Origin of the sequence: Streptomyces sp. NPDC050636, from assembly GCF_040654775.1 — a bacterium.
GTDB lineage: Bacteria > Actinomycetota > Actinomycetes > Streptomycetales > Streptomycetaceae > Streptomyces.
On record NZ_JBFAIP010000016.1, the window covers coordinates 54,926 to 112,596 of the forward strand.

General features: G+C 71.1%; 47 protein-coding genes and 1 pseudogene (2 of these 48 running past the window's edge). 25 read left to right on the forward strand and 23 right to left on the reverse strand.

Translation table 11 applies throughout. The features are described 5' to 3' along the window. A protein-coding gene (locus AB0I10_RS15825; protein WP_363153025.1) for a heavy metal translocating P-type ATPase crosses the window boundary here: on the reverse strand, window positions 1-1,184 show its 5' end (the start). 1,216 nt of this gene lie to the left of the window's left edge; 1,184 of the gene's 2,400 nt are visible here — the first part of the coding sequence; the start codon lies at window positions 1,182-1,184; its stop codon lies off the left edge, out of view. Continuing rightward, on the reverse strand, window positions 1,181-1,435 hold the full coding sequence (locus AB0I10_RS15830) for a hypothetical protein (protein WP_363153026.1): 255 nt from the start codon (window positions 1,433-1,435) through the stop codon (window positions 1,181-1,183). The genes AB0I10_RS15825 and AB0I10_RS15830 overlap by 4 nt, the downstream gene beginning before the upstream one ends. A 359-nt stretch (window positions 1,436-1,794) precedes the next feature. Between AB0I10_RS15830 and asnB the strand changes: the two genes are divergently transcribed. Genes asnB through AB0I10_RS15845 form a run of 3 tightly spaced genes read left to right on the forward strand, consistent with a single transcriptional unit; the run spans window position 1,795 to window position 6,037 of the window. Continuing rightward, window positions 1,795-3,642 carry an asparagine synthase (glutamine-hydrolyzing) gene (asnB, locus tag AB0I10_RS15835; RefSeq protein ID WP_363153027.1) on the forward strand — a complete coding sequence of 616 codons (1,848 nt, stop codon included), beginning with the start codon at window positions 1,795-1,797 and terminating at the stop codon, window positions 3,640-3,642. A gap of 47 nt (window positions 3,643-3,689) precedes the next feature. Next, window positions 3,690-5,072 carry a cytochrome P450 gene (locus AB0I10_RS15840; protein ID WP_363153028.1) on the forward strand — a complete coding sequence of 461 codons (1,383 nt, stop codon included), beginning with the start codon at window positions 3,690-3,692 and terminating at the stop codon, window positions 5,070-5,072. Continuing rightward, entirely contained in the window at window positions 5,069-6,037 is a 969-nt protein-coding gene (locus AB0I10_RS15845) for an isocyanide synthase family protein (RefSeq protein WP_363153029.1), read from the forward strand. The genes AB0I10_RS15840 and AB0I10_RS15845 overlap by 4 nt, the downstream gene beginning before the upstream one ends. A 9-nt stretch (window positions 6,038-6,046) precedes the next feature. On the opposite strand, the gene AB0I10_RS15850 is transcribed toward AB0I10_RS15845, so the two are convergent. The 7 genes from AB0I10_RS15850 to AB0I10_RS15880 form a co-directional block, all read right to left on the reverse strand. Further along, window positions 6,047-6,823 (reverse strand): ABC transporter ATP-binding protein, encoded by a 777-nt coding sequence (locus AB0I10_RS15850; RefSeq protein ID WP_363153081.1) that lies wholly within the window; start codon window positions 6,821-6,823, stop codon window positions 6,047-6,049. A gap of 110 nt (window positions 6,824-6,933) precedes the next feature. Beyond that, window positions 6,934-7,953 (reverse strand): iron ABC transporter permease, encoded by a 1,020-nt coding sequence (locus tag AB0I10_RS15855; RefSeq protein WP_363153082.1) that lies wholly within the window; start codon window positions 7,951-7,953, stop codon window positions 6,934-6,936. A 68-nt stretch (window positions 7,954-8,021) separates the two neighbouring features. Then, window positions 8,022-9,092, reverse strand: coding sequence for an ABC transporter substrate-binding protein (locus tag AB0I10_RS15860; protein ID WP_363153030.1), 1,071 nt, complete (start codon window positions 9,090-9,092; stop codon window positions 8,022-8,024). 137 nt (window positions 9,093-9,229) lie between these two features. Then, window positions 9,230-12,118: an NHLP bacteriocin export ABC transporter permease/ATPase subunit gene (locus tag AB0I10_RS15865; protein ID WP_363153031.1), complete on the reverse strand. Its 2,889-nt coding sequence runs from the start codon at window positions 12,116-12,118 to the stop codon at window positions 9,230-9,232. 1 nt (window position 12,119) lies between these two features. Further along, window positions 12,120-14,426 (reverse strand): NHLP family bacteriocin export ABC transporter peptidase/permease/ATPase subunit, encoded by a 2,307-nt coding sequence (locus AB0I10_RS15870; protein ID WP_363153032.1) that lies wholly within the window; start codon window positions 14,424-14,426, stop codon window positions 12,120-12,122. Continuing rightward, entirely contained in the window at window positions 14,423-15,232 is an 810-nt protein-coding gene (locus tag AB0I10_RS15875) for an HlyD family efflux transporter periplasmic adaptor subunit (protein ID WP_363153033.1), read from the reverse strand. The genes AB0I10_RS15870 and AB0I10_RS15875 overlap by 4 nt, the downstream gene beginning before the upstream one ends. A gap of 232 nt (window positions 15,233-15,464) precedes the next feature. Further along, entirely contained in the window at window positions 15,465-15,686 is a 222-nt protein-coding gene (locus tag AB0I10_RS15880) for a type A2 lantipeptide (protein WP_363153034.1), read from the reverse strand. Between the two features lie 825 nt (window positions 15,687-16,511). Between AB0I10_RS15880 and AB0I10_RS15885 the strand changes: the two genes are divergently transcribed. Further along, the gene (locus AB0I10_RS15885; RefSeq protein WP_363153035.1) at window positions 16,512-17,546 is read left to right on the forward strand and encodes a PHP domain-containing protein; all 1,035 of its coding nucleotides are present in this window, start codon (window positions 16,512-16,514) and stop codon (window positions 17,544-17,546) included. A 70-nt stretch (window positions 17,547-17,616) separates the two neighbouring features. On the opposite strand, the gene AB0I10_RS15890 is transcribed toward AB0I10_RS15885, so the two are convergent. The 3 genes from AB0I10_RS15890 to AB0I10_RS15900 form a co-directional block, all read right to left on the reverse strand. Then, window positions 17,617-19,035: a chloride channel protein gene (locus AB0I10_RS15890; RefSeq protein ID WP_363153083.1), complete on the reverse strand. Its 1,419-nt coding sequence runs from the start codon at window positions 19,033-19,035 to the stop codon at window positions 17,617-17,619. 171 nt (window positions 19,036-19,206) lie between these two features. Further along, window positions 19,207-19,677, reverse strand: coding sequence for a cyanase (gene cynS, locus AB0I10_RS15895; RefSeq protein WP_363153036.1), 471 nt, complete (start codon window positions 19,675-19,677; stop codon window positions 19,207-19,209). Between the two features lie 106 nt (window positions 19,678-19,783). Further along, on the reverse strand, window positions 19,784-20,401 hold the full coding sequence (locus AB0I10_RS15900; protein ID WP_363153037.1) for a carbonic anhydrase: 618 nt from the start codon (window positions 20,399-20,401) through the stop codon (window positions 19,784-19,786). A 122-nt stretch (window positions 20,402-20,523) separates the two neighbouring features. Here AB0I10_RS15900 and cynR point away from each other — a divergent pair, with 122 nt between their 5' ends. After that, the gene (cynR, locus tag AB0I10_RS15905; RefSeq protein ID WP_363153038.1) at window positions 20,524-21,429 is read left to right on the forward strand and encodes a transcriptional regulator CynR; all 906 of its coding nucleotides are present in this window, start codon (window positions 20,524-20,526) and stop codon (window positions 21,427-21,429) included. Between the two features lie 10 nt (window positions 21,430-21,439). Here cynR and AB0I10_RS15910 read toward each other — a convergent pair whose 3' ends face one another. The 3 genes from AB0I10_RS15910 to tdh all read right to left on the reverse strand — a co-directional run bounded on the left by AB0I10_RS15910 (window position 21,440) and on the right by tdh (window position 24,699). Then, a complete protein-coding gene (locus tag AB0I10_RS15910; protein ID WP_363153039.1) occupies window positions 21,440-22,348 on the reverse strand; it encodes a LysR family transcriptional regulator in 909 nt (302 codons plus the stop codon). A 51-nt stretch (window positions 22,349-22,399) separates the two neighbouring features. Then, entirely contained in the window at window positions 22,400-23,593 is a 1,194-nt protein-coding gene (locus AB0I10_RS15915; protein WP_363153040.1) for a glycine C-acetyltransferase, read from the reverse strand. A gap of 77 nt (window positions 23,594-23,670) precedes the next feature. After that, window positions 23,671-24,699, reverse strand: a complete 1,029-nt coding sequence (gene tdh, locus AB0I10_RS15920) for an L-threonine 3-dehydrogenase (RefSeq protein WP_363153041.1) — start codon at window positions 24,697-24,699, stop codon at window positions 23,671-23,673. Window positions 24,700-25,154: 455 nt separating this feature from the next. On the opposite strand from tdh, the gene AB0I10_RS15925 reads away from it, so the two are divergent. Both AB0I10_RS15925 and AB0I10_RS15930 read left to right on the forward strand, forming a co-directional pair. Next, window positions 25,155-26,618, forward strand: coding sequence for a S1 family peptidase (locus tag AB0I10_RS15925; RefSeq protein WP_363153042.1), 1,464 nt, complete (start codon window positions 25,155-25,157; stop codon window positions 26,616-26,618). Between the two features lie 171 nt (window positions 26,619-26,789). Continuing rightward, a complete protein-coding gene (locus AB0I10_RS15930) occupies window positions 26,790-29,591 on the forward strand; it encodes a hypothetical protein (RefSeq protein WP_363153043.1) in 2,802 nt (933 codons plus the stop codon). Between the two features lie 44 nt (window positions 29,592-29,635). Here the strand turns inward: AB0I10_RS15930 and AB0I10_RS15935 are convergent, their stop codons facing one another. Beyond that, a complete protein-coding gene (locus AB0I10_RS15935; RefSeq protein WP_363153044.1) occupies window positions 29,636-30,427 on the reverse strand; it encodes a VOC family protein in 792 nt (263 codons plus the stop codon). Window positions 30,428-30,581: 154 nt separating this feature from the next. Here AB0I10_RS15935 and AB0I10_RS15940 point away from each other — a divergent pair, with 154 nt between their 5' ends. Further along, a complete protein-coding gene (locus AB0I10_RS15940; RefSeq protein WP_363153045.1) occupies window positions 30,582-33,065 on the forward strand; it encodes a SpoIIE family protein phosphatase in 2,484 nt (827 codons plus the stop codon). A 113-nt stretch (window positions 33,066-33,178) separates the two neighbouring features. Next, window positions 33,179-33,373, forward strand: a complete 195-nt coding sequence (locus AB0I10_RS15945) for a hypothetical protein (protein WP_363153046.1) — start codon at window positions 33,179-33,181, stop codon at window positions 33,371-33,373. Window positions 33,374-33,469: 96 nt separating this feature from the next. Here AB0I10_RS15945 and AB0I10_RS15950 read toward each other — a convergent pair whose 3' ends face one another. Further along, window positions 33,470-35,260, reverse strand: a complete 1,791-nt coding sequence (locus AB0I10_RS15950) for a glycoside hydrolase family 15 protein (protein WP_363153047.1) — start codon at window positions 35,258-35,260, stop codon at window positions 33,470-33,472. Window positions 35,261-35,448: 188 nt separating this feature from the next. On the opposite strand from AB0I10_RS15950, the gene AB0I10_RS15955 reads away from it, so the two are divergent. The 7 genes from AB0I10_RS15955 (at window position 35,449) to AB0I10_RS15985 (ending at window position 42,098) form a co-directional block, all read left to right on the forward strand. Beyond that, a complete protein-coding gene (locus AB0I10_RS15955; RefSeq protein ID WP_363153048.1) occupies window positions 35,449-36,255 on the forward strand; it encodes an SAM-dependent methyltransferase in 807 nt (268 codons plus the stop codon). Continuing rightward, window positions 36,252-38,384: an EAL domain-containing protein gene (locus AB0I10_RS15960; protein WP_363153049.1), complete on the forward strand. Its 2,133-nt coding sequence runs from the start codon at window positions 36,252-36,254 to the stop codon at window positions 38,382-38,384. The genes AB0I10_RS15955 and AB0I10_RS15960 overlap by 4 nt, the downstream gene beginning before the upstream one ends. 412 nt (window positions 38,385-38,796) lie before the next feature. Further along, window positions 38,797-39,216, forward strand: coding sequence for a hypothetical protein (locus AB0I10_RS15965; RefSeq protein ID WP_363153050.1), 420 nt, complete (start codon window positions 38,797-38,799; stop codon window positions 39,214-39,216). Continuing rightward, entirely contained in the window at window positions 39,213-40,535 is a 1,323-nt protein-coding gene (locus AB0I10_RS15970) for a glycosyltransferase (protein WP_363153051.1), read from the forward strand. Before AB0I10_RS15965 ends, AB0I10_RS15970 begins: the two co-directional genes overlap by 4 nt. Before the next feature lie 98 nt (window positions 40,536-40,633). Further along, entirely contained in the window at window positions 40,634-40,879 is a 246-nt protein-coding gene (locus tag AB0I10_RS15975; RefSeq protein ID WP_363153052.1) for a hypothetical protein, read from the forward strand. Beyond that, entirely contained in the window at window positions 40,876-41,700 is an 825-nt protein-coding gene (locus tag AB0I10_RS15980) for a polysaccharide deacetylase family protein (protein ID WP_363153053.1), read from the forward strand. Before AB0I10_RS15975 ends, AB0I10_RS15980 begins: the two co-directional genes overlap by 4 nt. A 227-nt stretch (window positions 41,701-41,927) precedes the next feature. Continuing rightward, complete coding sequence (locus tag AB0I10_RS15985; protein WP_363153054.1) at window positions 41,928-42,098, forward strand: hypothetical protein; 171 nt, start codon at window positions 41,928-41,930, stop codon at window positions 42,096-42,098. A gap of 175 nt (window positions 42,099-42,273) precedes the next feature. On the opposite strand, the pseudogene AB0I10_RS15990 reads toward AB0I10_RS15985, so the two are convergent. Next, window positions 42,274-42,752: pseudogene (locus tag AB0I10_RS15990) on the reverse strand (hypothetical protein). 37 nt (window positions 42,753-42,789) lie between these two features. Further along, on the reverse strand, window positions 42,790-43,248 hold the full coding sequence (locus AB0I10_RS15995; protein ID WP_363153055.1) for a nuclear transport factor 2 family protein: 459 nt from the start codon (window positions 43,246-43,248) through the stop codon (window positions 42,790-42,792). A 386-nt stretch (window positions 43,249-43,634) separates the two neighbouring features. Here AB0I10_RS15995 and AB0I10_RS16000 point away from each other — a divergent pair, with 386 nt between their 5' ends. The 4 genes from AB0I10_RS16000 (at window position 43,635) to AB0I10_RS16015 (ending at window position 48,580) form a co-directional block, all read left to right on the forward strand. Beyond that, on the forward strand, window positions 43,635-44,126 hold the full coding sequence (locus AB0I10_RS16000) for a (2Fe-2S)-binding protein (RefSeq protein WP_363153084.1): 492 nt from the start codon (window positions 43,635-43,637) through the stop codon (window positions 44,124-44,126). A gap of 1 nt (window position 44,127) precedes the next feature. Further along, window positions 44,128-45,123 carry a xanthine dehydrogenase family protein subunit M gene (locus AB0I10_RS16005; protein ID WP_363153056.1) on the forward strand — a complete coding sequence of 332 codons (996 nt, stop codon included), beginning with the start codon at window positions 44,128-44,130 and terminating at the stop codon, window positions 45,121-45,123. Beyond that, on the forward strand, window positions 45,120-47,369 hold the full coding sequence (locus AB0I10_RS16010; RefSeq protein ID WP_363153057.1) for a xanthine dehydrogenase family protein molybdopterin-binding subunit: 2,250 nt from the start codon (window positions 45,120-45,122) through the stop codon (window positions 47,367-47,369). The genes AB0I10_RS16005 and AB0I10_RS16010 overlap by 4 nt, the downstream gene beginning before the upstream one ends. A 671-nt stretch (window positions 47,370-48,040) precedes the next feature. After that, entirely contained in the window at window positions 48,041-48,580 is a 540-nt protein-coding gene (locus tag AB0I10_RS16015; protein WP_363153058.1) for a winged helix-turn-helix domain-containing protein, read from the forward strand. Window positions 48,581-48,648: 68 nt separating this feature from the next. Here AB0I10_RS16015 and AB0I10_RS16020 read toward each other — a convergent pair whose 3' ends face one another. From AB0I10_RS16020 to AB0I10_RS16030, 3 genes are read right to left on the reverse strand one after another with little or no spacing between them, the layout of a single operon-like run. Next, complete coding sequence (locus AB0I10_RS16020; protein WP_363153059.1) at window positions 48,649-49,695, reverse strand: NAD(P)/FAD-dependent oxidoreductase; 1,047 nt, start codon at window positions 49,693-49,695, stop codon at window positions 48,649-48,651. Next, a complete protein-coding gene (locus AB0I10_RS16025; RefSeq protein ID WP_363153060.1) occupies window positions 49,692-50,249 on the reverse strand; it encodes an isoprenylcysteine carboxyl methyltransferase family protein in 558 nt (185 codons plus the stop codon). Before AB0I10_RS16025 ends, AB0I10_RS16020 begins: the two co-directional genes overlap by 4 nt. A 12-nt stretch (window positions 50,250-50,261) precedes the next feature. Continuing rightward, window positions 50,262-51,356, reverse strand: a complete 1,095-nt coding sequence (locus tag AB0I10_RS16030; RefSeq protein WP_363153061.1) for a 3-oxoacyl-[acyl-carrier-protein] synthase III C-terminal domain-containing protein — start codon at window positions 51,354-51,356, stop codon at window positions 50,262-50,264. A gap of 179 nt (window positions 51,357-51,535) precedes the next feature. On the opposite strand from AB0I10_RS16030, the gene AB0I10_RS16035 reads away from it, so the two are divergent. Beyond that, a complete protein-coding gene (locus AB0I10_RS16035; protein WP_363153085.1) occupies window positions 51,536-52,402 on the forward strand; it encodes a UbiA family prenyltransferase in 867 nt (288 codons plus the stop codon). Between the two features lie 33 nt (window positions 52,403-52,435). Here AB0I10_RS16035 and AB0I10_RS16040 read toward each other — a convergent pair whose 3' ends face one another. Continuing rightward, window positions 52,436-54,160, reverse strand: coding sequence for an enoyl-CoA hydratase-related protein (locus AB0I10_RS16040; RefSeq protein WP_363153062.1), 1,725 nt, complete (start codon window positions 54,158-54,160; stop codon window positions 52,436-52,438). Window positions 54,161-54,483: 323 nt separating this feature from the next. On the opposite strand from AB0I10_RS16040, the gene AB0I10_RS16045 reads away from it, so the two are divergent. From AB0I10_RS16045 to AB0I10_RS16060, 4 genes are all read left to right on the forward strand, one after another. Continuing rightward, window positions 54,484-54,636 (forward strand): hypothetical protein, encoded by a 153-nt coding sequence (locus AB0I10_RS16045; protein ID WP_363153063.1) that lies wholly within the window; start codon window positions 54,484-54,486, stop codon window positions 54,634-54,636. 145 nt (window positions 54,637-54,781) lie between these two features. After that, the gene (locus AB0I10_RS16050; protein WP_363153064.1) at window positions 54,782-56,020 is read left to right on the forward strand and encodes a hypothetical protein; all 1,239 of its coding nucleotides are present in this window, start codon (window positions 54,782-54,784) and stop codon (window positions 56,018-56,020) included. Between the two features lie 114 nt (window positions 56,021-56,134). After that, window positions 56,135-56,644, forward strand: coding sequence for a hypothetical protein (locus AB0I10_RS16055; protein ID WP_363153065.1), 510 nt, complete (start codon window positions 56,135-56,137; stop codon window positions 56,642-56,644). Between the two features lie 54 nt (window positions 56,645-56,698). Further along, a protein-coding gene (locus AB0I10_RS16060; RefSeq protein WP_363153066.1) for an MFS transporter crosses the window boundary here: on the forward strand, window positions 56,699-57,671 show its 5' portion. 341 nt of this gene lie beyond the right edge of the window; 973 of the gene's 1,314 nt are visible here — the first part of the coding sequence; it begins with the start codon at window positions 56,699-56,701; its stop codon lies beyond the right edge, outside the window.

A 57,671-nucleotide genomic window follows, 5' to 3' on the forward strand; every position in this document is an offset into this window, starting at 1 on the left:
GCGGGGACGAAGACGGCCGCCACCGCGTCGGCGAGACGCTGCGCCTTGGTCTTGCCGGTCTGGGCGTCCTCCACCAGCCGGGTGATCCGGGCGAGTTGGGTGTCCGCCCCCACGGCACCGGCCCGGATCTCCAGCAGACCACCGGAGTTGACCGCACCGCCGACAACGTCCGAGCCCGGAGCGACCTCGACCGGCCGGCTCTCGCCGGTGATCAGCGAGAGGTCCAGGGCGGAACTGCCCTCGGTCACGGTGCCGTCGGTGGCGACGCGCTCCCCGGGCCGTACGAGGAAGAGATCACCGACCCGCAGCCGGTCCACCGGGACCCGCCGCTCGCTGCCGTCCACCCGTACGGCGACATCCTTGGCGGCGAGTTCGGCCAGCGCACGTAGCGCGGAACCCGTGCCGTGCCGGGCCCTGGCTTCCATCCGGCGGCCGGCCAGCACGAACAGCGGTACGCCGACGGCGGCTTCCAGGTAGAGATGGGACGTCCCGTCCCCGGCGGTCGGCAGCAGGCTGAAGGGCATGGTCATGCCGGGCTGACCGGCGCCGCCGAGGAACAGCGCGTATGCGGACCAGGAGAACGACGCGGCGACGCCGAGGGAGACGAGGGTGTCCATCGTCGCGGCGCCGTGCCGCAGGCCGCGCAGCGCACGGGCGTGGAAGGGGGCCGCGCCCCATACCGCGACGGGCGCGGCGAGAACGAAGCAGAGCCACTGCCAGTCGCGGAACTGCCAGGCGGGAACCATGGAGAGGGCCAGGACCGGGAGGGACAGCAGGGCGGTGATCAGCAGCCGGTGGCGCTCGGTGCGGGTGTCGGTGTCGTCGCCCTGGGGGGCGGCCGGGGGCTGGTGGGCAGCGGGACGTTCCCCCGCGTCCCGATCATCCCCCTCGTCCCCGTCGTCCCCCTCCGTCAATTCCAACTCCCTTGAATTCTGCAGGAGTTGCGCGGTGAATCCGGCGGCCTCGACGGTAGCGACGAGATCGCCGACGGGTACGGCCTCGGGGTGGCTGACGCGGGCCCGGCCGGTGGCCAGGTTCACCGTGGCCGATACGCCTTCGAGGCGGCCGAGCTTCTTCTCGACCCGGCCCACGCAGGCGGCGCAGGTCATTCCGCCGACGGTCAGGGTGGTGGTGAGGGAGGGCGCCGCCGGTGCGGAGGCGGCGTCGTGCGGTTGCGCGGTCATCGCATCCCGCCGCCCATCCCATGCATCCCGCCCATGTCTCCGTCGTCGGCGGGCTCGGAGTCTCCGGTGCGGGCGCCACCGGCGGGATGCAGGCCCGGAGCCACCGGCCCGGCGACGGCACCGGCCGCGTACGACAGGGCGAAGAGCGCCACCAGCAGGACGGTGAAGCCGATGACCGCCCGTGCGGGCAGCAGGCGCCGGACGGCCCGGGGAAGAACGGGCCGACTGCGGTCGGCCGGGGAGGAGGACATCGCCGCTCCAGATCTCGGAAGGTCGGGGCGTCATCGTGGCAGCCACGAGCAGGTACGAGTGCTCCAAAAGGGCCCGGTCGGCATGTGAGGTTCGTCCTGCGCCCCCGCCGGAACTCATCCGCTGCCGGACCCGACTAACTGGGATTGCGCACCACCCCGTTCGTCCCCGCGCGCAAGAAATCCCCTGAATCCGGCGGGAACTTCCCGCGCCTTTCATCCGACCTCTCAAACGCCGTTGCCGCTACGCGGGGACCAGCAAGGCGCAACGGCGAGCAACCCCCACCACTGGACAGTCAAAGACGGCCCAGGCAGAACACAGCGGACCGCGAACCGATCCCCACACCCAGGAAGGACCACCCATGTGCGGCATCACCGGTTGGATCTCGTTCCGCGTGAACCCCGAGGACCAGCCCCCGGTCATCGAGCGGATGACCGCCGCCCTCGCGCCGCGCGGTCCCGATGCCTCCGGGATCTGGTGCGGGCCGTACGCCGCGCTCGGCCACCGGCGGCTCGCCGTCCTGGATGTCGAGGGCGGCGCTCAGCCCATGACCACGGGCGAGGCGGGCGCCGAGGTCGTCCTCAGCTACAGCGGCGAGGTCTACAACCACCACGAGCTGCGCGCCGAACTCCGTCGCCGGGGTCATCTTTTCACCACCCGTAGCGACACCGAGGTCGTGCTGCGCGCCTACCAGGAGTGGGGCGACCAGCTCGCCGGGCGCCTGGAGGGCATGTACGCGTTCGCGCTCTGGGACGCCCGTGCGCAGCGACTGCTGCTGGTCCGCGACCGGCTGGGCGTCAAGCCGCTGTACTACGCCGCGACGCCGGACGGCGGGCTCGTCTTCGGTTCCGAGCCCAAGGCCCTGTTCGCGCATCCCGGCTGCCGGCCACGGGTGGACGCGCAGGGGCTGCGGGAGGCGTACAGCCTGGTGTTCAGCACCGGTGGGACGCTGTGGGCGGGGGTGCGGGAGGTGCCACCGGGCGGCGTGGCGGCCTTCGACCGGGGCGGCTTGGACGAGCGCCTCTATTGGCAGTTGGAAGCCCGACCCCACGACGACGGCCTCGACCTCGATGCCACCGTCGGCGCCGTCCGGGCCCGTCTGGACCGCGCGGCCCGTACACAGCTGGAGGCGGATGTCCCGCTGTGCAGTCTGCTGTCCGGCGGGATCGACTCCACCGTGCTGACCGCGCTGCTCGCCGACGAACTCCGACTCCGGGAGGGGCCCGGGGCGCGCCTGCGGTCCTACGCGGTCGACTACAGCGACCAGGCGGAGCACTTCACCGGCGATGTACTGCGTACCGGCCATGACACCCCGTTCGCCGCCGAGGCCGGTGCGTTCATCGGCACCGATCACCACACCGTCGTCCTGGACCCGCATGCGCTGCTGGACCCCGAGCACCGTGCGGCGGTCGTCGCCGCCCGCGACTCCCCCATCGGCGTCGGCGATATGGACACCTCCCTCTATCTGTTCTTCGGCGAGATCAAGCGGCACTCGACCGTGGCGCTGTCCGGCGAAGCGGCCGACGAGGTCTTCGGTGGCTATCCGTGGTTCCACAGTTCCAAGGCGCTGGCCGCCGAGACCTTCCCCTGGCTGCTGGTCACCGGCGACGAGGCGGCCATGCCGCTGCACCCCGACCTGGCGGCCACCCTGCGCATCGGCGAATTCCGGCGGGACACCTACCGCCGGGCGCTGGCCGCCGTTCCACACCTCGACGACGAGAGCGCGGACCGGCACCGGCAACGCGAGATGCAGCATCTGTCCCTGACCCGCTGGCTGCGTCAGCTGCTGCACCGCAAGGACCGGCTGAGCATGGCCCAGGGCCTGGAGGTACGGGTCCCCTACTGCGACCACCGTCTCGTCGAGTACGCCTTCAACACGCCCTGGTCGCTGCAGAGTTACGACGGCCGGGAGAAGAGCCTGCTGCGCGCGGTGGGTGCCGGGCTGGCGCCGCCGTCCGTACTCCACCGGCCCAAGAACCACTACCCGGCCACGCACCACCCCGACTACAACCGCGGCCTGCAGAACATGGCGCGCGACGCCCTGGCCGCACAGGGCGGACGGGTCCGCGACCTGGTCGACGAAACCGTCGTCAAGTCCTGCCTCGACACCGAACCGGCACACCTTGAGTGGGGCCACCGCCTGCGCCTGGAACGGGTCGTGGACCTGGCCCTGTGGCTCGACCGCATGAACCCCGAAATCGCCCTGTGAACAGTCGATTCGAGCATGCCTTGAAGGAAATGAAGGAGTTGAAGCAGATGAAGGAGACCGCGATGGTCGCGTCGTCCGAGACCAAGGCCGGGAGCGAGACCGGGAACGAGACCGGGAACGAGACCGGGAACGAGACCGGGAGCAGGAGCCTGCCCGAGCGCATCGAGCCGGTGCCCATAGAGCTGTACGGGGCGGACTACAAACGCGATCCCTATCCCCTGTACGCCGAGCTGCGCGAGCGCGGTCCGGTCCACCGGGTCCGTTTCCCCAGCGGGGTGTGCGCCTGGCTCGTCACCGGCTACGAAGCCGCGCATCAGGCGCTGACCGACGCCCGCCTGGGCAAGCACCACTCGCGTGGCAACGCTGCCTGGCGGGCCCGCGCCTCGATCATGCCGGAGCCGCAGCACTCCCAGCTCCAGGTGCACCTTCTCCACCAGGACCCGCCCAAGCACACCTCGATGCGCCGGCTGATCACCGACGCCTTCGCGCCACAACGCGTCGAAGCGCTCCGGCCCCACTTCCAAGTCATGGCCGACGCGCTGCTCGACGCGCTGCCCGCCACCGGGCGGGCCGACCTCGTCGACGCCTTCGCCGCCCGCTTCCCCTTCCAGGTGCTGGCCGAAGTCATCGGCCTGCCTCGGGAGTTCGAGGACCGCTTCGACCGCGACTGGGGCAAGGTCGTGCAGCCCGTCGGCCCCCAGGACCCCGGCCGTGCCGCGTACGAGGCGCGGCTGCGCGGGCTTCAGCAGTACATTGCCGACCTCGTCGCCCATAAGCGCGGCGAGCGCGGCGAGAATCTGCTCTCCCGCCTGGTGGACGCCCGGGACGACGGACGGCTCAGCCAGGAAGAGCTCGACTCCATGATCTTCCAGCTGCTGGTCGCCGGGCAGGAGCCGGTCACCAACCAGATCACCACCGCTCTGATCACCCTGCTGCGCCACCCCGCGCACCTCGCGGCGCTGGCCGACCGTCCGGAGCTGCTTCCCCGGGCCATCGAGGAACTGCTGCGCCATGACAGCGCCTTCGAGCTGACGACCTGGCGCTTCTTCGCCGAGGACGCCGATCTGCACGGGACCCGGATCCCGGCGGGCGACTCCGTGATCGTCTCCCTGTGCGCGGCCAACCGCGACCCCCGGCAGTTCGCCGACGCCGACACCCTCGACTTCGACCGCACGCCCAACCCGCACCTCGCCTTCGGCCACGGCAGCCACTTCTGCCCCGGCGCCGCGCTCGCCCGCGCCGAGCTCCAGATAGCCGTGGGCACCCTGCTCCGGCGGTTGCCCGATCTCCGGCTGGACGTCCCCGAGTCCGAACTCGCCTGGATTCCGGCGGTACTTGCCCGCGGCGTCGATCGGCTGCCGGTGACGTACGGCCCCGGCGCCGCGATGTCACCGCGCTCCGGCCGGTCGGGCGGGTGCCCCGTCGTATGACCACCCCGACCCAGTGCCGTCCGGTCAGATCCTCCCCATCCCACGAGGACGTCTGCGCGGCGATCCTCGACGCACTCCTGCCCTACCGGCGCACCCTGGACACCGGCCACGCGGACACGCCCGACGCGTTCCCCGCCCAGCTGCGGCAGCTCGCCGGGCCGGTGGCGGCGGGCGAACCGATCGTCTTCGCCCTGCCGGGCTTCCCCTGCAAGTCACCCAACCCCGCCAAGGCGCTGGGCCCCCTCCCCGACGAAGGCGAACGGCTGGCGCTGCGCTTCCTGGACGAACTGTGCGCCCGTGTCGCGGCCGTCCATCCGCCCGGGGCGCGGATGGTCATCTGCTCGGACGGGCATGTCTTCAGCGACCTCATCCACGTGCCCGACCGTGACATCGATGCCTACGGCGATGCGCTGCGCAGGCTGATCCGGGACGAGGGCCTGAGCCATCTGGAGGTCTTCGACCTGCGGGATGTGTACGGGGACGACATGTCGCACGACGCCAAACGGTCCCTGGTCCACGAACGGTACGCCCCGGCCCTGGAGGACCTGCGGTCCCTCACCCGCAGCGACACACCGACCCGGCGGCTCTACCAGGGCATCACCCGGTTTCTCCTGGAGGACACCGTCTCGTTCAGCGGGACGCGTTCGGCACTTCAGCGCGACTGCCGCCGCCGTGCGTACGGCGTGATCCAGCGCAGCCGCGCCTGGGGCGATCTGATCGCCGAGCACTGGCCGGAGGCGTTCCGGCTCTCCATTCACCCGCAGCCGCGCGGCTCGGCGAAGTTCGGGATACGGCTGCTCGACGCGCCGGATGTGTGGATGACGCCCTGGCATTCGTGTCTGCTTCAACATGCCGACGGCCGCCGGGAGTTGATGCACCGTGCGGATGCCGAGCGGCTCGGCCGCCTGGTGCTGCGCCAGGGGCGGCCGAGCCACTTCATCGCGAGGGGAGGGTGTGACGGCTGAGGGAGGCCGTCACCCGGCACCGGCAGACAGCGGGTGCCGGTGGTCGAAAGCGATCAACGGGTCGCCGGTGAGCGGATGTCCGGTCACGGCGGCCCGTACCCCGAACACCTCGGCGAGCAGCTCCGGCGTCAGCACCTCGCGCGGCGTACCCGACGCCACCAGCCGCCCTTCGTGCAGCACATGCAGCCGGTCGCACAGGGACGCCGCGGCGTTCAGATCGTGCAGGGATATCAGCGTCGTACGGCGCTGGGCGCGCAGCAGGCCGAGCAGCTCCACCTGGTGCCGTACGTCGAGGTGGTTGGTGGGCTCGTCCAGCACCAGCACGTCGGGGTCCTGTGCGAACGCCCTGGCCAGCAGCGCCCGTTGGCGTTCACCGCCGGAGAGCGCGGAGAACCGGCGCGCCTCCTGTCCCGCCATGCCGACGGCGGACAGCGAGCGGGCCACGGCTTCCCGGTCGCGACGGTCATCACCGGCGAAGGCCCGCTTGTAGGGCGTTCGGCCCATCGTCACGACCTCCCGCACGGTCAGCTCGAAGTCGCTGCCGCGCTCCTGCGGCAGTGCGGCGACATGCCGTGCGGCCTGACCCGGTGTCAGCTCCCGGATGTCGGTGCCGGCCAGCAGCACCCGCCCGGCTGCGGGCCGCAGATGCCGGTACACGGTCCGCAGTACCGTGGACTTGCCGCTGCCGTTGGGGCCGACCAGGCCCGCGATCTCGCCCTCCGCCGCCACCAGGTGCACGCCCGCGACAACGTTCCGGCCCGCGTAGGCGACATGCAGATCCTCGATGTCGACACGTGCGCTGCCGGGGAACTTCGGCGCCTCGTTCCCGGCCCTCCGCTCCCCGTTGCAAGCCTTCTGCGCCTCGTGCCCGGCCCTCAGTTCCTCGTTCCCGGTCTTCACCGGCCCGCCTCCATCCGCCGGTCCAGGACGAACAGCAGCGCCGGCGCCCCGATCATCGCCGTGACCACGCCCACCGGCAGCTCCTGGGCGGCCATGGCCGTACGGCACACCACGTCCACCACGACCAGCAACAGCGCACCGGTGAGCGCGGACAGCGGCAGCAGCCGGCGGTGGTCGCCGCCGACGATCAGCCGGCACAGGTGCGGCACCATCAGGCCGACGAAGGCGATCGCCCCGGAGACGGCGACCAGGACGCCGGTCAGCAGGCTGGTCGCCACGAACAGCTCGCGGCGCAGCCGGGTGACGTCCACGCCGACCCCGGCCGCCGTCTCGTCGCCCATGATCAGGGCGTTCATCGCGCGGGCGCGCGCCTGGAGCGCGAGCAGCCCGGCCGCGACCGCTAGGGCGGGCAGCCACAGCACGCTCCAGGTCGCCCCGCTCAGGCTCCCCATCAGCCAGAACAGCACGCTGCGGGTCTGCTGCTCGTCCCCGGCCTGGAGCACCAGATAGCTGGTGAACCCGGACAGGAACTGGCCGATCCCCACCCCGGCCAGCACCAGGCGCAGTGGCGAGAATCCTCCGCCCCGCCGCGCCATGAACCACACCAGCGCGAACGCGGCGAGCGCCCCCGCGAAGGCCGCCGCGGAGAGTCCCAGGCCGAGCACGCCGCCGGCGCTCGCCCCCAGCACGATCGCGGCGACCGCACCGAGCGAGGCGCCGTTGGAGATGCCCAGCAGATACGGGTCCGCGAGCGGATTGCGTACCAGTGCCTGGGTGGCCGTGCCCACCAGGCCGAGGCCCGCGCCGACGAGCGCCGCCAAGAGGGCCCTGGGGAGGCGGAGTTGCCACACGATGAGGTCGTCGGTGCCCGGTCTGGGCGCCGCGCCGCCCAGGCGGCGGAACACCACGGACCACACCTCGCCGGGCGCGATGTCCGTGGACCCCAGCGATACGGCGACGGTCAGCGCCACCACCAGCGCGACACCCAACCCGAGAGCCAGCAGCCCGGCGCGCACCGTACGCCCGGACCGCTCGCTCTCGGCGGCCGCCTCCTGCCCCCGTACATCCGGGGCGACCGCCACCACTACCGGGCCGCCTTGAACTCGGCGGGGTACAGCGTGTGCGCGATCTCCTCGACCGCGTCCGCGTTGCCGACACCGGCGATCGTCGTACGCTCCGATCCGATCCGCAGGAACTTCCCCTCCCGCACGGCTTTGAGCCCCTTCGTGCCGGCGAAGTTCTTCAGAAACGCGGCGGCCTCGTCGTACGCCTTGGTGTTCGCCGCCGCGTCCCCCCGGTCGCGCACCCCGAGCTGGATCCAGTCCGGGTCCTTGTCGACCACGTCCTCCCACGAGACGGGCTTGAAGTCGCCGTCGCAGCCGTCGAAGACATTGCGCGCCCCGGCCTGGCTGATCACCGCGTTCGCGACCTGCTTGCGGCACACGGCGATCGGCTGCTTGGTGCCCGCGTCGAAGTCGAAGAAGAAGTAACCGGGCCGCTTCTCCCGCGGCACCTCACCCACGACTTCGCGCACCGCGGCGACCTTCGTCCGCATTCCCGCCACGAGTTCCCGCGCCCGCTTCGACGTCCCGGTCACCGCGCCCAGCCGGGTGATGTCGCCCTCCACACCGGACAGGTCCTTCTGTGGTTCCTCGGCCATCGGCGCGCAGGCGGTGGATGCCAGGTAGATGTGCTTGATGCCGGCCGCCGTGAACTCCTCCTCGGTCGGCGCGTCACCCGCCCCGCCCATGTTCCCCATCGACGCGAAGGTGTCGATGTAGAGGTCGGCCCCCGAACCCAGCAGCTTCTCCTTGGGGATCACCATCTTGCCCAGCACCGGCACCTTCTGGGCCCGCGCCCCCAGAGCCCCCGGCAAGGTGCCCTTCCCGGGCGGGAATCCGGTCCCGATGACCCGGTCGCCCGCGCCCAGCCGCAGCAGCATCTCCAGGGCCGCGGCATTGCTGGTGACGATCTTGCGCGGCGGGGCCGAGAACGTGGTTTCGGCGCCCCGGCAGTCGGCGACCTTCACCGGGAACCCGGCGCCGCCCTGCCCCGGGGCGTCTCCCTCCGCGCCCGTGCCGCCGCCACCGTTACCGCATGCGGTGGCGGCCAACGCGACGAGCACCGCGACACCACAGATCTTCCAAGGGCGCATGGACCTTCTCCCCTTACAACTCACCTGTCGACGGGCCACACTCGCGGCCCGGCACAGGTAGTCGGCCGGGCACGGCATGTGGTTCCCGCCGACCGAACCCGGATGCCGCGCCCGCCATGCGGAGGCGGGTCCAGGGATCAGGTCAGCTGCCGTCGCACCAGCTCGTGGAGATGGCCGCCCGATCGGGCGAGCAGCTCGGCCGGCGGGCCCTGTTCGACGACCCGGCCGTCCGCCATGACGACCACGCGGTCGGCGTCCATGACCGTGGTCAGCCGGTGGGCGATCACCACCCGGCTGGCGCTCAGTTTGCGGGTGCTCTCGATCACGATGCGCTGGGTCTCGTTGTCGAGGGCGCTGGTGGCCTCGTCGAAGAACAGGATGCGCGGGCGGCGGACCAGCGCCTGGGCGATCATCAGCCGCTGCCGCTGTCCGCCGGAGATCCCACCACCACCGGCGATCATGGTGTGCATGCCCATCGGCATCCGCTTGATGTCCTCGGCCAGGCCCGCCATCGCGGCGGCCTCCCAGGCCTCTTCCTGGGTGAAGGCCTCGGCGCCGCAGATGCAGTCCAGGATCGAGCCGGTGAGCGGTTGGGCGTTCTGCAGGACGACCCCGCACTGGCGGCGCACCGCGGCCTGGTCAAGGGCGGACAGGTCCTGGCCGTCGTAGAGCACACTGCCCGAGGCCGGTTTGTCGAAGCCGATGAGCAGCCGGAGCAGGGTCGACTTGCCGCAGCCGCTGGGGCCGACGATCGCCACGAACTCGCCGGGCCGCACCTGGAGCGATACATCGTCCAGGACCAGGGGGCCGTCGTCGGTGTAACGGAAGGACAGTTTCCGGGCTTCGATACCGCCGGCCAGCGCACCGGGCTGCGCGCTGGCACCGCGGACCTCCGGCGCCTCGTCCAGGACCGGCTTGATCTGCTCGAACATGGGGAGCGCCGCGGCGGCCGAGACCAGCGCCCCGGAGATCTGGGTGACCGAGGTGAGCAGCATGGTCACGGCGGTGTTGAAGGTCAGGAACGACCCGGCCGACATACTGCCGCGGGCCGGGCCGGCCAGCAGCATGAACATGGTCAGCGAGCAGAGCGGCAGATACACCGCGTCGAGGACGGTGGTGAGATTCTTGATCCGGCCGGCCCGCTGCTGCATTTCGCGGGAGCGGGCGAACTCCCGGGCCCAGGCCGCGTACGCGAAGCTCTCCGCCGCGGCGACGCGCAGCTTGGGCAGTCCGCGCAGGGTCTGGAACGCCTGGTTGTTGAGCTTGTTGCCGAGCTTGACCAGCCGCCGCTGCCACCGCAGCTGCCACAGGCCCATCCCGAGGAACACCGTCCCGATGACGATCAGCATGCCGATCGCCGCCAGCGCCAGCGGCACGCTGTAGCACAGCAGCAGTACGAGGTTCATCGCGCCGACCGTGCTCGCTTGCACGACCACCGGGCCGACGCCGGACAGCACCCGCCGGATGGCGCTGATGCCCATCGCCGCGCTGGCCAGCTCTCCGGTCGACCGTTCGGTGAAGAACTTCGTCGGCAGCCGCAACAGCCGGTCCCAGATGGCCGGTTGCAGCACGCTCTCGATACGGCCTTCCATCCGCAGGACGGTCAGGTTCTGCAGCAGCATGAAGGCGGCGGTGACAATGCTGGTGATCATGACCGCCAGGGCGACCTGGACGATGAGGCCTTTCTCCGCGGTCGGCACGAACACGCCTAGCACCTGGCCGGTGGCGATCGGGACCAGAGCGCCGAGGCCGACGGTCACCAGCCCGCTGAGGGTCAGATTGCGGAGGTCCATCCGGCTGCCCCGCAGGCTGAAGCGCATCAGCCGCCACAAGGTCATGGGCCGTTCCGGCAGCGGGCGGTAGAACATCACCGCGCGCGCCTCGAATTCGTCGGCGTTGTCCTTGCCGATCCGTATCCGCAGCCCGGAGGCCGGGTTCACCGCCTCGTAGCGGCCGCGGCGCCACAGCAGCGCGACCGGGGCGCCGGACTTGGACCGGTGGCCCACCAGGGGACCGGTGTTGGTCCGCCACCAGCGTCCGCCGAGCCGGACCGCGCGGGTACGGATGCGCGAGGCGACCGCGATCCGTTCGACCGGGCTGATGCGGTCGTTGACCGCGCCGCCCTTGGGGGGCTCGGTGAGCGTGATCCCGGCGGCCTCGGCGACCCGGCGGCAGACGGCGAAGGCGGTGTCGTCGGTGGCCTGTGCCACCGACGAAGACGTGGCCGACCGCCCGCCCCGGTCCTGCCGGCCGATGGACGCTATCAGGGCCTGGTCCGCCCGCTCGCGGACGGCTTCGCCCGCCTTGATGCCGGCCGCCGTCCGGTCCTCGTGTGCCCGCTCCAGCTGCTCGATCCAGCGGTCCACCGCGGACAGCAGCCGGTACTGCTGATTGACCATCCGCTGCCAGAGCGCGCTGTCGACCAGCAGGTCGCCGGCCGCCTCCGCGCTGTACGAGGCGCCGTACTGCACGCTGCCGGGCGGCACCGGCATCCAGAGGATGTCGTCGTCGGCCACGGCCTCGTCGGTGGGCCGGCCGTCCAGCGGAGCCTCGAACAGGACGCCCAGGCTGCGGGCGGTGCCGAGCGCGAAGGCGTGCTCCAGAGGAGTCGGCGCCGCGCCCTGGCCGCCGTACGTGTCGTCGTAGCCGGTCTCGTAGCCGGTGTACTCCCCGTACTCGCCGTATTCGGCGTACTCGGGCCGCGGCAGCTCCCGCAGCGGGATACGGCGCAGCAGGCAGTTCTGCGAGGGCCTGCCGAGCAGAGTGTGCTGCGGGCCTGCGACCGGGCCGAGCAGCAGCGTCCCCGCTTCGAGCCGGCCGAGGAAGTGCCAGTGGCCCTCCTGGGCGGCGTCGACCGCGAACAGGTCCAGGGCGCCGCCGGTGACGAGCCACAGGACATGCGGGCCCTCCAGGGGCACGCTGCGTAGGCCGGTGCAGTCGACGGGCGCGCCGAGGCCGCCCAGCGCGTGGGTCACCGCGTCGATCTCGCCCGGTCCCACGGCGGCGGACGGGTGTACCGATGACACGTCAGTGCTCCTTGACCAGCTCGGCGTACGGGCCCCCGGCGGCGACCAGGTCCTCGTGCCGGCCGCGTTCGACGACCACGCCGTGGTCCAGGACCACGATCTCGTCGCTGTCGCGCACCGTGCTCAGCCGGTGGGCGATCACCACGCAGGCGCAGCCGCGCCGCCGCAGATTGTCGATGATGATCTGTTCGGTCTGTGCGTCCAGGGCGCTGGTCACCTCGTCGAGGACCAGGATGCTGGGCCGCCGGACCAGTGCACGGGCGATCTCCAGCCGCTGCCGCTGCCCGCCGGAGAAGTTGCGGCCGTCCTGCTCGACGCGGCTGTGGATACCGTCGGGGCGCCGGGCGATCACATCGTCGTAGAGGGCGGCGTCCTGGAGGGCGGTGATGACGGCGTCGTCCGGTATCGACGGGTCCCACAGCGCCACGTTGTCGCGGACCGTGCCTTCGAAGAGGAAGACGTCCTGGTCGACGAAGGAGACGGAGGCGGCCAGCGCACTGCGGGAGATGTCCTCCAGGCGCTGCCCGTCGATGCGGATGGTGCCTTCCCAGGGGCTGTAGAGGCCGGAGATCAGCCGGGAGACGGTGGACTTGCCGCTGCCGGATCCGCCGACCAGGGCGACCTGCCGGCCGGGGCCGACCGACAGCGAGAAGCCGGTGAGCAGCGGTTTGTCCAGCGGGCTGTAGCCGAAGGTGATGTCCTCCAGCGTCACATGGCCCTTGAGCCTGCGGGTGCTGGCGTCCGGTTCCCGGCGCGAGTAGAGGGTGTCGACGGGGAAGCTCTCGACGTCCTTGAGCCGGGCCACGTCGGCCGCGAAGTCCTGTATTCGGCCGGCCACTCCGTTGAGCCGGGTGACGGGCGCGGTGAAGCGGGTGACCAGCGCCTGGAAGGCGACGAGCAGACCGATCGAGATATGGCCCTCGACCGCCCGGAGCCCGCCGATCCAGAGGATCAGCGCGCTGTTGAGCGTGGCGAGGGTGGGCGCGACGACGGCCAGCCAGGCGCTGGGCACGCCGAGCCGCTGCTGTTCCTCCAGCGTGGTCGCGTGCTGGCCGGCCCAGCGCCGGAAGTAGCCGTTCTCCCCGCCGGTGGCCTTCATCGTCTCGATGAGCTGCAGGCCGGTGTAGGAGGTGTTGGTCAGCCGGGCGCTGTCCGCGCGCAGCTTCGCCGTGTGGGTGGCCCGCAGCCGGATGACGATGCGCATCGCGACGACGTTGAGCAGCGCGATCCCCACCCCGATGACGGTCAGTTGGGGGTCGTAGGTCCACAGCAGGGCGGCGTAGAGGATGACGACGATCCCGTCCACGCCCGCCGCGGCGAGGTCGCGCGCCAGGGTTTCGGCCACCGCGTCGTTGGACTGCAGCCGCTGGACGAGGTCGGCGGGGCTGCGCTGGGAGAAGAAGGTGACCGGCAGTCTGAGCAGATGCCGCAGGAAGCGGGCGCTGCTGAGGGTGGACGAGATGATGCGGCCGCGCAGCAGGTTCGCCTGTTGCAGACCGGTCAGTACGGCGGTGAGCGCCACCATCGCGGCCATCGACGCGAAGAGCGGCCCCAGCAGCGAGGTCTGGTGGCCGATCAGGAACATGTCGATGTACGTACGGCTCAGCGCGGGCACCGCGGCGCCGACGGCGACGAGCAGCAGGCTGGCGAGCAGGGCGGCCAGCAGGGTGCCCTTGGTGCCGCGCATCCTGGCGGGCACGGCGCCCAGGACGCCCGGTTTGCGGCCGCCCTTGCGGAAGGTGTCGGACGGCTCGAAGACCAGGGCGACGCCGGTGAAGCTGGTGTCGAAGTCCTCCATCGCCACGAAGCGGCGGCCCTTGTCGGGGTCGTTGATGTGGACGCCGCGACGGCCGAACCGGCGGCCCATGCCGTCGTAGACGACGTAGTGGTTGAACTCCCAGAACAGGATGGCCGGCGCCTGCACCTCGGCGAGCGCGGCGGGCTCCATCTGCATGCCCTTGGCCTGCAGGCCGTAACTGCGGGCGGCCTTGAGCACATTGCTGGCCCGGGAACCGTCGCGGGAGACGCCGCAGGCTATCCGCAGCTCCTCCAGCGGCACATGCCGCCCGAAGTGGGCGAGGACCATGGCCAGAGAGGCGGCGCCGCATTCCAGGGCCTCCATCTGGAGGACGGTGGGGGTGCGGACGGTCTTGCACTTCTTGGCCTTCGGGGCGGGCGTGTCACGGCGCGCCCGGCGGCGGCCGCTCGGCGCGGCCTCCGGGCGGTGCCGCCTGCGGCCCCCCGCCGGGGGCAGCTGCTGCGGTACGGCGGAGTCGTTCTGCGCGGTACGGGGGTTCGGTGCGGTCACGGAAGCAGCCAATCGATCGGATGCTGCTCGGCCAGGCGGACGGAACCGGTGGCCGGCGTCATGGAGTCGACCGCGTACGGCGGGCCGTCCGAGGACGACCAGTTGTAGCCGGACTTGGTGCCCGCTGACCGGTCGAGCCGGACCAGGACGGCCACCGGCTGGCCCTTCTGCGAGAACTGCTCGCCGAGCTGGCTGCTGCCCAGGAAGCCGGTGATCTGCCGGCGGGTCTGGGCGGTCCGGCCGACCGCCTGCACATGGCCGCGCAGTACGCCGTACTGCTGGGTCGGCACGGACTGGACGGTGAGGTCGACCGACGCGCCCACGGGCACCGTGGCACCGCTGTCGGCCGGCACGTAGAGCGTCGCCATCAGGGGGTCACCGTCCTTGGCGACCCGCTCGACGGCGGCCACATCCGCGCCGGTGGTGACGACGGAGCCGATCGTGGCGACCATGGCGGTCAGCCGGCCGGCGGCGATGGTGCGGACGATGACGGTGGTGCCCTGCGCGGTGCGGACCTTCAGCACCGGCGTGTTGGCGGGCACCCGCTTGCCCTCTTCGGCGAGTACGGCGGTGACCTGACCCGATACGGGACTCTGCAGGACGTAACTGCCCTGGCCGTGGGTGAGGATTCCGGGTGCGCTGAGAGTGGAGGACACGGTGCCGGTCACCGCCCAGACGGATGCGGCGATCACAACGGCGACCGTGATGATCAGGACAAGCCAGCCCTGGGGCCGGGCGAAACGCACCGGCAGATCTATTTCCTCGGGCGACTGCAGCTTGGAAAGCGCCTGTTGGCGGAACTGCACGACACTCTTCCCTCAACTGCAATGGTCTGTATCAAGGACAACGCAGACCGGTTCGGCTCGGGCGTGGGTGCAGAGCCTACCGGTGCGTGTCCGGACGGTGGCGGCCGAGTGCCCCGGAGGTCCGGCAAAGGCCGGGGGTCCGGGGCACGCGGCCCGGCACGTCGGCAAGGAGGGGACGCCGACGTACCGTCATCACCGCTCATGGGTGTGCCGCTTCAGCGGCACGACCGGCTCAGAGACCGGCGGCGAGGTTCGTGACGGGGGCGGTGCTGAGGCCGGTCGCGCCCTCAACGGTGCCGACGGCGCCGGTGACGGTGCTCTGGACGTCGAGACCCGTGGTGGAGGCAACCAGACCGTTGGCGGTGCCGACCAGGCCGCCGACGAGGCCACCGGCCACGTTGTCGAGCTCGCTGTCGGCGATTTCCTGGGTCTGAACCTGGGGGGTGGAGTTCATGATGATTCCCTTCGGGTGAATATCTGTAAAAGGGCTGCGGCCGAGCATTCCGGCAGGGCAGTCCGGCCGCCGCACAGCGGTCGTCGGGTACCCGAAATCGGGAACCCTTGGGCGACTCCCGCGGTGCGAAGGATCAAAGCACGCAGGTGCGTTGCGCTGCTAATCCGACAGTGGCCGATCCGGACGGCATTCGTCCGCCGAATTACCTGACGTGCACGCACGTCCATGGATTAGTGACAGCTTCTTCACATCTCCTCCGGTTTCATTTTCCACCGCCCGACGCCCTTGCCGCCGCGAACTGGACATTCCCGCACCAACTCAGCTATGCGCAGGTCAGGACGGTGTGGCGGCATGGACGGCGGTGCGCCCCCTGCGCATTCGGTGTGCAGATTTTTTGAAGACCGGCATTTTTTACGGAGCGCTAGCACCGCGCGAGCACGGAACAGCCACGAGTGTTTCCAGCACGTAGTCACAGATGTTGCACGCCCATTGCAGACATGTGTTTCGCCCGGAGTTCCTGGTCGGTAATGCCGGATATGCGCAGCGCTATCGCCGCACCATTACCGGCGGAAACGTATCGCCCACCCGGAGAACGGACATAACCGTATAACAGCGCGGCGCCGGATGCGGGGGAAATGAGCGATTTCCCGCACGCGCCCCGGTACGGCGTGCGATGAACAGCCATGCACCGGACAGCCGGGATTCTCCGCGGCCCCGCCGAGTCCCGCAGAGTCCCGTCGAGTCCCGCCGACGGCCGGTGGCAGCCGGTGACGGAGTGGGGCACCGTGGGAGGGGACTGCCCGGCACGCCGGGAAGGAGCGGTGCGTGGAGCCGGTCGAGGCGCTGGAACGGATCGCCTTCCTGCTGGAGCGGCAGGGGGCGGTGACATACCGCGTGCAGGCGTTCCGTACGGCATCCACGGTGATCTCCGGGCTTTCCGGCGACGCGCTGCGAAAGCGCGCGGAGAGCGACTCGCTCGCCCGGGTCAAAGGGCTGGGCCCCAAGACCAGCCGGGTGATCGAAGAGGCGCTCGCGGGGCAGGTACCCGCCTATCTGTCGCGGCTGGAGGAGGAAGCGGGCGGACCGCTGGTCGACGGCGAGCAGGGACAGCGGCTGCGCCAGGCATTGCGCGGCGACTGCCATATGCACTCGGACTGGTCGGACGGGGGCAGCCCGGTGGAGGCAATGGCCAGGGCGGCCCGTGACCTCGGACATGAGTGGTGCGTACTGACCGACCACTCCCCCAGGCTCACCATCGCCCGCGGCCTGAGCCCGGACCGGCTGCGCGAGCAGCTCTCGCTGGTGGCGGCGGTGAACGAACAGCTGGCGCCGTTCCGCCTGCTGACCGGGATCGAATGCGACATCCTCGACAACGGCGAACTCGACCAGGAGCCGGAGCTACTGGAACGGCTCGACGTGGTGGTCGCCTCGGCGCACTCCAAACTGCGGATGGATGCGGCGCCGATGACGCGGCGCCTGCTGGCGGCGGTCGGCAATCCGCTCGTCGACGTCCTCGGCCACTGCACCAACCGGCAGATCACCGGCAGACTGCGGCCGGAGTCGCGGTTCGACGCCGGAAGGGTGTTCGCGGCCTGCGCCGAGCACCACACGGCGGTGGAGATCAACTGCCGTCCGGACCGGTTCGATCCCCCGCGCCGTCTGCTGCGGCAGGCGGTCGACGCCGGGACGCTGTTCTCGATCGACACCGACGCCCATGCCCCGGGACAGCTGGACTGGCAGATCTACGGCTGCGCCCGCGCGGAGGAATGCGGCGTGCCCGAGGACCGGATCATCAACACCTGGACGGCCCGCCAGCTGGCGGCGTGGACCGGCACCGGCAGACGCCCGAAGGGCAAGTGAGCCGGGATGACGTGCGCCGCCTCGACACCCGTGCGCGAGGCGTCTTGAGCATCGAGATCGGCCGGACGGCTCAGCCGCTCGGCCCCGGTTGCGTCGGCCCCGGTTGCGTCGGCCCCGGTTGCACGGGCGGTTGCGCAGACGGTTGGACGGCCGGTTGTGCGACCGCACCCGTGGGCCCGCCGATCCGGAAGGCCACCACGTAGGAGACCACCACGGCGACGATCACCAGCGGCATGACGGTGAGGCCGTGGTGGCCCAGCAGCAGCGTGGCCATCAGGACCGAGGTCATCGGGAGCTTGAGCATGGCGACACACATCGCCCCCATGCCCATGGCGAAGGCAGCGGTGACCGACAGCCCGGGAAGGTGCGACAGGGCAACGCCGCCCGCCGCCCCGAGGAACAGCGCCGGGAAGATGGGGCCGCCCCGGAAGCTGCTGAGCGACACGGAGTACGCCAGGCCCTTGCACAGGACGAGCAGCAGCAGCACTCCCACCGAATAGCCGGCGGTGCCGCTGAACAGGGTTCCCAGCGCCGACTGTCCCGAATACAGCACCTCGGTCGCCGGCTCTCCGGTGACCTCGGTGAACACCATCGCCAGCGCACCCACCACAAGCCCCATCGCCACCGTGGCCGGGACCCGGTGACGGGCGACGGGCTCCTTGAGGACCAGCGCGAGCCGCCGTACACCCGTCCCGACGAATGCGGCGAGCACCCCGATGACGAGGGCCCAGCCGAATTCCGGGATGGTCGGCTGCGCGGCCGGGGGGACATGGTGCAGCGTGAGCGCAAACGTGCCGAGCCCGGTCCAGCTGCCCAGTCCGGTGAAGATGAGCGCGCCGATCCCGGCCGCGAGCAGGCCGGGCACCAGCACGACCCCGAGCATCGCGCCGCCCAGCCCCGACGCCTCCATCAGCAGGAACGCGCCCAGGAGCGGGGAGCCGAGCAGCGCGCTGACCGCCGCGAAGCTGCCGGCGGCGCCGACCACGGCGACGGTCTGCGCCGTGACGTCACGTTGGAGCAGGCGTACGGCGCCCACGGCCAGGCCACCGCCGAGCGCGATGAGCGGCGCTTCGGGGCCGAGCACCGCGCCGAAACTCAGGGTGGCGAGGGCGGCGAGCACGATCCCCGGGAGCGCCGCGAGGGCCGGGGCGCCGCCGACCGCGAGCCCTTCGGCCGGTTCGTGGCCGCCGTTGCCGGGGAGGTGGCGGACGGTCAGGCCGACCAGCGCTCCGGCCACCGCGAGCATGGGCAGCGGCCACCAGGCGGGTGTGCCGGCGAACCCCAGCGACCGGGGCAGATCCTTGTAGATCGCCGGTTCCAGCCAGCCGATCAGCGCGAGAAAGCCGAACGCGGCGGCGCAGACCGGTACGCCGATCAGCGCGGCGAACACGAGAAGCTTGAGGTACGCGCGGGTGCGCAGCTGCGCGTACGGGTCCTGCGGGACCGTGCCCGGTGCTCCGCCGGTCGGGCCGGCCGGTCCGACCGACATGCGCATCGCCTCCTCGGCGCCCGGGATCGCCCGCGCCGGTCCGACCGCCGCCGTCACGAGCCTGCCACGCAGTCCCCTGGTCGGCACACTGGACTCCGCCGGTCAGGAACGTGTGACCGGCGGAGTCCGGCCCCGATCGGCCCCGGATCGGAATCCCGATCCGGCCCCGGATCAGAACGGCCTGGTGGGCAGGTATTTGCCGTCGAGGGTGATCACGGCCCGGGAGCCGCCCTCCGGGTCCTCGACCTTCTTCACATCGAGCTTGAAGTTGATCGCGCTGATGATGCCGTCGCCGAACTGCTCGTGCACCAGCGCCTTGAGGGTGGTGCCGTACACCTGGAGCATTTCGTGGAACCGGTAAATCGTCGGGTCGGTGGGAACCCCGCCGGGGATGCTGCCGCGCAGCGGGATCGTCTGCAGGAGCAGAGCGGCGTCCTCGTCCAGGCCCAGGCGCTCGGTGACGACCCGGGCGGCGTCGGCGGGCAGCGCGTGCTGGCCGAGGAGGGCAGCGGTGACGAAGGCGACCGACAGGCCCGCGGTGTCGGCCAGCTCCTGCCAGGTGAGGTCCTTGCGGGTCTTGGCCTCGACGGCGGCGATGGCCAGCTGCTGGCGGGCCTGGGGGTCGGTGTGTGCGTGTGCCATGGGAGGGGTCCTTTCGGAACGACTTGTAGAAGGGGGCTGTAGAAGGGGGCTTGCAGCAGAAGGGCCTGCAGAAGCGGGTGGTGGCTGTGGTCGGGCGGTGGGCTGGTCAGGCGGCGAGCGCGGTGAACCGGCCGGTCGCCGCGTCGAGTTCTTCCATCGCGCCGGTGCCGATGTCGTAGACCCAGCCGTGCAGCGTGACCGTGTTCTGTGCGAGCGCGCGGGCCACGGAGGGGTGGGTCGCGAGATTCGCCAGCTGGCTGAGGACGTTGGCGCGCACCAGGCCGGCCACTTCGCCGGCTTCCTCCGCGCCGTCCGCCTGTGCGGTGGTGCGGGACCTGGCGGCCTCCGCGTGCCGCAGCCAGTCGGCGACGGCGGGCAGCCCGGTCAGGTCGTGACGCAGGGCCAGGGAGGTCATCGCGCCGCATGCGGAGTGCCCGCAGACGATCACGTCGGTGACGTCCAGGACGCCGACGGCGTACTCGATGCTCGCGGCCACCCCGTCCGCGCCGGGTGCGTACGCAGGGACGAGGTTGCCGGCCGTGCGGATGACGAACAGCTCGCCCGGCGCGCGCTGGGTGATCAGCTCAGGGACGACCCGGGCATCCGAGCAGCCGATGAACAAGGCCGTCGGTCGGTGGGTGGTGGCGAGCCGCTCGAAGAGCCCCGCCTGGCCGGGGAACACGTCTCTCTGGAAGCGCTGGACTCCCTCGGCGAGGTCGTGCATGGTCACTCCTTCCGGTGGGTGCCGGCGGTGGGGCCGACCTCATCCACCGTGCACGAGCTGCACCTATAGCGTCCAAGTCGCAGAATCCATGATTGCCATTAGTCCCACCTATAGTTCTCGTCATGGCTCTGGAACTGCGTCATCTCCGGTATCTGCTCGCGGTGGCCGAGCACGCCAATTTCACCCGTGCCGCCGAGGCCCTGCATGTCTCACAGCCCACCCTCTCCCAGCAGATCAAGCAGCTGGAACGAGCCGTCAAGGCGCAGCTGCTCGACCGTTCGGGCCGCTCCGTACGGCTGACCGACGCCGGTGAGAGCTACGCGCACTACGCCCGCCACGCCTTGCAGGACCTGGCGGCGGCGGAGCGCGCCGTACTCGATGTGCAGGACCTTTCACGCGGCGCCCTGCGGTTGGCCATGACCCCGACCTTCACCGCGTACCTCATCGGCCCGCTCGCCGCGGAGTTCCATGAGAGCCATCCCGGAATCGCCCTGGACATCCGTGAGATGACGCAGGACCACATCGAATCCGCCCTGCTGGCCGACGAGTTGGACCTCGGTATCGCCTTCGGCGCGGCCCGCCTCCCGGCGATCAGCGGCGTGGATCTGTTCACCGAGACGCTCAGCCTCGTCGTGGGCGCCGCACACCCGCACGCCGGCCGGGCCGATCCGCTCCCGGTCTCCGCTCTCGCCGACCTCCAACTCGCCCTGCTCAGCCAGGATTTCGCGACGCGGGGCCATATCGACGCGTACTTCGCCGAGCACCGCGTGCAGCCGCCCATCGCCGTGGAGGCCAACTCCCTCACCGCGCTCACCGAGATCGTCCAACGGACCAGGCTCGCCACGGTGCTGCCCGATGCCATCACGCGCGGGCACGACCGTCTGCTCCCGGTCCCGCTGGACCCCGCGCTCCCCGCGCGCACCGTCACGCTGCTGCGCCGGGCGGCCGCCTACCGGAGTGCCGCCGCGCGCGCGTTCAGTGAGCTCGCCCGGCGCTGGGCGCACTCGCACGGCCAGGCGCCGGCCTGACCCATCGCCGTCAGCCCTGAGGTGCGGCCGCTGCCTCAAGGGCCGCCAGGACCGGGCACAGCAGCGGGTGGTCCTCGGCGCCGCGGCGGACCGCCGCGAAGACCCGGCGGGTGGGCGCGACACCGTCGACGGGGCGGACCACCACTCCCGTGAGGTCCATGCCGCGCAGCGCCGAGCGCGGCACGAGGGCCACGCCCGCGGCGGCGGAGGCGAGGTGGACGACGGCACGGAAGTCGTCGGAAGAGTGCTCCAGGCGGGGCTGGAATCCGGCGTACTCGCAGGCCAGGACGACCACGTCGTGGCAGGGGTTGCCGGAGTACGGGCCGATCCACGGGTCCTTCGCGAGGTCGGCCACCGCCACCCGCGCCGAGTCCGCGAGGCGGTGGCCGACCGGGAGCACCGCGTCGAACGGCTCGGCGTACAGCGGGACCCGGGTCAGCCGCGGGTCGTCCTCGCGCGGCGCGCCCCGGTACTCGACGGCCACCGCCACATCCACCTGCCGGTCGAGGACCATGAGCAGGCTGGCGTCGCCCTCGGCGTCCTGGACGCGGACCCGGATGCCGGGTGAGGACGCGGCGAGCTTGGTGATCGCGGGCGCGACGACCAGCCCGATGCCGGTCGCGAAGGCCGCGACGGTCACCGTGCCCGCCTCGCCCGAGTCGTATGCGGCGAGCTCCGACTCGGCACGTTCCAGCTGCGCGAGGACCGCATTGGCGTGGGTGAGCAGGATCTCTCCGGCGGCGGTCAGCCGTGCGCCGCGGGCGCTGCGCTCCACCAGGCGGTGGCCGGTCTCCTGCTCCAGGGCGGCCAGCTGCTGCGAGACCGCCGAGGGGGTGAGATAGAGCGCGGCGGCCGCAGCGGTGACCGTGCGGTGGTCGGCCACCGCGCGCAGGATGTGCAGCCGCCGTGCTTCGATCATGTTCCCAGTCTCGCAGGGTGGCCGTCCTCGGTCTCCCGGGTCGGCCCGGCGTCAGCCTCGCAGGGCGCCCCTCGCACTCACGAACGCGTCCACCGCACGGTTGACGTCCTCGGTGGAGTGCGCCGCCGACAGCTGGACGCGGATCCGCGCCTGTCCCTGCGGGACCACCGGGTAGGAGAAGCCGATGACGTAGACGCCGCGTTCCAGCAGCAGCTCCGCCATCCGGGCCGCCTCGGCCGCGTCGCCGATCATCACGGGCGCGATGGCGTGCTCGCCGGGGAGGACGTCGAAGCCCTCCTCGGTCATCCGGGAGCGGAACAGCGCGGTGTTGTCGTTGAGGCGTTCACGCAGGTCACCCGCCGACTCCAGTAGGTCGAGCACCTTCAGCGAAGCGGCCGCGATCACCGGGGCGAGGGTGTTGGAGAAGAGGTACGGGCGGGAGCGCTGGCGCAGCAGGGCGACGATCTCGGCACGGGCCGCGACATAGCCGCCGGAGGCGCCGCCGAGGGCCTTGCCGAGGGTGCCGGTGATGATGTCGACGCGGTCCATCACATCGTGCAGCTCGGGGGTGCCGCGGCCACCGGGGCCGACGAAGCCGACCGCGTGCGAGTCGTCGACCATCACCATGGCGCCGTAGCGGTCGGCGAGGTCGCAGATCTCGTTCAGCGGCGCCAGGTACCCGTCCATGGAGAAGACGCCGTCGGTGACGACGAGCGTGCGGCCCGCGCCCTCCGCCTCCTTCAACTGCCGCTCCAGGTCGGCCATGTCGCGGTTGGCGTAGCGGAAGCGGCGGGCCTTGCAGAGCCGGATGCCGTCGATGATGGAGGCATGGTTGAGGGCGTCGGAGATCACCGCGTCGTCCGGGCCGAGCAGCGTCTCGAAGACACCGCCGTTGGCGTCGAAGCAGGAGGAGTAGAGGACCGTGTCCTCCTGGCCGAGGAAGGCGGACAGCCGCTGTTCCAGCTCCTTGTGCACCTCCTGCGTACCGCAGATGAAGCGTACGGAGGCCATGCCGTAGCCCCAGCGGTCCAGGGCCCCGTGGGCGGCTGCCACGACCTCGGGGTGGTCGGCGAGGCCGAGGTAGTTGTTGGCGCAGAAGTTGAGGACCTCACCGGGGCGGCCGCCCGCGGTGACGTTCACGGTCGCGGACTGCGGTGTGCCGATGACGCGCTCGGGCTTGTGCAGGCCGGCGGCGCGGATCTCGTCGAGGGTGCCGCGCAGCTCGTCGCGTACGGAGTCGAACATGGGGAGCTCCAATAGGGGTGCGGTGGGCGAGTGAGCCGAAGGGGCTGTTGCGCCCCGGAGGTGAACCGAGCCAGAAGTCAGGCAGTCCAGTCGAGGATGACCTTGCCGCCGCGGCCGCTCGCCGCGTCGTCGAAGGCGGCCTCGAAATCCTGGTACGGATAGCGGCCGGTGATCACGGGGGCCAGGTCGAGACCGGCTTCGAGCAGCACGGACATGGCGTACCAGGTCTCGAACATCTCCCGGCCGTAGATGCCCTTGATCGTGATCATGGAGGTGACGATCCGGGACCAGTCGACGGGGAACTCCTGAGACGGCAGCCCGAGCACCGCGATCCGCCCGCCGTGCGTCATATTGGCGATCATGTCCTGCATCGCTTCCGGTCGGCCCGACATCTCCAGGCCGATGTCGAAGCCCTCGCGCAGGCCCATCTCGCGCTGGCCGTCCGCGATGGAGGTCTCGGCGACGTTGAGGGCGAGGCTGACGCCGACCTTGCGGGCGAGTTCCAGGCGCGGCTCGCTGACGTCCGTGATCACGACATTGCGGGCGCCCGCGTGCCGGGCGACGGCCGCGGCCATGATCCCGATCGGCCCGGCACCCGTGATCAGCACATCCTCGCCGACCAGCGGGAACGACAGCGCGGTGTGCACGGCGTTGCCGAACGGGTCGAAGACGGCGGCGATGTCGAGGTCGACGGGGACCCGGTGCACCCACACGTTGGCGGCGGGCAGCGCCACGTACTCGGCGAAGGCGCCGTCCCTGCCGACGCCGAGGCCGACCGTGGCGCGGCACAGATGACGGCGCCCGGCGAGACAGTTGCGGCACTTCCCGCAGACGAGGTGGCCCTCGCCGCTGACCAGGTCGCCGGCCTTGATCTCGGCCACATCGCGGCCGGTCGCCACGACCTCGCCGACGAATTCATGACCGACCGTCAGCGGGGTGGCGATGGACTGCTGGGCCCAACCGTCCCATGCGCGGATGTGCAGATCCGTACCGCAGATGCCGGTGCGCAGCACCTTGATCAGTACGTCGCCCGCGCCGATGGCCGGTTCCGGCACATCCATGAGCCACAGTCCGGGCTCCGCCTTCTGCTTGACCAATGCCTTCAACGCGACGGCTCCCGTACGTGAGTGTGCTGTGACGTCACGGGGGCCCGTCCCGGCCGCCCGATCTCCGGCAGGAAATCTTCCGTATGCGGGCCGTCCGGTCCATCGAGGTTTTCTTAATCACGGTCACAGCTGCCCTTTACGCCACCTCGGGGCGTCGCCGGGGCGGCGGCACCGGGAACGTGGCGCAGGGGACGCAGCGAGGTCGGATGATCGCCGGCCGCTACCGGCTCGCCGGCGGTCTGGGGTCTGGGGCATTCGGAAGAGTCCGGGAGTGTAAAGGGTCGCCGCGGGGAGCGGCGGAATTCATCAGACCTTGAGTGCCCGTGAGACCGGGGCGGGCCGGGCTACGTAGGACTGGGTGGCAACAGCGCACGGGCGCCGAAGCAGCAGATCGCCCGTTCCCGTGTGCTTCCCGTGTGTCCCAGCTGGAGGTCAGTGAATTGAGCCACCGACATGTGAACAAGCGGACCGGCGCCATCGCCGGAGCCGCCGCGGTCGCCATCGCGGCAGCGGCGATCCTGCTCCCCAACGCCAACGCCAGTACGGACAAGCCGGTCCTGCGGACCTTCACCGCCCAGTCGGCGACGCAGCTCGCGACGTCCCTGAAGGCGGATCTCGGCGACAAGAGCGCCGGCTGGTACCTGGACGGTGAGAGCGGCCACCTCGTCATGAACGTCCTGTCGGCGGACGACGCCGAGAGCGTCACCGGCAAGGGGGCGGTCGCCAAGGTCGTCCGGCACAGCATGACCGCGCTGAAGGCCGGCGCGCGGACACTGAGCGATACCGCCGCGGTCCCCGGCACCGCGTGGTCCATCGACCCGAAGACGAACAAGATCGTGGTGCTCGCCGACAAGACGGTCACCGGCGCGAAGATGGCCACGCTCACCAAGGCCACCGGCGGGATGGGCGACTTGGTGACCGTCAAGCGGTCCGCGGGCGAGTTCAAGCGGTACGACGGCGGGGGTGTCGGCAACGGAAGTGAAGGCGGTCAAGCCGGTCAGGGCGGGCAAGGCGAGGGCGGGCAGCAGGGGGCCGGTGGAGCCGGCGCGGCCGGCGGGTCGGGCGAGGACGGCGGTGCGGGCGGCGGGGACGCCGCCGCAGGGCCGATCGGCGGCAGTGCGATCTTCGGTGGCAACGCGCGCTGCTCCCTGGGCTTCAATGTCACGGTCCAGGGCGCACCGGCCTTCCTCACGGCGGGCCACTGCGGCAATGACTCGAAGACCTGGTCGGCCGATCAGGCAGGCAGTCAGCCGCTGGGCACGGTGCAGGACTCCCAGTTCCCCGAGACCGACTTCGCCCTGGTCACGTACGACGACCCGAATGCGCAGCCGGAGAGCGCGGTCGACCTGCAGAACGGCAGCACCCAGCAGATCACCAAGGCCGCGGAGGCCGCCGTGGGCATGAAGGTGCAGCGCTCGGGCAGCACCACGGGGCTGACGGACGGCACCGTCACCGGTCTCGACGCGACGGTGAATTACGGCAACGGGGACATCGTCAACGGGCTGATACAGACGGATGTGTGCGCGGAGCCCGGCGACAGCGGAGGGGCGATGTTCTCCGGCGACTCGGCCGTGGGACTGACCTCCGGCGGCAGCGGCGACTGCACACAGGGCGGCGAGACCTTCTTCCAGCCGGTGACCGCCGCGCTGGAGGCCACGGGCGCCGAGATCGGGGCCGGTGGGGGCGGAGACGCGGGTGCGGGCGGCGGAGACGCCGGTGCGGGCGGCGGCGACGCGGGTGCCGGGGAGCCGGGCGACGGTGGTGTCGAGGAGCCGGGTGACGGTGGTGCTGCGGACGCCGGTGCCGGAGAGCCCGGCACGGGCACGGAAGACCCCGGTGCCGGTATCGAGGACCCGGGTGCCCAGGACCCGGGAGCCGGCGCCGATCCCGGCATGGACAGCGGCGACTCGCTGAACTGACCGGCCACTACCGCCAGTCGACTGCGCGTCAGCGGCCCTGTCGGCCCTCAACGGCGAGGGAAGGCGGGGCCGCTGGGCAGTACGGGGCCCCTGAGTGTGGCGGAACCATAGCGACCGCCCGCGGAGCGGTGTCAGAATACCGGCCCTACTCCGACCCTCCTCAGGGACACCATGGCGTCGAACGAACTCGATTCCAATATCCCCGTCTTCCGCGGAGCCGGGCATCTGCTGCGTCTGATCGCCGACCTTGTGCGCCGGCCACGGCGCCGGGAGTGTCCGGAGCCGGTGCGCCACCGCGATGTGGCGCAAGGGCGTGAGGGCCTGCCGGTGGTCTGCCTGGTGGGCGGGCACGACCACACCCAACTCGCCAAGGGCATCAGCTACTTCCTCAGCCATGCCGATCCCCGCCGGGTGCCGCACTGCCTGCACGATCTCCGTGCGGAAGCCGCGGCGTCGCACCCGACCTCGGGCCCGGAGTCCGTCGAAGCGGTGCGCCACACCCTGGAGCGGCTGGCGCAGGGCTTCGCCCGCAGCGTCAACGGCAGCGACGGGCAGGTGCGTTTCCGCAGGTTCGGCCTGGTCAACTGGCTGACGCAGTCGAGCGCGGGCGGCGGTCCCGGCTACACGGGCGGGATGGAGGGCAATGACCACTCGCTGCTTCAGGGACTGCGGGAGCGGGAGTTCCGGCGCCGGCGGCTGTTCGGGCTGCTGCGGTCGCCGGAGACCGAGCTCGCGGTGGACGGCAATGTGCCGTGGTGGGTATGGCTGTTCGCGGTGCATGTCTTTCCGCTCGCCTGGTTCCGGATCCGCCGCGGGCTCGGGCGCGAGTACCGGTGGCTGCTGAACCAGCCCTATCTCGCGCCGCGCGACCCGGGCACCTTCATCGGCTTCGCCGAGCGGCTGACCGCCCCGCACCACCAGGTCGAAGACCCGGAGCAGTTACGCAAGTTGATGGTCAACGCCTTCCTGGAGGATCTGCGCGTCGCGTTCCGCCGGCGCATCTGGCGGCCGGGGACGGCCCGGCGCACCGCCTACTGCGTGGCGCTGCTCGACGGCGTGGCCGCGGACAACTGCGGCTATCCGCTGCTCCGGACCATCATCGACGTACGCAACGAGACGGGCGCCTTCGACCCGCTGCTGGTCATCACCTGCGGCGCGGAACCGCCCGCCGAGGGCACCCAGGTCCGGGCCGACTGGGGCCACAGCTCGCTGTGGGAGCTCACCGACCGGCTCTACGGAGGCTGGCGGGACACCTTCCTGCACCAGGGCCGGGCCCGCAACCGCGCGCCCTGGTATCTGCCGGTCACCGTGCCGCAGTTGATGCCGCCGTCCGAGGAGCAGTACGAGCTGACACGGCGGCTGGAGGTCGCCCAGGACGCCCGGCTGCGGATTCCCGAACCGCCGCTCTGGGCGCGCCGGTCGATGTCCGTCCTGGCGGTGTGCTGCATCACCGTGGCACTGCTGGGGACGGGCGGGCTGCTCTGGGGCCGGGAGAGCGGCTACCGGAAGGTGCACTGCGGGCTGAACCGGTTCGAGGACGACGCGGACACCTTGCGCACCGCGGCGACCGGCGAGTGCATCGGGGTGGCGCGGCACGGTTTCACCTTCCACTCCCCCGACCCGCAGCTCAACAAGACCCTCGGGACCATCTACGACCAGAACCGCCGGGCCGAGCAGGCACACCAGGCGGCACCGGCCCGTCCGCTGGTCACACTCGTTCATCTGTCCGCGCTGCTGAGCAGCTCGGGGAAGCCGACCGGGCAGCTCGCCTACGGGCGGGAGGCGCTGCAGGGCGCGGCGAGCGCACAGTCCCGGCAGCTGCGGAGCACGGGCGCCGCGGAGCCGATCCTGCGGATCTTCCCGGCCAACGCCGGATCCGGGATGCGCTTCGGCACGCAGGTGGTGGAGATCCTGGAGGGGCTCAAGCGGCAGGATCCGACCATCGTCGGGGTCACCGGCCTCGACCAGAGCCGGGAGGCGACCAACCGGACGATACGGAAGCTGACCGCGGCGGGGCTGCCGATGGTGGCCACGACCCTGTCCGCGGACTCGCTGGTGCGGCAGTCCCCGATGTATTTCCAGGTGTCGCCGCAGAACACCCGGGAGGCGGATGTGGCCGCGGCCTACGCCGATCACGTCGTCGGGAAGGGCAAGGCGAAGCCGGAGCGGCGGGTCCGGGTCATCGGCTCCGCCGATCCCACCGACACGTACAGCAGGAACCTCAGCGACGATGTCGCCAAGCGCTTCCGCTCGAAGGGGTTCGTGGTGGAGAGGACCTCCTTCGCGCCGCCCCCGGCGCCGGGCGCGGAGCCCTCCTCGGACGCGCCCGGCCCTGGGGCGGTCGGCCAACGGAGCTGTTCCTACCGGGGGTTGGTGTTCTTCGCGGGGCGTTCGGAGGACTTCGAGTCGCTGCTCGGCGGGATCAACGAGTCGTGCAACTCGGCCCCGCCCACGCTCATCGGCGGCGACGATGTGGCGCGGCTGGCCGCCGACGCGGACCGCCGTGCGCACTATCCCGGAATCCCTTACGACTTCCTGGACTTCACCCTGGGCTCGGCGCGCTGCGACGGCACCAGTGAGCTGTACGCGGAGCTGAGCAAGCTGTTCCCCGAGGAGTGCGGGAAGGTCGCGAGTTCCTCGCTCGACGGCCATGCGGCGCTCGGCTTCGACGCCGTCAAGCTCTACATCAACGCGGTCAAGCAACTGCGCGAGGATGCCCCGCAGATGCCGCTGACGCCGCCCGCGGTCTGGCATGCGATCAGCGGCGTGCACGGGGACCAGGCGCTCGACGGCGAGAGCGGCGTCATCAGCTTCGGCGGCGATGTGGAGCGCCAGGTCCCGTTGGACAAGCTGCTGTCCGTGCAGCACATCGACGGTGTGGGCCGGCCCACCCAGGCCGGTTTCTGCGGCCGGGTCGGCGGGCGGGCCCAGTCCTCGTGGTGTCCGCCGCTGGAGCCCGAGAAGGGGAAGTGAAGCGCCCGACCCGCGTTTCTTCTACGGGAGTTGGGTGTGCCGGGTCAGGAGGCCGCCGTGACGGTGAAGATGCCGCCGTCCGGGTCGCGGACGACGGCCTGCCGTCCCTGTCCGCCGCCCGGATCGGGTATCGGTTCCACGGGCGTGACGGTCCCGCCGGCGGCCATCGCGGCCGATGTCACCGCGTCGATGTCCCGGACCGGGAAGTGGACGTGCCACTGGGGGCGGACGCGCGGGTCCGGGGCGGCTTCGACGGCGCCGCCGCGCAGGGTGGCGACCGTGTGCTTGCCGTCGCGCACGATGACCTGCTCGTCCTCGTACGCCACCTCGACGCCGCCCGGCCTCCCGGAGGCCCAGCCGAAGACCTCCGCGTAGAAGATGGCGGCGTCGAACGCGTCGCGGGTACGCAGCTCCAGGCAGGCCGGCGCACTGCCCTGCCCGACCGACCAGGCCAGCGTCTGTCCCTCCCAGAAGCCGAAGGTCGCGCCGTCCCGGTCGGCGGCGAGGGCGGCGCGCCCGGGGCCGATCCGGAGCGGCCCGACGGCGACGGTCGCACCGCGCTCGCGGATACGGGACGCGGTGGCGTCCGCGTCCTCGACGGCGAAGTACGCGGTCCAGGCCACCGCGACCTGGATGCTCGGGGCGAGCGCGCCGATGCCTGCGACGGGCTGGCCGTCGACCACCGCCAAGGCGAATTCGTCCCCCAGGCTGGTCGGCTGGAAGGTCCAGCCGAGGACCGTGGCGTAGAAGTCCTGCGCGGCCTTGAGGTCGCGGGCCAGCAGGCTGACCCAGCACGGAGCACCGGGGACGGGAAGGGTGGGGCGTTCGGCCGACATGGCTGCCTCCTGTGCTCAGCGCCCCTTCCCACTCTGCCAGCGAGGACGCGGGGCCGCACCAAGGGAGGCGGGGGCCCGGTCCTGTGGCAGCGCGGTTGTGCACGTCTTGATCCGGCTCGATGCTGTAGATACTGAACCGGGCTGGAATGAGGCCATGAACGCATGGAACGCGGCGGAGAGCGCCGACTTCCGTGGCCCCCTCGACGTCACCAGGGCGGCCACAGCGGTTCTTGATGCCCACGGCCGGGTCATCGGCTGGAGCCCGGCCGCCGAGCGGCTCCTCGGCTACTCGTCGCGCGACATCATCGGCCGGCATGTCGACACCTTCCTGCCGCCCGGTCCGGTATCCGCCGGACAGCCGCCCCCGGTCCAGATGAGCGGCAGCGAGGCCCGTACGGCGCGGCACCGGGACGGGCGGCTGCTGCGGGTGGCGACGACGACCTGTCCGCTGGCCGCGACCGGCGACGATGCGGACACGGAGCCCGCGCGCGTACTGGTGGCGGCCGAACTCGACGGTCTGCGGGTGTGGGAGGCGCGGCAGTCGATGCTGCACGGGCTGGCCACCCAGTCCCCGCTGGGCCTCGCCATCTACGACACCGATATGCGTCTGACCTGGTTCAACGCCACGTACGGCCGGGAGGTCGGGCTGCCGCTGCGGGCCTTCCTCGGCAAGCGGGCCGACGAGCTGTATCCGACCGGCGAGTTCGTCACGGAGGGGTATCCGACCACGCTCCGCGCGGTGATGCGACACGTCCTGTCCACCGGCGAATCGATCCTCGATCTGCATTTCGTCGGCTATCTGCCCACCGATCCGGGCACCGAGCACGTCTGGTCCTGCTCCTACTACCGGTTGCAGGACGCCGACGGCCGGGTGCTCGGGGTGTGCGAGGACGCGTTTGACATCACCGACCGCTACCGGGCCCAGCGGCGGCTGAACCTCCTGGTGGAGGCCGGTGGCCGGATCGGTACCACGCTCGATATGGCCGTCACCGCGCGGGAGATCACCGAGGTGGCGGTGCCGGACTTCGCGGCCGCGGTCACCGTCGACCTGGTGCAGGCCGTGCTGGAGGGCGAGGAGCCGGATCCGGCCATCGGCACGGTGCCCGCCCTCGTCCGCGTCGCGTCCCGCTCGGCCCCGGAGTCCGGCGACGACGCAGCCGGGAGCGGGGACGACACCGCGCGCTCGGGTGACGAAACGGAGCCCGACGGGCCGCCCCCCACCCCGTACCGCGTCGACTACCCGCCCGGCTCGCTCCAGTACCGCAGCCTGTCCTCCGGCGGCATGGTGCGCGAGGAGAGCACCATGGTCGTGCCGATGCGGGCCGGCGGCACCCTGCTGGGGCTGGTCACCTTCGTCCGCGGCGAGCATCCGTCCGTCTTCGACAGCGGTGAGATCGACCTCGCCGACGAGCTGGTCACCCGCACCGCGGTATGCCTGGACAACGCCCGCCGCTTCACCCGCGAGCACACCGCCGCGCTCACCCTCCAGCGCAATCTGCTGCCGCAGCACCTGCCCACCCAGTCCGCGGTCGACCTGGCCTACCGCTACCTGCCCAGCGACAACCGGGCCGGGGTCGGCGGCGACTGGTTCGACGTCATCGGGCTGTCCGGCACCCGGGTCGGGTTGGTCGTCGGGGACGTGGTCGGCCATGGCCTCCAGGCGGCGGCGACCATGGGGCGGCTGCGTACGACCGTACGCGCCCTTGCCACGCTGGATCTCGCGCCCGATGAACTGCTGAGCCGGCTGGACGACGTGGTGGGGCAGTCGGCGCAGGAACAGGCGATCGCGCTCGGCCCGGACGGCGGACCGGGCGGCGGGCCGAACGAGGATGCCGCCACCGGTGTGACCTGCCTCTACGCCGTCTACGACCCGGTCTCGCGGCGCTGCACCATGGCCCGGGCCGGGCATCTGCCGCCGGCCATCGTCGACCCTGAGGGCGGCCTGTACTTCCCGGATCTGCCGCCGGGACCGCCGCTGGGACTGGGCGGTCTGCCCTTCGAGTCCCTGGAGATCGAGCTGCCGGTCGGCAGCCTGGTGGCGCTGTTCACCGACGGGCTGGTGGAAGCGCGCGACCGTGATATCGACGTCGGGCTGGCGACCCTGGGCCGGGTGCTAGGCGATCACCGCAGACCGCTGGAGGAGCTGTGTGACCACGCGCTGGAGGAGTTGCTGCCCGACGGGACGGCGCCCGACGACTCGGCGCTGCTGCTGGTGCGTACCCGCGAGCTGGACACCCGGCAGGTCGCGGCCTGGGAGCTGCCCGCCGAGCCGGCCGCGGTGGGCAAGGCCCGCGAGCTGGCCACCGGGCAGCTGCGGACGTGGGACCTGGAGGAACTGTCGTATGCGACGGAACTCGCGGTCAGCGAGCTGGTCACCAATGCCGTACGGCATGCCGCCGGGCCGCTGCACCTGCGTCTGCTGCGGGATCTGACCCTGCTGACCGAGGTCTCGGACACCGGCCACACCTCGCCCCACCTGCGCCACAGCGCGAGCGACGACGAGGGCGGGCGCGGGCTGTTCATCGTCGCGCAGCTCGTCCAGCGCTGGGGCACGCGGTACACGCCGTACGGCAAGACGATCTGGACCGAGCAGGCGTTCCCGCCGCACTATCCGGGGGCGCCGCGCCCGGTCGGCTGACCCGCATCCCCGCATCGGCCCGCCGCACGTCGTGCGGGTGTTCGCAGGCAGCCCCATGATGGAACCAAGCGATCGTCCCAGGCGACTCGGCGGCCGCGGACAGAGGAGGATCTGTGACGAGCAACAGCACGGAGAGTTCGGACGAACGAAAGCGGCCGCTTGAGCTGTTCACGGGCAGCGAGCGGCCCTACGACCCTGAGGACCTGGTGAAGGCCTCCGGGCGCGAGCCCACCCCCTCGAACCTCAAATGGGCCAAGCGCCTCATCGACGAGCAGGGGGCCGCCGCCATCGAGCGGTATCTGCCGTGAATGTCCTGACGGCCCACGCCTGAAGGAGGAGGGACGCCCGCTGCCCGGGTGGCCGTGCTGGTGAGCGGTGGCACCTCGGGTGGCGGGCTTCCGCGGTCAGCGGGTGCTGTCGGTGTCCTCGGTGCCCTCGGCGAGCAGGAATGCGGTGTTGACCAGCGCGACATGTGTGAAGGCCTGCGGCGTGTTGCCCAGTTGGCGTCGCTGCGACGGGTCCCACTCCTCCGACAGCAGGCCCACATCGTTGGCGGACGAGAGCACATGTCCGAACAACTCGCGGGCCGCTGCTCTGCGGCCGGTCGCGGCCAGTGCGTCGGCGAGCCAGAACGAGCAGGCCAGGAAGGCGCCTTCGGTGCCGGGAAGTCCGTCGGTCCCGGTGTCGCTCGCGTACCGGCGGACGAAGCCGTCATGGTCCAGCTCGGTCCGTACCGCGTCAACGGTGCGGATCACCCTGGGGTCGTCCGGCGGAAGGAATCCGGTCTTGACGATGAACAGGGTGGCCGCGTCCAGCTCCCGGCCCCCGTAGTGCTGGACGAACACGCCCCGCTCCGGGTCGTAACCGTGCGCGCAGACGTCGGCGTGGATGGTGTCGCGCAGCGCCCGCCAGCGGTCGACCGGTGCCGGGAGACCGGTCGCCTCCGCCATCCGTACGGCGCGGTCCGCGGCGACCCAGGACATGACCTTGGAGTGCACCCAGTGCTTCCGGCCGCCTCGGCCCTCCCACAGTCCTTCGTCGGGTTCCTGCCAGTGGTCACCCAGGAAGGTCATCAACTTCCGTAGCAGAACCCAGACATGACGCTCCATCGGGATACCGGCGATCAGCGCCATGTAGAGGGTGTCGACGACCTCTCCGTAGATGTCGAGCTGGAGCTGGTCGACGGCGGCGTTGCCGAAGCGGACCGGGACGGAGTCCTCGTAGCCCGGCAGCCAGTCCGCCGCGGTCTCCGGCAGCCGGCGTTCGCCCCCGACGCCGTACACGCTCTGCAGGTCCCCGGGGTCGCCGGCGATGGCGCGCACCAGCCACTGCCGCCAGGCCACCGCCTCGTCCCGGAAGCCGCCGCGGAGCAGTGCGGACAGCGTCATGCTGGAATCGCGCAGCCAGCAGAAGCGGTAGTCCCAGTTGCGTTCGCCGCCGATGCGTTCCGGCAGGGAGGCGGTCGCGGCGGCGACGATCCCGCCGGTCGGCTGGTAGGCGAGGGCCTTGAGGATGATCAGCGACCGGACCACGGCGTCGCCCCATTCGCCCTGGTAGCGGCAGCCGGCCGTCCAGCGCTGCCAGGCGTCGACGGTCTCCAGCAGGGCCTTTTCCGGGTCGACGCGGTGACTGTTGTCCAGGTGGGAGGGCTGCCAGCTCAGGACGAAGGGCACCCGGTCACCGGCCGTGACGGTGAATTCGGAGCGGGTGCTGGTGTCATGGCCGAAAGTGTGCACGCCGGGTGCGACGCGCAGCCACGCGGAGTCGGGGCCCGCGACGGCGATCCGGTGCCGGTCGGTGCGCCGCACCCAGGGCGCGGTGCGGCCGTAGTTGAAACGAAGCCTCAGGTCACCGCGCATGTCGACACTGCCGCTCAGCCCTTCCACGATGCGCATGAGGCGGGGCGCGTGGTCGCGCTGCGGCATGAAGTCGCTGACCCGTACGGTGCCGGTGGCGGTCTCCCAGAGCGTTTCCAGCACCAGGGTGTCGCCGCGGTACGCACGGCCGCTGCACCGCCGGGCGTCCACCGGGGCGATCCGCCAGTGGCCATGGCGTTCGTCGCCGAGGAGGGCCGCGAAACAGGTGGGCGAGTCGAAGCGCGGCAGGCAGAGCCAGTCGACCGAGCCGTCCGTGCCGACCAGCGCGGCGGTCTGCAGATCGCCCAGCAGGGCGTAGTCCTCGATTCTTCCGGGCATCGCGACTCCCTCGCCGGCTTCCATTCTCCGGGGCCGGGACGGTCTTCGCGAGCGGCTGGTCCGGCGGACGCCCCGGGGAGTGTCCGGCCGGTTTCCGGTGGTCCGCTTGCATCGGGTATGGGATCGTAGGAGGCTTTTTGTGGGGTGTTCCCTCCTGTTCGGGGCCTCCTGGCGCGAAGGGGTGCTGCATGGCGCGACCGCATTGGGTACCCGAGGGGACGGATCAGGACACGCCGAACGTCGCCCGGGTCTACGACTGTTATCTCGGCGGTTCCCACAACTTCGCGGTGGACCGGGAGTTGGCCCGCAAAGCGATCGCCACGTGGCCGGACCTTCCGCTGATCATGCGCGCCAACCGTGCTTTCCTGCGGCGCGCGGTGCAGTACCTCGCCCAGGAGGGCATCACCCGTTTCCTGGACATCGGCTCGGGGATCCCGACGTTCGGGGCGGTCCACGAAGTCGCCCGGGAGATCCGGCCGGACGCCAGGGTGGTCTATGTCGACATCGACCCGGTGGCCGTACAGCACAGCCGGCTGATCCTGGAGGACGACCCGTTGTGCGAGGTGGTCCAGGCGGACATGCGCGATCCCGAAGCCCTGCTGAAGCAGCCCGCGGTCGCCGAACTGCTGCGCCCGCGCGAGCGGGTGGCGGTGCTGCTGGTGGCCGTTCTGCACTTCGTCCAGGACGAGGAGGACCCCGGGCGGATCGTACGGGTCCTGCATGACGCCGTGCCGCCGGGCAGTGCGCTGGTGCTCTCCCATGCGTCGCGGGAGGCGCGGCCCGACGTGGTCGAAGAGCATCAGGACCTCTACAAGCGGACGCCGATGCCGTTGACCATGCGCTCCAGGGAGGAGATCGTCGCGCTCTTCGAAGGCTTCGAGCCCGTCGAGCCGGGCGTCGTCTATCTGCCCGAATGGCGCCCTGAGCGGCCGGAAGCGGTGGGGCCGCACCCCGAGTTGATGGCGGGCCTCGCGGGAGTGGGGCGCCGGTTGTGAGCACTTCGGCGGCCGGGACCCTGGACGCTCCCTCGGTCCGCTTCCGCGACGCCTGGTCGCGTCTGTTGCGCGAGGACCACGGGGCGGCGATGAGTCCGGGCGTGCTGGGTCCGCTGGTGTCCAGCACCGCGGAACTGCTGCGGCACGCCCATGATGACGATCCGTTCGACGCCGCGCCGGCCGAGCAGGCCGGGGCGCTGCTGGTGGACGCGCACTTCACCGATCCCGCGGTGCTGGCGCGCGCGGTGGGGTTGCTGCAGGAATGGCCGACCGCGGACGACCGCGGACCGGCGCTGACCGGCGCGTTCGCCGCGGGCTGGTCGGCGGCGCTGCGTGAGCGGACACTGCGTGAGCAGGAAGCGATACGGCTCGCCGTCGACTTGGCCCGCAGGGGCGCGGAGAAGGCTCTCTACGCTTCGGAGGCCAGGTTCCGGGCGGTGTTCGAGACGGCCGAGGTCGGTATCGGGATCGGCGACCTGGACGGGAACATTCTCACGGTGAACGCCGCGCTTCAGGAGATGTTCGGCGCTCGCGCCGAGGAGATACGCAACCTCCGCGTCGACATGCTGGTGCATCCCGAGGACGCCCCCGGTGTCTGGGAGACGTACCACGAGCTGGTCGCCGGCAAGCGGAACCACTTCCAGTGCGACAAGCCGTACTACCGGCACGACGGCGAGGTGATCTGGACGCATCTGACCGTGTCGCTGATCCGCGACGAGGACGGCGCGCCCCGCTATCAGGTGGCGATGGTGGAGGACATCACCGACCAGCACCGTATGCAGGAGCGGCTGCGCTATCAGGCCACCCACGATCCGCTGACCGGGCTGCCGAACCGTACGGCGTTCTTCGAGCGGCTGGAGCGGCTCTTCATGAACATCGAGCCGGGTGCCCGCTTCGGTCTGTGCTCGGTGGACCTGGACGGCTTCAAGAGCATCAACGACAGTCTCGGCCATGAAGCCGGCGATCAGCTGCTGGCGGCGGTGGCGGACCGGCTGCAGTCGAGCCTCGCGCCGATGGGCCACCTGGTGGCGCGGCTGGGCGGCGACGAGTTCATTGTGCTGCTGGAGAGCTGCCGGGGCCCGCAGGAGGGGATCGCGGTGGCGCAGACGGTGCTGGGGGCGCTGGCTCCGCCGTTCCTGATCGGTGATCAGCAGCTGGGGGTCCGGGCGAGCATCGGCGTGGTGGAGCAACCGATTTCCGCGACGACTCCCGGGGCAGCGATGCGCAGCGCCGACCTCACGCTGTACCGGGCGAAGAAGGAGGGCCGCGGCTGCTGGACGCTCTTCGACCCCGAGCGCAACGCGGTGGCGGTCAGCCGGTACGCGATGTCGGTACGGATTCCGACGGCGCTGGACCGCGGTGAGTTCTTCATCGAGTACCAGCCGCTGTGCGCACTGTCCGACGGTGCGATGGTGGCGGTCGAGGCGCTGGTGCGCTGGCGCCACCCGGAGCTTGGGGTGCTGGGCCCGGACGAGTTCATCGCCACCGCCGAGGAGAGCGGGCTGATCATCCCGCTGGGCCGCTGGGTGCTGCTGCAGGCGTGCGAGCAGGCGGCGCACTGGGTGGCCCGGTTCGGGCAGGCGGCGCCGCGGATCAACGTCAACCTGGCGGTCCGGCAGGCGCGCAACGCCGGGCTGCTGTCCGACATCGACCGGATTCTGCGGGCGAGCGGTCTGGACCCGGGACATCTCCAGCTGGAGATCACAGAGAGCGCGATGCTGGGCCCGCGGGACCCGGCGCTGCAAGCCCTGCGCGCGCTGGTCGACATGGGTGTCTCGCTCACCGTGGACGACTTCGGTACCGGCTGGTCGAATCTGGCGTATCTGCGGGATCTGCCGGTGTCCGGGTTGAAGATCGCCGGGTCCTTCGTCTCGGACCTGCGGACGCAGGAGGGCGGCGATCCCCTGGGCTGGCGGATCATCGGAGGCATGGTGTCGCTGGCGCATTCGCTGGGGCTGACGGTGACGACCGAGGGCGTGGAGACGGCGGCGGACGCGGAACGGCTGCGGGAGCTGGGCTGCGACTGGGCGCAGGGCTGGTACTACGGCTATCCGGCCAGGCCTGGTGAGATCACCCGCAGGATCGCCGAGGCCATGGGGTCCGGGGCCATGCGGCAACCGGGGTCATGAGGCAACCGGGGCCATGCGATAAATAAGTGTGAATTCAACTATCTCCGGCATATCGGGCAAATGCCCTTGACCGTGGCCCGACGTGCTGTTCATGATGGGGACCTGGCACCGTACCCGCGGACCTCGTTTCCGCATCCCGTACGGACAGCACATTCGCCAGTTGTGGTGGTCGACGCTCACGCGTCCGAGAACGACCCGACGCCTTCGCGTCCGGGGCCGGGCGAACCGGGTGCACATTTCACCCCGCCGCCCCGTGGCTCGTTCTCCTCTGGTCCGTAGGTGTGCGGCGCCCTCTGAACAGGCGCCCCGACGGCCGGACCGTCGGTGAACACCGTCGTCACATCGGGTCTTGCCGCACGGCGACACGCCATGGCCACGCCCGGTGCCTCGCACGGTAGTTAGGCAGTGCCCCATGAGTACATCCCTGCCCGCGGGCATGATCCGACCCACCGTGGACGGCGGCCGGCCCCTTCGCCGGGCCGACGATGCGCCGGTCCGACACACCGTCAGCTTGGTGGTCCCGGCGCACAACGAGGCCCGCAGCATGTGGCCCGGCGAGATCCCGCACGTCCACGGCTTCTGTGCTTTCCGGCGCAGCTTCCTGACAGACCTGGACCCGCATGCGCCCGGGTTCGAAAGCGAGGCCGCGCTGATCGATCACGTACTGGGCCTGGGGCTCCGCGCCGCGGAGGTCCCCAGTCTGGAACTTCCCCGTCGCAGCGGGCGCTCGCATCTGCATGCGGTCTCCGAAGGCCGCCGAGTGCTGCGGACCCTGATCGCCGAACGCCCGCGTGCCCGGCGCTCGACACCCGTGGGTGTGGGGAAGCGATGACCGGCATCGGCCCGCGCACCGCAGCGGCCTGCCCCCGCCTTGCCGTCCGCGAAACGCTCTACACCCCCGCCCATGTCGTCGAGCTGGACCTGGAGGCACCCGGTGAGCTGCGCTCACCCGGCGGTGCCCCGGCCGACGCACCGGACGGCCGCGTGTTGGCGTTGGTGCGGCTGCGCGGACACCCGCTCGGCATGGTCAGCGCTCACGGTGCCCTCGGGGACACCGCAGGCCTGTACCGGACGCTGGCCGACGCCGCACATCGCCGGCTCGACACATCGGCCGCCGCGGAGGCCGCCCGGCCCGGCCCCGGACGCACCGTCCGGGTCCCGGAGCCGGGCGAACCGCCCGCGGTCAGCGTCATCGTCACCACCCACGACCGGCCCGGAATGCTCCGCGAGTGCCTCAACGCCCTGCTGCGCTCCGGCCATCCGTCCTTCGAGATCATCGTGGTGGACAACGCCCCTTCCGATGACGCCGCGGAGAAGCTGATCCGCGAGTGCTACACGTCCCGGGTCAGGTATGTGAGGGAACACATGGTGGGCCTGGCCCGGGCGCACAACCGCGGGCTGTCCGCAGCCCGCGGTTGGATCTGCGCCTTCACGGACGACGACACCCTGGTCGATCCCGGCTGGATCACGGCGCTGGAGCGCGCCTTCGAGGACCGCGGCACCGACCGCACAGTCGGCGAGCGGGTCGGCTGTGTGACCGGGCTGATCGTGCCCGCCGAGCTGGAGACCGCCGCGCAGTGCACGCTCGAAGGGCACGGCGGCTTCGGCAAGGGATTCACCCGGCGCAGCTGGTCGCCGGCGCACCCGCCCACCGACCCGCTGTTCCCGTTCACCGCGGGACAGTTCGGCTCCGGCGCCAATACGGCGTTCCGCACCGACGTCCTGCGGGAGCTCGGCGGCTTCGCCCCGGCGACCCGGACCGGCGCACCGGCGCACGGCGGCGACGATCTGCTGGCGTTCTTCCAGGTGCTCGCGGCCGGCAGCGCCATCGTCTACCAGCCGGACGCGATCGTCTGGCACCGCCACCGACGCGCCACCGATGCCGTAACGGCCCAGGCGTTCGGCCACGGCGCCGGATTCGGCGCCTTCCTGGCCGCCGCCGTCCGACACTGGCCCACCCCGCTGCCCTCCCTGGTGCGCCGGATCCCGGGTGGCATCCGGCATGTCGCCACCAAGTCCCGTACTGGGACGGGCGCCACAGGTGTGTGGCCGGTCCGGCTGACGCTCCGCGAAGTCCGGGGGCTGCTCTACGGTCCGGCCGGCTATCTGCGCAGCCGCTACGCATCCCGCCGCCGCGCCGCCCGGACATGATCGGCATGACCTCGCACGCCGCTCCCCCGCGCCTCGCGCAACCGCAGCGGCTCCGTACACCTCCGTGCTGTGACGGTGCGTCAGGTCCGTGCCCGCCTTTGAGTCTGGGCCTTCTGCGCGGCCCGCTGTTCAGCCCGCTCTTCGCGGCCATGGCCGCCGGCTCTGTGCTGTTCATCGTCCACGGCGGGGCGCCCACCGGACTGCGGCACACCGGCTGGGTGCTGGGCACGGGACAGCAGGCTGGTGAGGGCACCACGGCTGTCGACGCCGGAACCGAGCAGCTCCGCCGCGCACCTCCCGCACCGGCGGCTACCGGTGCGGGCGCCCGGAAGGACCGATCATGAACGCCGTGCCCGTCTTCCTCTACCACTCGGTGACCACCGACCCCGCCCCGTGGATCGCCCCCTACACGGTCACGCCGCGCGTCTTCGCCGAACATCTCGACCGCATCGCCGACGCCGGGCTCACCGTGGTGCCGCTGCGGCGGCTGGTCGCCGCGATGCGGGGCGGCCCGCCCTTGCCGGCCCGCTCCGCCGTGCTCACCTTCGACGACGGGTTCGCCGACTTCTACTGGGCGGTCACTCCCCACCTCACCGACCGCTCCCTGCCCGCCACCGTCTTCGTCACCACCGGCGCCGTCCATCCGCCCGGCGGCCACCCCGAAGGCAGCCTGCTGCCGCCCGCCTCCATGCTGTCCTGGCGCCAGATCGCCACCCTCGACGCCCTGGGCTTCGAAATCGGCGGGCACACCACCACGCATCCGCAGCTGGACACCCTGCCCGCCCAGCGGGCGTGGCACGAGATCGTCGACAACAAGCGGCGCCTGGAGGACGTGCTCAGCCACCCCGTCTACGCCTTCGCCTACCCGCACGGCTATTCCAGCGCCGCCGTCCGCCGCACCGTACAAGAGGCCGGCTGGACCTCGGCATGCGCCGTCCGCAACGCCTTCAGCTCCACCACCGACGAGCCGATGCGTATCGCCCGCCTGATGGTCCGCGCCGACACCTCGCTGGAGCGCTTCACACGGTGGACCCTCGGCATGGGTGCCCCGGCCGCCCCGCTCCCCGAATCCCTCCAGACCAAGGGCTGGCGGCTGTACCGCCGGGCCCGCGCCCTGCTCGGCCACCCGGTCACCGGGGCACCCGGCCCCGGAACGATGCCGTGACCACCCCTGAGCTCCGACGGGTGGCTACGGCCATCCGTCCCGTCGAAGCCATCGACGGGACCTGCCGCCACAGCCCCCGGACGCGCAGTCGGAGCACGCCCGCAGATTCCCAGCGGCCGATTGCCGAGACTGCTCCTGCCCGGCCACCGCCCGAAGTGCACTCTTCGTGCCCGCATGCAACTCTGGTAGCGGCCCATCGTCCGGGATCCCCCACAGGAGGCACGATCGTGGGCAAGAAACAGACCCGGCAGAACCGCGGCGCCCGCACCGGCGGTCATGAACGCAGCACCGCCGTGGAGGCGAAGGAACAGGCGAAGAAATCAACGCCACATGAGACGGAACACCCGATCTCGAAGCACGTCGCCCATAAGCAGGAGCGGAAGTTCGGCCACAACTGATCACCGGTGACCGGCCGCAGCCGAGGCACAGCGGTGGCACCCGGCACAGGGTGTCACGCGTGTCCGGTAGTGAACATGCAGAGCCCCGCACCGAACGGTCACACCTCGGCACCGGGATGGTCCTCCCGGTCGTCGCCGTGGCCGCTTTTCTTCCCCTGGGGTGACTGTTTGAGGGTTACCGGCGGCGTCCCCACGCAGAGATCATCGGGGCGGTGGCCAGGTCGAGGCGCCCGGTGGCGACGTTCAGCAGGTGGCGGTCGATCTCCTCATCGGTGCCCAGCGAACGTCGTCCAGACCCGCCTCACGCAGCGGCCTGGGCAGGGTACGCCCGTACGCGAGGTCCGCGCCGCGGGCCGCCATCAACGCACGAAAGCCCGATCGCAACCGGTTGGCGAGCTGCTGTTCGGGACCCGACTCGTCCGGACACAACAGCGGCTGTAGCCCCGGATCGGCGTCATCCCAAGAGCAGCCAACCGCCGGGCCGACTCGCTCGGCCAACCCGAGAGGTACGGACGGACCACCGGCACCGACCTCCCAGCACCGCATGCCGGCAGCGATCCCGAGCTGATCGACATGCCGGAACGTCACCGGATCGAACAACTCGCTGAGGGCGTCGAAGCGGGCCCCTGCCTCCGATTGCTGATCGTCCAGCAGGTAGCCGTGATCCGCGTCGCGCTCAGCCCGGCCGCCCTCACGGGGCGCAGGCCTCGGCGATCGACAGGCTGTTCTCGTAGAGGTGGTGCCGGGTGATCCGGCCGTTCTCGACGGTGAGGCGCAGCGCGAACGGGCCCTCGAAGGACTTTCCCGTCGCGCGTACGGTCCCCGACAGGTGCCCCATCAGGACGGCGTCGGTGCCGTCGACGAGGAAGGTGTCGACGGAAGCGCGCGAGTCCTCGGGCACGGTGTGCTCCATCAACTCCGTGAACTGGGCGGCACATTCGGCGGCGGCGGACCGCGGGCGGATCCACGGGACGGCGGGGTTCTCGGCGAGCAGCCAGTCGACCTCGTCAGCGAAGAGCGCGACGAGCCGCCCGGTGTCCCCGGCCAGCCGGGCAGTGAGGAAGTCCTGCACAACGGCCCGGGTGGCCACGGCGAGGGAACTCGGTGTGGTGGTTGAACTCGCCGTGGTGGCGACGGACTTGACGGACATGGCGCTCTCCTCGCAACTGCGGCCGGATCCCGGCGGGGTTTTCCCGTCGATGTGCTTGATCCTGCCGGGAGAGGCGGGAGCGGTCGATTACCCAGGAGGTAATGAGCGGCCAATGGTGACAGACCGCCGGGACCGGACGGCGGAGCCGTGCCTGGATGGGGGCCGTGAGCCGGCATGGTGTGCGGCGTCGCCGCCTTGTACGCCCACGCCTCCCCCGTGTTCACATCGTCGTTCGCCAGCACCATCTGACTCGACCGCTTGATCCGGATGAATCATCCAGTTGCGGGGCGTCCCGGCCGGACGGAGGCTCGACCTACCACACCAATTCCGAGGTGAGTGCTGTGTCCAATAGACGTGCGTCGACGCCGGTTGCCGAGCCCTCCACGATGGAGGCACGCGGGCCCGAAAACGTGAAGGTGGGACTCTCCGTCAACGGCGAGTCCCACCTCGTGGAGCTGGAGCCGCGGGTGAGCCTCCTGGACACACTGCGCGAGAAGCTGGCTCTCACCGGCTCCAAAAAGGGCTGTGACCAGGGAACCTGCGGTGCGTGCACGGTCTGGGTCGACGGGCGCCGGGTGCTGTCCTGTCTGACACTGGCGATCACCTGTGAGGGCCAGGAGGTCACCACGATCGAGGGCCTGGCCGACGGCGAGGAGATGCACCCGATGCAGCGGGCCTTCCTCGAACACGATGCCTTCCAGTGCGGGTACTGCACACCCGGCCAGATCATGTCCGCCGTCGCACTGCTCGACGAGGGACACGCCGGAACGGATCCGGAGATCGCCGAGTGGATGAGCGGCAACATCTGCCGGTGCGCGGCCTACCCCAACATCCGCTCCGCCATCCGCGAGGTGCGCGACCGGAAGACGGGGCAGTGACATGCGGACCATCAGCTACACGCGCGCAACGGATGTCCGCAGCGCGGTCACGGCCGTCTCCGGCGATCCCGGCAGCTCGTTCCTGGCCGGCGGCACCACGGAGGTCGACCTGCTGCGGCTCGACGTTCTGCGCCCGAACCATCTTGTGGACATCAATCGTCTGCCGCTGGCCGGCATCGAGGATCTTCCCGGTGGCGGACTGCGCATCGGGGCGCTGGCCCGTATGAGCGAGGTCGCCGAGGCCCGGGGAGTCGTAGAGCGCTTCCCGATGCTCTCCGAGGCGCTCCTGCTCGGAGCCTCCGCCCAGTTGCGGAACATGGCCTCCATGGGCGGAAACCTGATGCAGCGGGTCCGCTGCTCCTACTACCGCGATACCGCATCCGCCTGCAACAAGCGCGTACCGGGCAGCGGTTGCGCTGCCCTGGACGGCGTCAACCGCGGCCACGCCGTCCTCGGGACGAGCGAGCACTGCATCGCCACACACCCGTCGGACATGGCGGTCGCCCTCGTCGCCCTCGACGCCGTGGTGCATGTGGAGGGCACCCACGGCGCCCGCACCCTGCCCATCGACGACTTCTTCCTCCTCCCGGGCAACACACCCGAGCGGGAACACCCGCTCACGCCGGGCGAACTGATCACCGCGATCGAGGTACCGCCCACCCCCATGGCGCGCCGGTCCCACTACCTCAAGGTCCGCGACCGTGAGTCGTACGAGTTCGCCCTCGTCTCGGCGGCAGCCGCACTGGCCCTGGAGGACGGCGTCATCCGGGAAGTACGCCTCGCCCTCGGCGGCGTGGCGACCAAGCCGTGGCGGGCGCGTCGTGCCGAGGAGCTCTTGGCCGGCCGGTCCGCCGATCGTGAGACCTTCGCCAGGGCCGCAGCCGAGGAGCTCGCCCCGGCCGACACTCGCCCGCTCAACGCCTTCAAGGCGGACCTCGCGCAACGGACCATCGTCCGCGCCCTGGAGACCGCCGCCGCGATGGGAGAAGCAACATGACCACGGGCACCACCCTTGAGGCCGTCGGCCGGCCCGCCGATCGCGTCGACGGCCCCGCCAAAGTCACCGGAAGCGGCCGCTATTCGGCCGAGATCACCCTGCCCCGCACCGCGTATGCCGCTCTCGTCGGCGCCCATACGGCCAGCGGGCGCATCACCGCGATCGACATCACGGCCGCGGAGCACGCCGACGGTGTGCTCGCTGTGCTGACCCACCACAACCTGCCCAAGGTCGCGGCGCCACCTCACCTGCTGCCGTCGCTGGCCGGCCAGGCCGCCCCCGGGGAGAGCTTCTTCCCGATGCAGGACGACGTCGTGCACTACTTCGGCCAGCCGGTGGCCATGGTGATCGCCGACTCGCTGGAACGCGCCCATCACGCGGCACACCAGGTCCATGTCGACTACGAGCGGAACGCCTCCATCACCACCCTGGACGAGGGCCGGGACCAGGCATACGAGCCGGACGCGATCTTCGCGGGCTTCATCCCCGCGCGCAGTGTGCGAGGCGATGTCGACGCCGCCCTCAATGCGGCGGCCACCCGTGTCGAGGCCACGTACCACTTCGCCGCCAACCACCACAATCCGATCGAACCCTCGGCCACCACTGCTGTCTGGGACGGCGACCGGCTGACCCTCTACGACGCCACGCAGGGCATCGTGGCCAGCCAGCGCACGGTGGCCGCGCTACTGGGCATTCCCTCCTCGAAGGTGCGGGTCCTCACCCAGTTCGTCGGCGGCGGGTTCGGCTGCAAGGCCATGGTCTGGCCGCACGTCACACTGGCCGCCATGGCCGCGCGACATGTGCGGCGCCCCGTCAAGCTGGCCCTTACCCGCGAGCAGATGTTCACCTCCTGCGGTCACCGCGAGGAGCAGGAGCAGCGCATCGAACTCGGCGCGACAGCCGACGGCCGCCTGACGGCGCTGCGCCACCACAAACTCTCCCTCACCTCACCCTTCGACGAGTGGGCGGAGCCGTCGCTCGGCATCGCGGCCCAGGCATACGCGTGCCCGAACTACGAGGGCGTGTACCGGCTCATCCGCAGCAACACCATGACGCCGACCTTCACCCGCGGCCCCGGCGAGACATCCGGCATGTTCGCTCTTGAGTGCCTGATGGACGACCTGGCCCATGAACTCGGCATCGACCCCCTGGAACTGCGGCTCCGCAACCATGCCGACGTGGATCCCAACACCGGCCACCCGTGGTCGAGCGACGGAGCGGAGGAGTGCTACCGGCGCGCCGCGGCCCGCTTCGGCTGGCAGTCGCGCAATCCGGAACCCCGCTCCCGGCGCGACGGCAACTGGCTCATCGGCAGCGGCATGGCCACCGCCGGATACCCCGTGTACTTCCCCATGCAGCCGCAACGGGCCCGAGCACGTCTCTATGCCGACGGGACCGCTGTGGTGCAGGCGGCCACCCAGGAATTCGGCACCGGTTCGGGCACCGCGATGACTCAGGTGGCCGCCGACGGGCTGGGCGTCTCTCTGGAGAACGTCCGGTTCGACTACGGGGACACCGACCTGCCGAACGTCGCGGCCACGGTCGGGTCGGCGGGCTCCGGCATGATCAGCGCGGCCGTGCACACGGCCGCCACCACCCTGCGCGACCAGATGCTCGCGCAGGCGGTCGCCGATCCGCAGTCCCCGCTGCACGGCGCGGATCCGGCCGCCATCGACGTCCGCGACGGACGCATGGCGCTCCGCGACCGGCCCGAGACGGGCGAGACATACCAAGATCTGATGCAGCGTCACTTCATGACCGACATGGATGCCCTCGGCAGCTGGAACCCACCACAACCGAACCAGCCCTACGGACTCGCCACCTTCGGCGCCCAGTTCGCCGAGGTCGCCGTCGACCCCGACCTCGGCATCGTCCGCGTACGCCGCATGGTCGGCGCCTTCGCCCCGGGCCGTGTGCTCAACGCGAAGACCGCCCGCAGCCAGGTCATGGGCGGCATGCTGTGGGGGCTCGGCCAGGCTCTCCTTGAGTCCACATTCGTCGACACCCGGGACGGCCGCTGGGCGAACGCCAGCCTCGGCGAGTACCTGGTGCCGGTCAACGCGGATGCGCCGGACGTCGAGATCGACTTTGTGGAAGTCCAGGACGAGATCGTCAATCCCCTGGGCGTCAAAGGCCTCGGAGAGGTCGGCATGGTGGGCGCCGCGGCGGCCATCGCCAATGCGGTCTTTCACGCCACGGGGCGACGCGTACGGGAACTGCCGATCAGGATCGAGCACTTGCTGTAGCGGTTCACGGTCCTGCGGGGAGCGGGCGGGAACAAGACGCACGGGGCTGGTGCGGCAGATGCGGCGGGCCGGGTGCCGATGCTCGCTTGTTCATACCCGGGCGGCAACCGCCCCGTATCCGGTGGCCCCGAGGGCCGAGTGTGAGCGTCGACACGGCGGTGAACGCCCACCCGACGCGTTTCGTTCAGCAAATGTTCATAGATCCCGGCCAGTTCACCGTCGGTTTCCGGCCACGCCGGTCGAGGGCTGGTGGACTGCGGGATTGCCGCCGGGGCCTTGATCGGGGTCTTTCACTTCTCGTCCGCAGCCGGAGCCGCCACCTTCACGGATTCCTCACATGCCTGCTGAACTAAGGTCAGGAGGCGTGCGAACGGGATCGTTCAACCGTCATCTGACGTAGCGTCACTTCGGCCTGAAAACGGCTCAAAGACCAACTCTGATTAGCGGATGCTACTTTCCGGAAGCACGTGATCACATGTAGCGTTCGTCTGGACCGGAGCCGTGGCGTCCATCACGTCATGGCTGAGTACGGGCATGACGCGAGCGCCCCACCCTCGGCGCTGGACCGCGTCGCGATCGCCCCGCAGTAGGTCCGCACACCGAACGTCGAGCACCGCCATGTCTGTCCGTACACGCCTGCTTTGCAAGAGGAATGGGCCGAGACCATGTTCATGAACTCCTCGACGACCCTTACGTTGCTACCGGAGGCCGAGCTCGGCCAGCCGGCGGACGCCGGGCCGGGCGGAGGGCCACCTCTGGCAGTCGACCGACTTCCGGACGGCAAGTGGCAACTCACCCTGCACGACCTCGAACCGGTATCGGTCCACCGGCTTCCCTCGGACGAGGTGCACATCATCCTGGCGCCACCAGGTGGTGAGCCGGCTGGGCCGTCGGCCTCCGCCGGCCGCGCGCGGTCCGTCACGGCTCCCGACCCGATACAGATCGATACGGCGGCCAGGACGATTTCCGTCGAGGGGCGCCAGATCTGCCTGCCCAGGCTGGAATTCGATCTGCTCGCCCACCTGGTGCTGCATCCGCAGCGCGCGTTCACCCGCGAGCAGCTGATGGCCGCGGTCTGGCCCACCTGCCATTCCAGCGCCCGGACCGTCGACGTGCACATCGCCCGGCTGCGGCGGCGGCTGGGACCGCACGCGCGGGACGCCATCAGCACCGTGTTCGGCATCGGGTACAAGTACCTGCCGCACCCGTAGAACGAAGGCCGGAATTCCCGTTCCCCTTCCACCGGCCGTCCCCGGTGGAAGGGGAACGGCACGAGCGGTCACTGGAGGGCACGGACCGCCGCGCTGAAGACCGATGGCATCCGGGCCGCCGCCGGAACGATCAGGCGGGCGCCGGCCGCGCTGCCGCTCACCCTCAGCAGCCCCTCCGTCAGGAGGCGGTGCCTGCGTGACAGCCGTCGCCACTCCCCCTCGTACGCCTGCGGCCGGCCCGCCTTCAGACAGCGGACGGCCGCCTGCGCCGAGGCCAGTGCGAGGGCGATGCCTTCGCCGGTGAGCGCGTCGACATAACCCGCTGCGTCGCCGACCAGCAGCACCCGGCCCGCGGTGCGGCGCGCCACCCGTTGCCGGAGGGGACCGGCGCCGCGTACGGCACTGGCCGGCGGGCCGTCCAGCAGCGGAACAAGCTCGGGGAAAGCGGCCAAGTGGGCGTCGAAACCACGGCGTTCGGTGCTGAGCACCGCCACGCCCACCAGCTCCGCGCCGACCGGGGTGATGTACACCTCACCGGCATGGGACCCGGGTACGGAGCCGGGCCCGTCCCCGGGCCAGTGCACCTCTACGAAGTCGGTCCACGGACGTACGCGGTAGTGCCGCCGCAGTCCGTAGCGACGAGGGCGGGGGTCGGGCCGGGCCAGGCCGAGTGCGTGGCGGATCGGCGAGTGCAGGCCGTCCGCGGCGACGAGCCAGCGCGCCCGCAGGCCCGCGGCGGTCACCGAGTCGTCGCTCTGCCGTACCTCGCCGACCTTGCCGGTCAGGATCTTGACGCCGAGTTCCGCGGCCCGCCAGGAGAGCGCGGCGTGCAGGTCGGTGCGGCGCATACCGAGGCCGGACGCCGCGTGGAAGGGCGCCTCGGCATGCCGGCGCCCGTCGACATAGCGGATGCCGCGCAGCGGATATCCGCCGGCGACATCGACACCGAGCGCGTTCAGGGCGCGCACTCCGCCCGGCATGATGCCCTCTCCGCATGCCTTGTCCACCGGGGTGGCGCGCGGTTCGATCACCACCGCTTCCATACCGGTGAGCGCCGCGTGGATGGCGGTGCCGAGCCCGGCCGGGCCGCCGCCGGCCACCAGCAGGTCGATCACCGGCCCGCGCCCGCGGTACCGGACAGCGGGCCGGGGACGTCCGGGGTGCGTCCGGGGACGAGCGCCTGGTTCTCGCAGCGGATGCGTACGGTGAGCAGCCCGGCATTGAGGACACCGAAGAGCAGCGCGGTCAGCCAGGCACCGCGTACGAGGGGCAGGGCGAGCCCTTCCGCCACCACGGCCACGTAGTTGGGGTGGCTCATCCAGCGGTACGGTCCTCCACTCACCAGGGGCAGGCCGGGTACGACGAGGACCCGGGTGTTCCAGCGGGGCCCGAGCGTACGGATGCACCACCAGCGCAGGGCCTGCGCGGCCGCCACCACGCCGGTCATCGTCCACCCCAGTACGGCGTCGAACGGCCGGTCGGCCGCCCAGGACTCCCCCAGGCAGCCGGCGAGCAGTGCGGTGTGCAGGGCCACCATGGCCGGATAGTGCCGGCGTCCCGTCTCGACGGCGCCTCGGGCCAGGCTCCAGCGGGCGTTGCGGCGTGCGACGAGGAGCTCGACGACGCGCTCGGCGGCGACGGCCATGAGCAGCACGGCGTACCAGATCATGTCTCCCCGTCCCTACCAGCGCAGCAGGACCAGCTCGGAGCAGAATCCCGGTCCCATGGCGAGCAGCAGTCCCGGAGTGCCGGCGGGCGGGCGGCGTTCGGCCAGGGTGTCACGCAGGACATGGAGCACGGACGCCGAGGAGAGGTTGCCCACCCGTGCCAGCGAACGCCGGGTGAGGTCCAGCGCGCCGTCCGGCAGGTCCAGGGATTCCGCCACCGCGTCCAGGACCTTCGGTCCGCCGGGGTGGCAGACCCATGCCGTGATGTCCGCGCGGCACAGGCCGTGGTCGGCGAGAAACGCGTCGACGTCACCGGCGAGGTTCTTGCGTACGACGTCGGGGACGCCGGCGTCCAGTACGACGCGGAAGCCGGAGGCGGTGATGTCCCACCCCATCACCCGCTCGGTGTCCGGGTAGAGACGGCTGCGGGTGTCGACCACATACGGCCCGGCAGCCGCCGTCGTCGCGCCCTCGCCTGCCGTCGCGCCCCGGCCCGCCGTACGACGCGCACCGCACGCGACCACTGCGGCGGCCCCGTCCCCGAACAGTGCGGTGGCGATGAGATTGGCGGTTGAGGCGTCGTCACGCTGGAAGGTGAGCGAGCACAGCTCCACGGACAGCAGGACGGCCACATCGTCGGGTCGGCCCAGCAGGTAGTCGTGCAGCCGGGCGATGCCCGCGGCGCCCGCTACGCACCCCAGACCGAAGACGGGCAGCCGCTTGACGTCCCGGCGCATCCCGAGTCGTCCGACGAGCCGGGCGTCGACGGACGGGGTGGCGATGCCCGTCACCGAGGTGAACATCAGCAGGTCGACGTCGCGCGGGGACAGCCCCGCCGCTTCCAGGGCCGCACCGACGGCATCGGTGCCGAGCCGTACCGCACCGTCGATGAATGCGTCGTTGACGGTGCCGAAGTCGTCCAGTGCCGGGTACCGGTCGAGCGGCAGCGCCATATGACGGGTGGTCACCTGCGCACGGTGATGCAGCCGGTCGAGGACCCGGCGGTCGGTCCCGCGGGGCAGACAGGTCCGGGCGACCATGTCCGTGATCTCTCGTTGGGAGTGCCGGTGCGGGGCGAGTACTCCGTGGACGGCTGCGATGCGGGTCATCTGGGTCCGGGGTCGGGAGACGGGGTGACAGGGTGACCCTGCAAGGGATGCCCCGGGGTGCTGCGGCACGACACCGTAGCGCGGCCGAAGTCGCCCGTCCGGCGGCAGACCGGGTGATGGCCCGCCGCGCGCCCGGCCATGCCCCATCGGACAGGCCCTAGCATGATCGCGTGGACGCCATGGAGCGGTCGGACGCCGCCGAACGGGCACCGGCCGTACCGCCGCTGCGTGCGGTGGGCCCGCTGCTGAGGGCATGCCACCCGGGGCCGACCGCGGTGGTGAGCCTCCTCGTGGGCGGGCTGGCGGTGGCCGCCGGGCAGAGCGGGCCGAGATCGCTGCTGGCGGTCACCGCGGTGCTGGCGGGTCAGTTGTCGATCGGCTGGAGCAACGACGCGGTGGACGCCGCGCGCGATGCGGCCGTCGGGCGGCGCACCAAAGCGGTGGTGGCCGGCGCGGTGACCGCGGGAACGGTACGTTCCGCGGCGGTTGTCGCCCTGACGCTGTGTCTGCCGCTGTCCTTCGCCTGCGGGCGGCTCGCGGGGGCGGTCCATCTCCTCGGCGTCGCGGCGGGCTGGGCGTACAACCTGGGTCTCAAGGCCACCGCGCTGTCGTGGCTGCCGTACGCCGTGGGGTTCGCGTCCCTTCCGGCCTTTGTCGCGCTGGGGCTTCCGGGGCGGCCCTGGCCGGGCTGGTGGATCGTCGCCGCCGCCGCGCTGCTCGGGGTCGGCGCGCACCTGGCCAATGTGCTGCCGGACATCGCCGCCGACCTGGCCACGGGGGTGCACGGCTGGCCGCAGCGGCTGGGCGGGCACCGGTCGGGCCTGTTGCTGCCGGTCCCGCTCGTGGGGGCCACGCTGCTGCTTGCGTTCGGTCGGCCGGGCCCTGCGAGCGATTCCGGGGCGCTCGCCGTCGCGGCCTCGGTGACGGTGGCGGTCGGCGGGGCGCTGCTGGGCCGTAACTGGCCGAAGGTGCCGTTCGTCGGGGCGGTCGTCGTTGCGGCGGTCGATGTCGCGCTGCTGCTGCGGCACGGCGCGGCCATCGGGTGAGCCGCGGAATCGGGCTTCGGGCAGCGCACCGCTCTACCCGGACACGATGGGCGTGGTGCCGGTCTGCCGGGACAGGTGGGGCGGGGTACCCGTCGGCGGTTCCTTGCGGACGAAAGCGCGCCGCAGGGCGTGGTAGGGCTGGTCCGGGCCGAAGAAGTTCTCGTGCATTCTGGCCAGTTCGTGCTCCCGGTAGGCGGCCAGTGGTTTCTCCGCTTCGGCGCGTTCGCGGTGCGCCTTCTTCGCGGCGATCCGTGACTGGAGCGCGGGCGCCGACGCCGACCGGAGGGCGAGCCGTGCGGTCTGTGCGGCGAACTCCTCCGGGGCGCAGTCGATGATCCGGTCCACCAGCCCGAGGCGCTGCCCGGCCGCCGCGGTGAGCGGCAGGGCCCGTTCGATGAGCTGCGCGGCCGCCTCGGGACCGGCCCGGCCGGGCAGCGAGTACGTCCAGTACTCCGAGCCGTACAGCCCCATCAGCCGGTAGTGCGGGTTGAGTACGACGGCCGAGCGGCACCAGACCTCGTCGGTGGCGAAGGCCAGCATCGCCCCGCCGGCTGCGGCGTTGCCGCCGAGCGCCGCGATCACCAGCCGGTCGGTCGTCGTCAGGACGGCGTGTACGAGGTCGTCCATGGCGTTGATGTTGGCCCAGGACTCGTCGGCGGGGTCGGCGGCGGCCTCGATGACGTTCAGGTGGATGCCGTTGGAGAAGAAGTCCCGGGCGCCGCCGAGCACCAGCACGGATGTCGGCCGGGAGCAGGCGTGCCGGTAGCCGGCGAGCAGGCGTCGGCAGTGGTCGGTGCTCATCGCCCCGCCGGGGAAGGAGAAACGCAGGAATCCGACCGGGCCGTCCTCGCGGTAGCGGATGTCGGTCCAGGTGCGGGGGCCGTCGCCCCGGGCCGGCGGAGCCGGGATCTCGGGGAGCGGCGGCAGCCGGTCGCCCAGGGCCAGCGTGGCGGGCAGCTTGAAGGTGCGCGGCTCCCCCGGCCGGCGGGGCGGCCGCAGTTCCGGGATCCACACGGCGCCGTCGACGGTCGCGCGGCAGATCGCGCCATGGCGGGTGGCGACGGGCTCGCCCGGCCGGCCCGTCAGGGTGTCGTCGGGATGGCCGCCGTGCAGAAACCATGTTCCGCCGAGCAGTTCGTCCCGTACGCCGGGCTGTGAATCGGCGGCGCGCAGTTTCCGTACGACGGTGTCGGTCGGGTCCGACTGCCAGTCGATGCGGCGCAGGTCCTGGCGGAAGGGCGGCCGGGGGCGGCCGGGTTTCCGGGCGTCGGGAAGGGAATTCTGCGGCTGTGGGCGGTGGCTGCCGGACGCGAAGCGTGCCACGGCCAGCAGGGCCGCCTCGACCGCGGCGTCCGCGATCTCGTTGCGGTACAGATCGCTTTTGCCCACGTCGGGGACAGGGCAGAGGGCGGACGCCCAGACGTCCCCGGCGTCCATCTCGTCGTTGGCCTGGAGGACGGTGACGCCCCATTGGTCCTCGGCCAGGTGCACCGCCCAGTCCACCGAGGACGGCCCGCGGTCGCCGACGGGACCGGGATGCACGATCAGGCAGGTGTACGCGGACCACACCTCCCGGGGAATGGCCGTCTTGAGCATCGGCGCCACGATCAGCTCGGGGGAATGGCGGCGCACCGCCTCAGGGAGTGGTGTCCGGGGGGTGGCCAGTTCCACGATCACGTGGTTGCCTCTGTCGGTGAGTTCGGCGTATAGGCGCTGCGTCAAGCTGTTGAACGCGCCGGCGATGAGCAGAATGCGCACGGCAGACTCCCGTTGACCTGGGACCGATGAAACGGTCGTGATCGTTCCGCATGGTTGGCCGCCGGGCAGCGGACCCGCGCGGCGGGTCACCCGATCGATGGCCGCCCGGTGCCGTGGCAGCGCCGCCATCTGACCCCTCGTCATTTGGTTCCCGGACGTGATCTTCCCGACACGATCACGCCAAATTTGGCGCGCGGAGCGGGATCCGGGCCGCGGCGGCATTGCCTTGCGTTGACATGGGTTTGGTCAGCCTTTTACGTTCGGGGGGTGCGGCATCAGCGCAGGTCATCGCCGCACTCCCCACACTCTTCGGGAGGTCCCACATGGAGCAGCTCATCAAGAAGATGGCCCAGGACGACGTCTGGCAGGGCTGGCTGGCCGCCAACTCGGCGCAGGCGGCGAAGGACGGCTGCATCAGCGCCACGCCCAAGTCCGGCTGCATCAGCGTGGCCAAGAAGACCGGCTGTATCTCCTAACGGTCGCCCGCTGACCGGCCGGATGGCCGGCCGATGAACGCCCGGGAGCGGTCCGGTGGCGGCTCCCCCGCCGCCGGGCCGCTTCCGGGCACAGCGCCCCAACACGCCGTACGGGCCCCGCTCCCGAAGACATACGAGGGATTCCATGGATGGTCAGCCGACCGCCGAGGTCATCGAGCAGATCCGCGATATTCCGATCTACCGCGAGTCGCTGGAGCGCGGGCACTTCCCGATCCTCGACAAACCGGAGATCGCCCGGGGATTTCCCGACAACTGGATGACGCCCCGGCTGGCCGCCGCACTGGAGTCCGGCGAGGCCGAGTTCGTGCTGTCCACGGGCACCAACCACGCCCGTATGCAGATCATCCGGCCCCCGTATTTCCTCCTGAACTCCTACTACCAGTTGTGGCGCGAGCACCCCGATATCGCCGAAACCTGGGAAGCGGGCTGCCGGCGCGTTTCGCTGACCACCGTGCTGGCAACGGAGCATGTCGCCCGGGTGAACGCCAAGAAACGCGGTGTGGACGCGGATCCGGTGCCGAGCCTGGACGACCGGTGGCTCGATGCGCGTACCTGCTATCTCAATCTGCGGCTCGACCCGGCGCTCTGGGAGCGCGACGAGGTGGAGCGGATGCTCACGGAGATCCGGACGGCCGCGCAGGCGCACCCGCGCGGCTGGTACCACCTCGACTGTTCCAGCTATCACCTGGCGCATCTGCTGCGAAAGGTGAGCGAGTGGGGGCTGTGGGATGCGTTCCCGCCGCCCGCCAGCATCATCCACGCCTACGAATACACCCCGGTGAACGTCAGGCGTTTCCTGGAACAGCATTTCGTGTGCCCGATCATCGACCTGTTCGGCAGTACCGAGCTCGGCTATCTCTTCTTCAGCGACCGCCGCGGCCGGTACCGTCCGCATCTGGACAAGATGAGCGTGGAACTCGTCCCGGTCGCCCCGGAAAGCACGATCTACCAGCTCATCGTGTCCAGTGTGCGCAATCCGTACATGCCGCTGATCCGGTACCGCTCGGGGGACTGTGTCCGCACGCTGGACGGTACGCCCGACGCCACCAAGATCTCCCAATTCTGCGGCCGGGAAAAGGAGTTGCTCGCCTCGCCGCACGGTCCTGTCGCCCAGGGCGACCTCGACCGGTGCGTCAGCGAAGTGTCATCGCAGGTCTTTGTGCACCAGTTGCGGCTGTCCGGCACCGCCGAAGCCCGGCTGGCCTATACGACGTTCAACGGTTCGCCCGTCGAACCGGCCGAGGCCGCGGCGCTGGAAAGCGCCATACGGGAGCTGACCGGTCGGCGCTGCCGGGTGGACCACCGTGCGCATATCCCCATCGGGAAGTCGGGGAAATACGCCTGGCTCGCCAACGACGCCTGAGCCACGCGGACCAACACCCCCGGACAGCACCCCCGGGACAGCACCCCCGGACACCATTCCCGGGACCACACACCCAGACCATTCATCCGGACCCTTCACCCGGACAGGAGAAGCATGACCAGTCAGCCGCGGATATCCACCGACGACCTCAAGGCGCTGCTCGGCGATTCGCTGCACTCCGAGGCGGTGGAGCACTTCGCCGAAAAGACCGATGCACCACGGGAGTTCGTGGAGCGCCAGGTCACCGAGTGTCTGCGCTATCTCTATCTCGTCTCCCGGCACCGCGACCGGCTCAGCGGCCTTTTCCTGCCGGTCGAGCAGGACATCGACGAGATCTGGCACTACCTCATACTGCAGACCCGCGAATACCGCACGCTGTGCGAGGAACGGCTGCCGGGCAGGTTCTTCATCGAGCACCGCAGCATCGCCTACGAGGACTACCAGCAGGAACCGGGCCGGGAGCAGGCTCTCGAAGAGGCACTGCGCTGGATCCCGTTGTACTGCCAGGAGTTCGGGCCATTCGACGAGGATGCGCTGCCGCACTGGACGATCGTCCGCTTTCTGCATGCGCAGATGGGCCTGTCACTCACCGATATCGCGGCACTCGAACCGATGGCGGCGTGACCACCGGAAACCGCCCGCCGCATCCACACATCCGACAGAGCTGGGAAAGGAATCATGAGGGCTCGGAACGGCACCCCTCCGCCGCGTGAAGTCCCCGCGCAGCGGCGGACTCTCACCGTGCTGGTGTTTTCCCAGGTCCTCAGTGGTGCGGGTCTGGCAGCCGGGATCACCGTCGGCGCTCTGCTCGCCGAGGAGATGCTCGGCTCGACCGGCCTGGCCGGTGTGCCCAGCGCCCTGTTCACCGCGGGGGCCGCCCTCGGTGCCGTCGCCATCGGCCGTATCTGCCAGCGCTGGGGCCGACGGCCCGGACTCGCGCTCGGATATGGCGTCGGGGCGCTCGGCAGCCTCGGTGTCGTCGCGGCGACCACCATCGGAAACGTTCCGTTGCTGTTCCTGGCCCTGCTCGTCTACGGAGCCGGTACCTCGACCAATCTGATGGCGCGCTATGCGGGAGCGGATCTGGCCTCGCCCGCGCGCCGCGGCCGCGCCGTGAGCACGGTGCTCTTCGCCACCACACTCGGCGCGGTCGTCGGTCCCAACTTGGTGACCGTCACAGGAGAACTGGCGCACGGGTGGGGCATTCCCCGCCTCGCCGGGCCGTTTCTGCTGGCCGTCGTCGCCTTCGGGTCGGCCGCGATCGTCCTGGCCTGCCTGCTGCGCCCCGATCCGCTGCGGCTGGCCCGCGCGCTGGCGGAGGACGCGCCGGCACCGGGCGCTGACAGCGGCACAGCAGAGGCGGCCGACCGGCCGGACCGCCGCGGTCTGGTCACCGGCACCACGGTCATGGTCCTCACCCAGCTCGTCATGATCGCGATCATGACGATGACGCCGGTGCACATGAGCGCGCACGGGCACTCCACACAAGCGGCCGGGCTGGTCATCGCCCTCCACGTCGGAGCGATGTTCCTGCCCTCCCCGCTCACCGGCCTGCTCGTCGACCGGGTCGGCCGGCTGTGGGTCGCCGCCGCGTCCGCGCTGACCCTGCTCGCCGCCGGAATCCTCGCCGCCGTGGCACCGCCGCACTCGA

Coding starts and splice junctions, on each gene's coding strand:
- AB0I10_RS15980 (WP_363153053.1), top strand. CDS start 40,876: ATGAACGCCGTGCCCGTCTTCCTCTACCACTCGGTGACCACCGACCCC.
- AB0I10_RS16000 (WP_363153084.1), top strand. CDS start 43,635: ATGGAGGCACGCGGGCCCGAAAACGTGAAGGTGGGACTCTCCGTCAAC.
- AB0I10_RS15970 (WP_363153051.1), top strand. CDS start 39,213: ATGACCGGCATCGGCCCGCGCACCGCAGCGGCCTGCCCCCGCCTTGCC.
- AB0I10_RS16035 (WP_363153085.1), top strand. CDS start 51,536: ATGGAGCGGTCGGACGCCGCCGAACGGGCACCGGCCGTACCGCCGCTG.
- asnB (WP_363153027.1), top strand. CDS start 1,795: ATGTGCGGCATCACCGGTTGGATCTCGTTCCGCGTGAACCCCGAGGAC.
- AB0I10_RS15860 (WP_363153030.1), bottom strand. CDS start 9,092: ATGCGCCCTTGGAAGATCTGTGGTGTCGCGGTGCTCGTCGCGTTGGCC.
- AB0I10_RS15830 (WP_363153026.1), bottom strand. CDS start 1,435: ATGTCCTCCTCCCCGGCCGACCGCAGTCGGCCCGTTCTTCCCCGGGCC.
- AB0I10_RS15955 (WP_363153048.1), top strand. CDS start 35,449: ATGGCGCGACCGCATTGGGTACCCGAGGGGACGGATCAGGACACGCCG.
- AB0I10_RS16055 (WP_363153065.1), top strand. CDS start 56,135: ATGACCAGTCAGCCGCGGATATCCACCGACGACCTCAAGGCGCTGCTC.
- AB0I10_RS16030 (WP_363153061.1), bottom strand. CDS start 51,356: ATGACCCGCATCGCAGCCGTCCACGGAGTACTCGCCCCGCACCGGCAC.
- AB0I10_RS16015 (WP_363153058.1), top strand. CDS start 48,041: ATGAACTCCTCGACGACCCTTACGTTGCTACCGGAGGCCGAGCTCGGC.
- AB0I10_RS15880 (WP_363153034.1), bottom strand. CDS start 15,686: ATGAACTCCACCCCCCAGGTTCAGACCCAGGAAATCGCCGACAGCGAG.
- AB0I10_RS16005 (WP_363153056.1), top strand. CDS start 44,128: ATGCGGACCATCAGCTACACGCGCGCAACGGATGTCCGCAGCGCGGTC.
- AB0I10_RS15840 (WP_363153028.1), top strand. CDS start 3,690: ATGAAGGAGACCGCGATGGTCGCGTCGTCCGAGACCAAGGCCGGGAGC.
- AB0I10_RS16045 (WP_363153063.1), top strand. CDS start 54,484: ATGGAGCAGCTCATCAAGAAGATGGCCCAGGACGACGTCTGGCAGGGC.
- AB0I10_RS15890 (WP_363153083.1), bottom strand. CDS start 19,035: ATGTCGGTCGGACCGGCCGGCCCGACCGGCGGAGCACCGGGCACGGTC.
- AB0I10_RS16025 (WP_363153060.1), bottom strand. CDS start 50,249: ATGATCTGGTACGCCGTGCTGCTCATGGCCGTCGCCGCCGAGCGCGTC.
- AB0I10_RS15915 (WP_363153040.1), bottom strand. CDS start 23,593: ATGTTCGACTCCGTACGCGACGAGCTGCGCGGCACCCTCGACGAGATC.
- AB0I10_RS15995 (WP_363153055.1), bottom strand. CDS start 43,248: ATGTCCGTCAAGTCCGTCGCCACCACGGCGAGTTCAACCACCACACCG.
- AB0I10_RS15910 (WP_363153039.1), bottom strand. CDS start 22,348: ATGATCGAAGCACGGCGGCTGCACATCCTGCGCGCGGTGGCCGACCAC.
- AB0I10_RS16010 (WP_363153057.1), top strand. CDS start 45,120: ATGACCACGGGCACCACCCTTGAGGCCGTCGGCCGGCCCGCCGATCGC.
- AB0I10_RS16050 (WP_363153064.1), top strand. CDS start 54,782: ATGGATGGTCAGCCGACCGCCGAGGTCATCGAGCAGATCCGCGATATT.
- AB0I10_RS15935 (WP_363153044.1), bottom strand. CDS start 30,427: ATGTCGGCCGAACGCCCCACCCTTCCCGTCCCCGGTGCTCCGTGCTGG.
- cynS (WP_363153036.1), bottom strand. CDS start 19,677: ATGGCACACGCACACACCGACCCCCAGGCCCGCCAGCAGCTGGCCATC.
- AB0I10_RS15900 (WP_363153037.1), bottom strand. CDS start 20,401: ATGCACGACCTCGCCGAGGGAGTCCAGCGCTTCCAGAGAGACGTGTTC.
- AB0I10_RS15930 (WP_363153043.1), top strand. CDS start 26,790: ATGGCGTCGAACGAACTCGATTCCAATATCCCCGTCTTCCGCGGAGCC.
- cynR (WP_363153038.1), top strand. CDS start 20,524: ATGGCTCTGGAACTGCGTCATCTCCGGTATCTGCTCGCGGTGGCCGAG.
- AB0I10_RS15965 (WP_363153050.1), top strand. CDS start 38,797: ATGAGTACATCCCTGCCCGCGGGCATGATCCGACCCACCGTGGACGGC.
- AB0I10_RS15940 (WP_363153045.1), top strand. CDS start 30,582: ATGAACGCATGGAACGCGGCGGAGAGCGCCGACTTCCGTGGCCCCCTC.
- AB0I10_RS15845 (WP_363153029.1), top strand. CDS start 5,069: ATGACCACCCCGACCCAGTGCCGTCCGGTCAGATCCTCCCCATCCCAC.
- AB0I10_RS15950 (WP_363153047.1), bottom strand. CDS start 35,260: ATGCCCGGAAGAATCGAGGACTACGCCCTGCTGGGCGATCTGCAGACC.